We start from the raw sequence: 40941 nt of genomic DNA, 5'->3' as shown, positions 1-40941 counted from the left end.
ATTGGAAATGGAGGAAATCCATCACAAAGTGGTACTTCCGGAGGTGGAAGTGGCGGTGCCATTTATAATGATGGAAATACAATGACTCTTGATATACAAGGAACTCTCATAGAACAAAATGAAGTAAATACACATGGTTCAGCAATTTTCTTTGTCACCAATGACCATTCCGGGAATATTCGAATTGACGATTCAGTAATTAAAGACAATATTGGAGACTCCTGGTATCCGGTTTACCCAAGCATCTCTATGCACAGTGACACAAAAATTAATGTATCTAATTCTCTTATCGAGTAAGGATTTCTTTACACAATTCTCACTCAATTGTAGTAACTTAGACTATGGACAATTTGTGAAATTTGGTATCTACCTTAAAAGATATGCCATGAGAAAGGAAGAAAAATTATACGAAGTATTTGGAGAATTGCTGTATGCCCTGGCAAAAGCAGATGGAGTGATTAAGAAAGAAGAAAAAGAAACTCTTACACAACTATTTAAAAATCATGCTCTTGGCTCTGAAATATTATGGTCGTTTGAGTTTGAGGAATCGCACAACTCTTCAGTTGAAGAAATCTATAATAAGGTGATTAATTTTTGTCATGTATATGGCCCGGCTCCACAATACGATGAATTCATTACCGCCATGAAGATTGTTGCTGATGCCTCTGATGGAATGACAGCAAAGGAACACAAATTGATTAATTCTTTTTCGGAAGATTTAATGGAAAGATTTCAACGTGACATTGATAAACTAAAACAATTCGAAAAAAAGGAATACAGGTAATTCCTTATTTCAAACAATTACAAAAGCCACCTACAGGTGGCTTTCTTGTCTTTTTATAAAAATCCTGCTAAAACAGCGGCTCCGTATGCACCTACAAACTGAGGAGATGTTGGAATAATCAGATCATCTCCCAAAGTCTGTTTCAAGAGATGTATCATACATACATTATTCGCAACACCACCGGCAAATAAAATTGGAGTTTTTAAATCCTGACGTTTAATCATTCCAACAGCACGGCGACACACCGATTGATGAACAGCCAATGCAATATCAGCCCGCAGACAACCTTTCGCCAAAAGAGAAGTAACCTCCGACTCTGCAAATACGGCACACATGCTGTTAATTTCTATTCCCTCCTGTCCTTTTAATGCTTCCAAACCAAGGGTATTTTGCTGATAACCTAGACTTGCTTCCATCAATTCAAGAAATTTACCCGTGCCCGCAGCACATTTATCATTCATCTCAAACTTAAACACTTTTCCATTTTCATTCAAAGAAATAACCTTGGTATCCTGCCCTCCAATATCAAGAATTCCCCGAACTCCTGGATGTAATGCTGCTGCTCCTGTTCCATATGCTTTAATCTCCGTTATGGTCGGATAATCGAAGGCAATCTCAAGACTTGCCCGGCCATAACCCGTTGCCATCACCTTATCGAACGAAATATCAGCAATTAATTCATGAACACGCTCAACCGGATTGTAACCAGATTCAGACTGCCTACTCACAACAACCTTACCATCTTCAATTACAACCAGCTCAATACTTCTGGAGCCAATATCTATTCCGGCATGTCTCATTCCAATAATTTTGTATCTTATTTTTGATGCAAATAAAAAAACTGAGAACGCAGCAACCTCTCAGTTTTTTTTATTTCAATTCTATTCATTTTATTATTTCAACAAATGCTTCTACACGAGTTGACAATTGTCCCATATCTTCCTGACTGTAATCAGTCTCAAGTCTCAACACAGAAACACCATCTTTTTCTAAAGATTTTTCTACGGAGAAAGATTCCATGATATAAGGCTGACAGAATTGAAGTCCATAATGAATCACACCGTCGGCATTCGTATTTTTAGCCATTTCTTTGATGTGCTCTACGCGCTCCTGATTTGGTGTAAATACTGCACAATCAATTTTAAAATAACGATCAACAACCGCATCAATAAGACCATCAACTGTATCTGCAGAATCGTCGGTTGTATTTCGCTGACCGCGCTCACCAATACATGATTCTTCGCCAACAATTACAGCCCCTGTAGCTTCGATTACAGCAGGAACTTTCCAATTTGGAATTGCCATAGGACAACCGGAAATTACAACACGAGGAGCGTTTTCAACTTTTACGCCTTTATTTTCTTTTACAAGCAATTCCAATTCATCACATAAAACATTAACCTTCTCGGTAAAACGAACAGGATTATCCAGAAAGGCAATTTGGTTAATTAATAACGCATCTAAACCTGAAATCGGACTTGGATTGGCCATACGAAGTTTAGACAGACGAGCTAATGCATTTCGCTTTGCATTTACGGTAGCAATTCCTTGTTTCAAATCTTCCACGCCGATTCTTTTGCCTGTCATTTCCTCTAACTTAGCAACAAAAGCCTCATATTCATGCTTTAATAATTTCCTTGCCATCGGAGCCTTGTTCTGAGGAAGATCCATTTGAAAGAAATTTGGCACCATCTGACTAAATATCTCGAATGATTTTTTCTTTCCATCGCAGGTATTCTCACCTACAATAAGGTCTGAAACTTCCATATAAGGACAAACCTTACCTAATTTGAAACCAAAGAATGATTTGATTAACGAACAAGTATTACGAGGCAGTACCTTCTCAACTTCTTCCTGAGCAAAATCAGCTCCGGCACACAATCCAACAGATGTACAACCTGCTGCAAGTACAAGCTCTTCAGGTACGAAAACACAAAAAGAACCAATTATCTTTCGTCCTGCCTCCTGCTCATCACGCAACTCCTGAATTCTTAACCCGTGAGCTTCGCTCATCACAAAATCGAAATATCCCATTCCTTCCGGACGATGTTCCTGCAACATGAAAATGGATTGGTACGCGCCACCTAAATTCTCCAGTAAAGCATCATGATTATCAAGGTTTAAGCCAAGATCAGTCCACATTTTTGTATAATCTGCCATTGTTATTCTATTTTTATTGATTTTCGGTTGCAAAAGTAGAAATCATAAAAACCCATTCCTAACTACCCGGTAAGTTTTTCAACATAAAATTAATTTGTTTTAAAATCAACTACTGATACAAACCGAATTATTCAGTAAGCTCCAATTTGTTTAATTTAAATCCAAACAAAAAGAGGTGCCAATACTGACACCTCATTCTATATTTTCATTCGAGAATTTATCTTCCCCAATCAGACTCTTTCACCTTTTTCACAAGATACTCCACATTCTCAACCGGTATTGAAGGCAATAGCCCATGTCCCAAATTGAAGATCCATTTGTGATCTTTTCTACCATAATTCAGGAAGTATTCAAATTCATGATCGATAGCTTGTGGTGTAGCCTCCAATATACGAGGATCGAAGTTCCCTTGCAGAATCATCTCTTCGCCAACAATTCCTCTCACCTCATGCAATGGCATTTGCCAATCAACACTTACACAATCGCACAAATCGTAGTTCACTATATTGATACCAGTTCCCAATCCTTTTGGCAGGTAGATGGTCTTCACTCCTGTTTCACGAACTGCACCTAAAATCGCTTTAACTGATGGTAAGAAAACCTCTTTATACAATTCAACAGGAATCAATCCAGCGTGAGTCTCAAATAATTGAAATGCCTTAACTCCATGTTCAACTTGCTTTAACGCATAGTGAATACTCATCTCTGTAATTTTAGCAACCACCTTCTTCATTAGTGCTTTATCACGATAGATCGCAGGAACAAAATCAGGGAAATTCTGATTTCGACTGAAACCTTGATACATGTAACACAAAGTAGTTAAAGGACCTCCACAAAATCCAATTAATGGAATCTCGTTTGGTTTGGTCTCTAAAATGCGGTCAATAGCTTTATAAATATGCTCAAGTTTTTCAGGCTTGTCGGATAAAAATGACAGAGGATCCGCAACATCTTTTAATGCTGTTGCAAAACTTGGTCCTTTCCCCTCAAAGCTCAATTCCATTCCTAAAGCTTCAGGAATCACCAAAATATCAGAAAACAAAATAGCAGCATCAACCCCCAAATCATGAATTGGTAACAAAGTAACCTGAGCCGCCAATTCCGGATTCTCCATCATTTCTTTAAAACCATATTTCTCACGCAATTTCATGTAGGAAGGAAGTACCCTGCCCGCCTGACGCATGAACCACACGGGTGGTCTCTCTCTCTTAATTCCGTTAATTGTATCTAAAAAAATTGATTGACTCATATGCTGATAATCGGTAAATTGTTAATAGTAATTAGAATAGTAAACGTAAAAAATTTGCCATCGATTAAAAATGAATACCCGTTGGCAATTTACATCCTGCCATTTAAAATATCAGCAACTTCTTTGGCATGATAAGTAATAATGATATCTGCTCCAGCTCTTCTGATTGAAGTCATAATTTCCATCATTACGCGTTTACCATCAATCCAATCGTTAGCTTCTGCAGCTTTCACCATAGAGAACTCACCACTTACATTATAGGCCGCCACAGGAATATTAAATTCATTTTTCACTCTGTAAATCACATCAAGATAACTCATCGCAGGCTTTACCATTACAATATCAGCTCCTTCAGCAATATCCATTTCCACTTCACGAATGGCTTCATCGCTATTTCTAGGATCCATTTGGTAGGTAGATCTATCTCCAAATTTAGGTGCGCTATCAGCCGCATCTCTAAACGGACCATAAAATCCAGATGCATATTTCGCAGAATAAGCCATAATCGGCACTTTCTCGAAACAATTCCCATCCAAAGCTTTTCTCATGTATCCAATTCTACCATCCATCATATCGCTTGGCGCCACCATATCAACTCCTGCTTCAGCCAAAGAAACAGCCTGTGCAGCCAATGTCACCAATGTCTGGTCGTTGTCAACATCACCATCGACAATAGTTCCGCAATGACCGTGAGTTGTGTATTCACAGTTACAGATATCAGCGATAATATACATTTCAGGGTAAGTTTCCTTAATGGCACGAGTAGCTTTTTGCACGATACCATGTTCGTGAGTTGCAACAGTTCCATCTTCATCTTTCGACTCAGGAATACCAAAAAGCAATACTGATTTTACGCCTGACTCTAATAATTCGCCACACTTTTTTACTAACATGTCTACCGATAACTGATTGTTTCCCGGCATGCTTTTAATCGGATTTTGAACATTTTCTCCCGGACAAACAAAAAGGGGCATGATTAAATTATCAACAGAAAGAGATGTTTCTGCAACCATGTTACGAACTACTTTGCTATAACGCAATCTTCTTAATCGTGTCTCTGGGAAAAGAGGTCTTAAACTCATAATATTGTATTTTTTGTATTTGTGTATAAATTAGTTGTCAAATTAAGTATATCAATCTTTTTGATAAATTATCACCAAAAATTAAAGATAGAAATTTATTCCTTTTTCTTTACAAATTGATTTCATCTTAATGGCTAATTCTTTCGCATTCTCAATCGATTTTTCTACTGAAACTTCAATTCCTTCTGCAATGAACTGGTTCGTTTTTAAATCACCTACAATGGCAACCATGTTCAAAATATTGTCTGAAACAACAGCATGGGCAGCCAAAGGAAATTTACATCCCCCTTCTATTTCAGCCATAAATGCCCGTTCGGCTTTAACTGCAATTTCGGTATCGCGATGATTCACTTTTTGAAGTATTGCAATTGTTTCAGGATCGTTACTTCGACACTCAATTGCAATTGCACCTTGTCCTATGGCAGGAATGCATAAATCAATATCCAGAAGCAAATTCTCATCATATTCTTTACCCATACGGTTTAAACCTGCAGCAGCCAAAATAATTGCATCGTATTCACCATCCATAAGTTTTTGAAAACGACTATCAATGTTTCCTCTGATTTCTTTAAATTCGATATCCTTACGGAGATTAGCAAATTGAACCCTTCTTCTTGGACTTCCGGTTCCTAATACAAATCCTTCCGGCATATCTTCGATGGAACTTCCGTTACGGGTTAAAAAAACATCACGTGCATCTTCACGTTCGGGAAAAGCAGCCAATTGCAAACCCGTCGGATGTGCACTCGGAACATCTTTTAAACTATGAATTGCAATATCTGCTTCATTTTCCAACAAAGCATGTTCCAACTCCTTTACAAACACACCAGTACCACCAAACTCTGTTAGAGAACGATTTAACACCCGATCACCTTGAGTGCTGAATTTTTTCACTTCGAATTCAATTTCAGGATTGGCATTTCTCAGTAATTCCACAGTTTGCATGGTTTGCGTGTAAGCAAGTAAGCTGGGACGAGTGGCAACAACTATTTTCTTTTTAGAAATCATAGTTTACTATTTTCAGGAAGTTTATTATTAGAATAATAATTTATCAGGAAATAAAAAAGCCATATAAAACAAGGTTTATATAGCTTTTTATCGAAAGCTTACAAGGCTTTACGAATCCAAATCTTTAAAAATCATGTCTATTGTTTCCATTGGACTTGATTGCTTTTTGTGATGATCTTTTAAGTGATTGATACATGCTCTGGCAATTTTATTCACAATGTTACTAGTGATGTGCTCCACTTTTTTCAGTTCATCATCAGTCAATTTATTTTTGTGATAATCCAACTCTTTCCGTTGAACTTTCTGTAAATTCTCTTTTAAAGCAATAATTACAGGAGACAAGTATTTCACCTCAAGCCAGCTGTAAAATTCACTTATCGATCCGTAAATTATACCTTCTGCCTGCGGAATGCAATCTTTTCTTTGTTGAATGGCATCTGAGATATGTTTTGATAGTTCATCAACAGTAATCACCAAAACGTGATCTAACTTATCTATTTCAGGATGAACATTTCTAGGAACAGAAAGATCCAAAATTAATTTACATTGATCACTCCCATTAAAATGTTCCGGTAACAAAGTAGGTTGCGGAGCTCCGGTGGCAACAATAATAACCTCGGCCTTTTCCACCTCTTCAACTAATTTACTAACAGGTTGATACTTTACATTAAACTTGCCGGCAAGTGCCTCTGCCTTGGCCTCAGTTCTGTTTATCAAAGTCAACGAACGGTTATTCATGTGCTTCAATAAGTTACCACAAGTATCTTTCCCTATATCTCCGGTTCCATACAATAAAAAATTGCATGATTCCAAAGTTGAAACCTTATCCTTAATATATTGAACCGCTGCATGAGAAACAGAAGCAGCTCCTTTACTTATTTCAGTATTTGTCTTAATTTTTTTACTTGCCTGAAAGGCAAATGAAAACAGACGATTTAAAAATGGGTTCACCATACCCATTTCTTCTGCTAACTGAACGGCATTTTTTACTTGCCCAACAATTTGAAAATCCCCAATAATCTGAGAATCTAATCCTGAAGTAACTCTATATAAGTGGTGAATACAATCATTACCAAATAAAGTATAACCATGGGAATCAAAATCCTCCCGGTTACCTTCGCTGTATTTTAGGAATAAATCAGTAATAAACTCCGATTGGCTTGTGTGAGCATAGATTTCAGTACGATTACATGTAGAAAGAACTACGAATCCATCGATTTGATTTTCTTTTGCCTCTTTCAGTAAATTTTCCTGCTGTTCTTCAGTAAATGAAAATTTCCCCCTAACATCAAGAGCTGTTTTCTTATAACTAATTCCTAAAACAAATAATTTCTGTAAATTTTCTCGTATTTGTGACGACATAAAACGAAATTTATTTTGAAACCTACCAAAAATTCATAAATGAAAGTCTGTGTATGCTGTGTCAAATATAAAAGTAATTATTTAAAAATCCTTGTGTTTTCAAATCCTTTACCCTTATTCTACTTAGCACTTTGTCCATTATGGAAAGCTCATAGGCGCTAAAAGGATTTTAATATCTTAAATACCAAAATAATTAACTTCATATTCATAATTATATATCTCAAAAATATTTAAATGTTTAAATTAAATTTAAATTTGATCGCCGATATATTTAGATACAATCACATGAATAAAACGCTTTATAAACAAGAAAAGAACATAAGCATTCTAGGATGTGGCTGGTTAGGACTTCCTCTGGCTAAATTTTTGATAAAGAATAATTACTCGGTAAAAGGCTCTACCCCAACTCCTGAGAAAATATCCCGCTTAGCGCAAGATGGAATAACTCCTTACCGAATATTCCTTGATCCTGAAATAAATGTTGATTTTGATGCTGATTTTTTTAATTCTCAAATACTGATTGTTAATTTTCCACCCAAACGCAGAGAAGATATTGAAGAATATCACCCAAAACAATTTAAGGCATTAATTGAGCAGTTGCATCTTTCCTCTGTAAAAAAGGTGATTTTCATTAGTTCAACCTCGGTATATGCAAATTTAAACAGGCTTGTTACTGAAGAGGATGACCAAATTCCAGAAAAAAATAGTGGCAAAGCCTTACGACGTGTTGAAAAAATGCTTCTTTCACAACAGAATTTTCAAACCAGTATCATTCGATTTGGTGGTTTAATTGGCTATGATCGTAAACCTGGACGGTTTTTCTCGAAAATGAAAAATGAAGTTGAAGGTGACATTCCTGTTAATTTAATCCATCAGGATGATTGCATCAATATCATATCACATTTGATCGAAAATAATTTATGGGGAGAAATTTACAATGCATGTTGCCCCGAGCATCCTAGCCGTAAGGAATTTTATAAGGAGGCTGCAAAAATTGGAGGTTTTGAAACACCGCAATTTGTCTCGAACCAAAGCCCGTACAAAATTATCAGCTCTGCTAAATTGGAAAATACTAATTATAAATTTAAATTCTCAAATCCAATTGATGCATTAATCTAAGTTGTATAACTGTAAATATTTCATCGGATTTTTAGACCATTCGTCAATTAATTTAGCTGATAAGTGGAATGAATTTTCTTAAAAAAAACAATTTGTTTAATTTTAATTAAATAATTAGGGGTGCGTTCCCTATTTATATTAAAAAAAGATATGATCACCCTGTATTTTTAGCCTGTAATCAATTAATTGTAAGCTTGTTTATTCTTTTTATTTAAATTAGAATTAACAACACATTCGCACACAATGATATATTTATTAATAAAGCAGTCTATAAAAAATTACGCTAACTGGAAAAATTCATTTGATCAATTTCAGGAATACCGCAAAATTGGAGGTGAGCTTTCGTGCGAAATATACCAAGCTAATGGAAAACGAAACGAGCATATTATTCTTTCTCAATGGAAAAATGAAGAAAGTGCTCTTGAATTTCTTCAATCACAATCATTTCAAATGATTAAAGAGTTAGAAGACGAAGAGCCGGTGGCAATTCAGTTTCTCCCGCCGAAAGCTGTCGGATAAACAACTTCATAATAAATCATCAACTCTGACAATAAGGTCTGAATTAATTTTGGACAGTATATTTTTTGTCAGTATGGCTAACTTTTCGGCAAAATTTTCTTCGTAAATATTGTTTCCCAAACAATCGAGTTCCTCTTTTATTCGATACAAATTACTTTCACCACCGTTAAAATTCCGGTACAATTCCAATGCCTGAATCTCAATTATTTTAGCATTGGAATGTATATTAATAGGAGAAAACGCATTCATATCCTCAGGGAAAATCTTATCTAGTTCTTCTCCCACCTTATTAATGTAAGAATTTAAAACATCAACTATATCTTCTAAACAAACAGGTTCACTTACGCCGATACAATCATCAATATCTCTTATTGACTCTTGATAATGAGCGTTCATAAGAATCAAATACTCTTCTATTTTTTCAATTTGAAGGTCTTGAATTCTTGGTTGAATTCTATAAAACTCAATAATATTCAAAATGGATTCGTATGAACTGGATGTGCTGTTATTCAACTTCGATCAATTAAAATTTTCTATTCAACCCCGTTTAAAGATAAAAGTGTTGTTTCAAAAAACTGAGGACCCAGTTTACTCAAAATATTTCCGGCCAATTGGGCATTTCCCTCAATACTTAATATCGCATACCCTTTTTGTCCTCTTTGTCCCAATTTTAAATCAATTACATTGATATTTTGGGAAGCCAATGCCGAAAGCAAAATTAGCAAGATTCCTGCAGTATTGTTATGAATAGAAAGAATCATTTGTTTACTGATTGCAATGGGTAGATTAACTCCATCAACTTCCAGCAAATAATTCTTGTTTTTATCCAATTGCTGCATTTCCAAGATATCTCCTACCCTAATTTCAATAAAACTATCTCCCCCTGTTCCTTTCACAAACTCAACAGCCTCATGAACAGAACCATCATCTCCCGAAAGGGTTAAAAAAGCCGTTGCAGTGCCATCATTATTGGAATTTAAATATGCCGTTTCAACATTGATCTCCTCCGATGCTAAAGCATTAAATATCATAGATAACACACCCGGTTTATCTTTATGATGTGAGAACAATCCTTTTACCTTCTCCTTTCGATTTTGAGGAATAGTATTGCTTATAGTGATGGATTTATTTCCCTTTCGTATTCGTATCGCTTCAAATTCACCCAAAGAAGTCGAATTTTTATGATGTTCCAAGAATGTTCTAAAAGTTCCTCCGAAAGAAAATTTTGGAATTCGTCGTTGCTTGCTATCCTCAAAACGAAGGTTTAGCATCTCAATTCCCAAGTTCATCACCTTATATTCTTCCTCCTTAAAAGCCTGATTTCGTAGAGGTCTTTTCTCAGGAATGCACTTCGAAAAACTCAAATAATGCTTGTATCCGGCATCATGAGCATAATGGATCCCGGTTTCGTGATGATTACCTAAATTTTGCAATGTATGAGTATCAGTACCTAATGCAATAGGGATATCAAGTTGCTTTGCTCTCTTCAAAATTGAGATATCAGGATAAATTCCACAACCTTTATTGATTCCAGCCAGATTTACATCCAATGCAAGATTATATTCGCTGATCATTTCCAGTAAAAACCGCATTCTACGAGCCAGAAAATGATCTGAGGTATCTAACTCCAACAGAGGTTGAGGAATTGGAGCAAACAATTTTGGTAAGTCTATATGACCAACAACCTGAATCATTTCCCAGGTAGAATCAACCATTTCAATCAATTCTTCGATGTATCCACCCCAATAATTTTCCAATCCACCTCTCAGTTTAATCAGTTCTTCGGTTTCCTCTATCGAACCATCATATGGAATTCCTTCCCGGGAAAAATGCAATGAACCTATCACAAAATCAGAATCTTGTGCCTGAAAAATTTTCGAGCGATTCCATTGCATCCCTAAATCAGGTCCCAACCATTCCAGTTCAATACCAAAACGGATATTAATCTGATTCCCATATTTCAATTTTAGCTGTTCAATCTGATTTGGATAGTTAAAATAGGCATTATCTCCCCTTATAAATTTAACTCCCAACCGTTTTTCTGCAGCATACCTATATCTGGTTAAACGTGGTGTGTGAATTATAAATGCAATATTGGGATGTCCTTTAGATATTGCTAATTCTGTAATTTTCTCCAACTCATCAACTCCATGTTTTACATGATCGTTTCCTGTACCGGTGTGTATTCCGTGAGTCTCCCAAATAAAATACTCAGGTGAGGCAATAATATTTTGTGGCATTTTTCTCAATCTTTGGTTAATAGTTGAGTAAAAATAGTCATTTGCAAAGAAAGTAAATGCAAATTTGAAAAGAGTTATAAATAAAAAAACCGTCTTCCATTTAAGGAAGACGGGGTAATCAGAGTCACCACTACAAAACTCTGATCAATTAAACAGGATCTTTTCAACTAAATACCAATAGAGATTCCAGCTTATATATGTTATTACCTAAGTCAAATTCTTTTACAGTATCACTTCCATTCAAAAATTCAAACTAACGATAAAATGTATAACCATAACTCAGCTTAAGTTTTAAAAATTTCGATAACTTTTGAGTTACCTCTACTCCTCCACCTAAATTCATTATCTGTATGTTATCAATTTTTTGTTCCCCTTTATAAAGATCATCACCCAATGTGAGATTATCCCCGACTATGAAAAAATCAGTTGCTAATGTTGTGCTTTTTGTTAATTGATATTGAACCGCCATTCGAGGAAAGCCTAAATTAAAGGTCCACTTTTGATTGGGGGGTCCACATCACTCTAAATATTGGCAAAGGTGAAGGTTTTCCTAATGTTGCCGAATAACCTATCCCAAAATCAAACTTCATATTGGGGTTTATTTTTTTTAAAAACATAACCACGCCAAACAAACGAATATCATCCCAATTAATTGAGGAACTAAAATTTGAAGACACACTAGGACTAAGCATTGAAATTAAGGCCAATCATTTTTAAGTTTATGAATTCTATTGCAGCAACGTACCACTAATTTTCTTGATATTTATTTCCGATTTTTTTGCATCATACCTTGCAGATGATTTATTATTTTGAGCTTCTACTAAATTAAGTTGCGCTTCGCGAAAAGTTGTAGAACTCACCTGACCCAACTGATAGTATTCTTTGGTTTGTTCAAAATTAAGTGTTGCTGCTTCTAAAGCATCTTCCTCCAATTCCAAGACCCTTAAATTGTAATTGAAATCGGCATAAGCATTTACCAAATCCTTTTCTAATTTTAACATCTTATTTTGGAATTCTAATTCGGTATTTTGCTTTTGAATTTTGGCATTTGCAATTTCTATTTTTTTCCTTTTTCCATCGAAAACATTGAAACTCAAATTTAAACCTCCGGCTAATTGCGTGTTTGAGTTTGTCCCAACAATTTCATTCTCGTAATATGAATAAGAGGAATTAATGCTCAAAGATGGCAACTGTCCTGATTTTGCCTTTTTTACGGCTAATTCATCCTCTCTTAATTGATTTGCCTGAATCAAATAATCAGCATTTTCTTCCAATGCCTTTTTTTTCAAATCACTCAAATTAAAAGATTGAAATTCTGATGCATCAGGAATCAATTGAAATTTAGTTTCAGCACTTCGACCCAGTAAAACATTCATTTCACGAACTAATTCCTCATAAAACTGTTGGGATTTTAGATAAGTGCTGCTATCCCGGTTAAAATCAACCTTTGCATTCAGAACTTCCAATTTATTGATATTCCCGAACTCATATTTGGATTGATTTCTTTGCAAACGCTCCTTTGAAATTACCATATTTTTCGATGCCACATCTAAATCATCAAAAGCCTTACTTAATTGATAAAAACCTGAAATTACATTCGCAATGGTATTTTCAATATTGTATCGAGCCGTTAACGCTCCCTGTTCTTTTTGCAGGTTCAATATTTTATAATTGTATCGTGCGCCAAATCCATCGAACAAAATATAAGAGAAATTCAAAGATGTGGATGAAGATACTTTATCGGTACTGTGCTCATTATAATTTGTATTTGCCCCTGCATTAAAACTAGGCAACAAACCTGCATTCCCTTTTGTTGCATTGTTAACAGATATTTCAGACTGATTTTCAGCCACTTTAATACTTAAATTATTATTTAATGCAATAGCAATAGATGCTTCAAGTGTTAAGGCCTCTTGTGCTTTACAATTACTGCCTGGTAAAAGCAAAAATGTTACAAATATGATTGTTTTATTCATGTCTTTTTTTTCAGAATTACAATTTAGTTAAGTTCTCTAACAGCTGGCTCAACACTCTCTCTGCTTGGCATTATCCCGCTCACTAAGCATTTAAACTTTCTTTTCGCAGAATTCACAACAACCAATAGAACTGGTAGAAGTAACAAATTTAAAAAAGTGGCAACAGCCAATCCATAAGCCAATGAAATTGCCATCGGCACTACCATTTTAGCTTCAGATTGATTTGAAGCTATGATAGGTGCAATACCAACTATTGTTGTTAAAGAAGTTAACACAATTGGTCTGAATCGAGAGATACAGGAATCGTATATTGCTGTCATCACATCTTTCCCTGATTGCAATTGACTATTATAGGTGCTAATCAATACAATGGAGTCATTAACCATTACGCCCATTAAAGCTACCATTCCCAAATAAGATGGCATATCCAATGCAATTCCATGTATCCAATGTCCCCAACCGACACCTATAAATCCGAATGGAACCAATGTAAAAATCAATAAACTTTGTGTATAAGAACGGAATGTAAAAATTACAACTGAAAACAAAAGAATTAAAATTACAGGCGCAATTACAATCCCTGACGTTTTTGCTTTTCCCAATTCTTCTACATGTCCTCCATATCGAATTCTTAAGCCTGAATATTTGTTCATTAAATCCGGTAATATCACGTCATCAATTTCATTATTTATTTCTGTCATATTCACAAATTCACTTTCTGAATCTGCTTCAACAGTAATCTCTCTTTGACCGGACAAATGATTTATTTGAACCAAATTACGTTCAAAACTGATGTAGGCAACATCTTTTAGATAATACTCTCCTCCATCATCGGTTCTGATTCTCATGTTCTCCAGATTTCCTATCGAAGAACGTTCTTTTTTGTCGTAGCGTACCCAAACCCTAACTTCATCAATTCCCCGTTGCAAGCGTTGAACTTCTTTCCCATAAAATCCAGAACGAACCTGTGCTGTTATTTTATTTAGGTTTAAACCCAATTTATAGGCACTTTCCTTTAAGCGAAGTCTCACTTCTCTCATTCCTAACTTATCATTATCCTCTACATTGGTTAGCCCTTCCAATTTGGATAACTTCTGTTTAAATTCATTTTTTGCGGCATAAAGATCTTCCAGATTACTACTTTGCAATGACACCGAAACAGCTTTTCCAAATCGATTACTTTGCACATAATTCAATCGTTCTGCTTGCGGTATACTTCCAACTCTTTCTTTTAAAAGTTTACTGAATTCAATGGATAAGAAATCACGATCTTTACTGCTGATAAAATAGACCGTCAATTTTCCCACATTCGAGGCTGTAATTTTCATTACTGTATTTGTAATCACAGGTTCTCCATTCAAGCTTTTACTTTTTAAATCTTCGCCAATCTCAACGGCTGCCGATTCAATTCGGTTCATGAAAAACATAGTTTGATTCTCAGGTGTGCCTGCAGGCATCTCCAACTCCACATCAACGTAATCTTTGTTATCAACAGAACTATCGCCAGTTCTAATGATACCTCCCACTAATCCTCCTATGGTAATAAAAAATAAACCAATGGTTAAACCCACCGTAACCAGTTTGTTATTCAAACAAAATTTAATCAATGGTTCATAAGTCCACTTTCTTACTATAAAGATTGTGGAGCTGGTTATTTTTTCAATTTTAGATATTTTTTTATCCGTCATTAGCGCCTTAGAATGAACGACATGAGCAGGAAGAATAAGAAATGCTTCAATTAAAGAAAAAACCAATGCAAATATGACAACGAAAGCCAGTTCTCTAAAAAACTCACCAATAACACTATCGATAAAAAAGAAGGAAATAAAAGCCACAATGGTTGTTAATACGGCAGAAAAAACTGCCGGCATTACCTCAAGAGTTCCATCAATACCTGCTTGTATTGCTGATTTGCCTTTTTCGTAATGCTGATAAATATTTTCGCAGATTACGATGCCATCATCAACCAAAATGCCAATTACAAGGATCATTCCGAACAAGGAAAGCTTGTTTAAGGTAAGGCCATACATACCGGCAACCATAAACATTCCCATAAATGAAATTGGAATTCCAAGTGCCACCCAAAAGGATAATCGATGATTTAAGAATAAGGATAGAAATAACAATACTAATAAGAAGCCAATGATTCCGTTATTGGCTAAAATATCCTGCATCACTTTAATTTGTACTGAATTATCGAGCAAAAGATTCAGTTTTACAGTTTGATGTCGCTTATTAAAATTGCTGATATATTCCTTAATCGTTTCGGAAATGTATAGAATATCCTCTCTTGAAGTCTGTGTTATGGAAATACTAATTCCCGGATTGCCGTCAATAAAAGTTCGGTTAGGATCTTCAGACCACTTATCATTGATACTGGCCACATCACTTAAGAGAACTGTACCTCCATTCTCTTCTGAGCGAACAATAATGTCCTTAAATCCTTCGGCATAATATTCTTTTTCTCGCACCCTGATGCGGAGCTCTTCATCATCGCCTTTAATTGTTCCACCAGTAATTTCAATATTAGCATTACCCACTGCAGAAGAAATCTCATCCAAAGTAATTTGATAAGCCTTTAAAGCATCTTCGCTTACGCTGATTTCGATTTCTTCTTTGGGAAAACCAGCCAATTCAACTTTTGAAATTCCCTCAATACCACGTAAATCATTCTCAATTTCTCTGGAATATTGCTTCAGGTCTTTTAGATCAACATCACCACTTAGAGACATTGATGCTGCCAAAACGGTAAATTCCATTTTTTCAACACTCATATTCTCAACACCAACGGGAAAGGAGCTAATTCCATCAACCGCATTTTTAATATCCTGCAGAGCAATATTGGCATCATAACCTGTCTCCAGATCAATCATCACTGTACAAGTATTCTCCATAGACGATGAAGTGATCTTTTCAACACCACTAATTCCCTTGATGTTGTCTTCAATTTTTAAGACAAGACCTTTTTCCACCTCTTCAGGAGAAGCTCCGGGGTAGGTCGCTGAAATTGAAATTATACCAGGATCTATTTGTGGCATTACCGCTGAATTCAAGGATATCAAACCGAAAAAACCCAGTAGAACAAACACCCCGGCCAGCAGGTTCCCGGCGAAAGGATATTTTATAAAGTATTCTATTAATGATTTCATTTTATGTCGTTTCAGATTTTGAAAGCTGGTTTTAGCTTACTTATTAATCACAGGAGTAACTGTGATCCCTTCATGAATACTTGATGTTTTCAAAACAAGCATCACCCCGTCTTGTAAGTCTTCAATGATTATTGAATTTTCTTTTTTCTGAATTACAGACACTTTATCCAACTTAACGCTTCCGTTATCAACCGTATATACAAATTCAGAATTCACAAGCAGCTTTCTTGGAATTTCAAGGCCGTAAGCTTCCGTGGCCAAATCAATATCTGCATTCAAAAACATTCCTTCCTTAAGTTGATTGCCTGAAACGGAGATATACACATTCACCATCTGTGTTTTAGGGTCTATTTTGTTGCTGATTCTACGAACTGTTCCTTGCCAATTCCCCTGAATATTATTCGAATAAATCATTACATGATTTCCCTCTTTAACACCGGATAAATTATTGAGATCAATACCTACAACCAAATCATAAGCAGAAGTATTCACAAATTCGCCCAATTTTTGACCAGACATTATTAAGGTTCCCGGCTTAATATCCGATTCGATCACCTCTCCCGTGAATGGTGCTGTAATGGTATATTTAGCAAGTTGCAGTTCCATACTTTTAATGTTGTAATAACTGGTATAGATATTTTTTCCTGCTAAAAAATATTTTTCTTTTTCATTTTTTGGCTCTGGAATAACAGCCAATTCCTGTTCAACCTTAAATTGATTCAAGTACTGTTTCCAGGCAATAAAACTTTCCGGATAATCAAATTTTAAATCCGGGAGAATTCCGGCAATTTCAGTCATAAAACCACTTCGCTTCGAAAGAACCTCAGACCTATACTTGTCATCATTTATGGTGAGAAGACTCTCTCCTTTAAAAAACTTCACTCCTTCTAAAAATGATTTTCCAGAAGCTTTTAAAATGCCTGTAACTTCAGCATAAACATCAACTTTCGATTGAGCTTCCAGACTACCTACAACTGATAAGTGAAGATCAATTTTCTTATTCTCCACCTTCTGAACCGGAACAATTATTTCTTTTGAAATCACCTCTCTTTCCTTTGGTGCCTTCTTCATATCTGCAAAAACGAATGTTATGCCAAAACAAACAACAATTACGATTACTCCTAAAAGGATACTTTTTCTTTTTAACATGTCAGTTCTTTTTTTAGAATCCAAGACAATAATAACCGCTTCCTTTTTAAGAAATAAATTTTATCGGCCAACGAGCCATATCTACCTGTATCAAAAGAAAAATTGTCGGTATCTTTGTTTGCAGTCAAAATCCTATGTATTTACAGATCATTTCACACTGTTCATCGATAAAAGGTGCTTTTAAAAAACTAAATTTTGTTCTTTAGCTGGACTAAATTGTATTTCATGAATTTAAAAGACAGATTATATCATATATTTTCGATAAGATGGGTACAGCACCTTTCCTTTTGGTCGGTTTTCCTACTAATGGAATTAGGCCGTTTTACCGATATGGATCCAGAGCGAATACCCAGGGAAATTCTGTTCGAAGGAATCCAAAATTCATTCATCGCAATTCTGGTTTATTTTAATTTAAGGTTTTTAATTCCCCGCTATTGGAATACCGGCAGATATGGCAAATATGTATTAATCTTCATTATCTGTGAGGCTTTTACCATCTCATCCTTAAGTCTATTGTTCTATCACTTTCCCGATTTAGAATTTAAAAATTTCATCAGATTTAATATCACAAAAATCATCATGATGAATACCTTTAAAACAAACATATTTGTCTTATCAAGCACATTATTCCATTTCGTTAAAGAATGGATTAAACTGAAAGATGAGAATCTAAAATTCACTGAAAAAGCTCAGGAGCAACTGGAAGCAGAATTAAACGTACTAAAAGGTCAAGTCAATCCTCATTTTCTGTTCAATACACTTAATAATATTTATTCGATGAGTTTATACGATTCGGTAAAAACTCCGGATATGATTCTAAGATTGAGTCAGCTTATTAGTTATATGATTTATGAATGCAAAGATGAAGAAGTTCAATTAGAGAAAGAGATTCAATTTATAAGAAACTACATTGAATTAGAATCAATAAGAGTTGAGGATGTTGCTACCATTCAATTAAATATTGAAGGTGAGGATCCTGGACACAGAATACCACCACTTTTGTTTATTCCCCTAATCGAGAATGCATTTAAGCACGGAATATCATCAGAATTGGAAACTTCTGAAATTAAAATTAACATGAAAATATCACAACACAATATCGATATTGAAATAAGCAATCCTTTAGAATCAAAAAGTGCTGTAGTTAATACGAAAGAACACAATGGTTTAGGAATTGAGAACGTTAGAAAGAGGCTAAATTTGTTGTTTCCGAACAAACACATTTTCGAAATCTTTGAAACCAAAAACCAATACACTACACATTTAAGCTTATCGATATGAATATAAACTGTATTATAGTAGATGATGAAATTCATGCAAGAAAAGTATTGGAGAAATACATTCAGGACATTCCTCACATTACTTTGGTGAAATCGTGCAAAAACGCCTTGGAAGCTATGGAAGTGCTCCGAAACAGCAGTGTCGATGCCATGTTTTTAGATATCAACATGCCCAAACTTAGCGGATTGAGCTTTTTAGAGAGTCTAATGAATCCACCATTGGTTGTTATTACCACAGCTTACCGAGAATATGCCGTAGATGCTTATGAATTAAATGTTATAGACTATTTACACAAGCCAATACCATTTCCACGCTTTATTAAAGCCATTTCTAAAATTGAAGAAAAACTCCAATTAAAAGGCAATTTACAAACTGCAGCGCAAGATAATACTACAGACACAAGCCAGAATTTCATTTTTATTAAGGCAGATAAAAAAACCATAAAACTTAATTTTGAAGACATTAAATACATTGAAGGTTTAGGGGATTACATTAAAATACATACCAAATCAAAAACCATTGTAAGCAAGCTCACCATAAAAAAAATGGAAGAATTGCTACCCGAAAATCTATTTCCCCGCGTTCATAAATCGTTCATCATCTCTTTGCAATTAATCGATTCAATTGAAGGTAATCAGATAGAAATTGGTGATCGGAAAATTCCTATCGGACAAATGTACCGACAAGCATTCATGGATTTAATCAATAAATTTCTTAAAAAATAAATCATTTCACACTTCCCAACTAAGTTGCAATCCCTTATTGAATCGATTGCATAAAATTCTTTTTATTTTTTTAACATTTTTTAGTTCGGTTGGAACCGAACTAAATGTATATTTGTCCCAGAAAATAATGGAAAAATGAAAAATCTCTTGGAATTAGAAAAACAAAAAAAGCTTTTAGTTGAAAGCTTTGGACTGTTTATGGAGAAACAGGAAAAGCTTACTCCCATTGCCGCTCGAATATTTGCGACCTTATTAATTGATAAGGAAAACGGATTAACTTTCGAAGAATTGGTTCTTTTTTTAGAAGCGAGCAAAAGTACTATTTCAACTAATTTGAAAACCCTTAGAAATGCAGAAATGATTTCTTATCATACTAAACCGGGAGATAGAAAAAAGTATTTCACCCTCTCTCCTGTCGGATTTCTAGCGAGAATCAGAGAAAATCTAAAAATGTACAAAACAGAACAAGAACTTCTTAAAGAAGTGAGAGATTACAAAGTGTTGGTCAATAAGAATTTTAAAGAGGATAAATATACAATCGATCACGATACTCCTTATCTGGATTTCTTAACAAACACTATTTCACAGCTTGAGCAACTTCATAGCAACATAGAGTCAAAATGCTCCTTATTATCAGTAAAAAACACTTAAATATAATGTGCACATTAAAAACAATATTATTTCAGACCACATCTGTTTATAATAGCCAAAAAAATAACTTAACCAAATAATTGCAACACTCACTTTAAGCATAAACGAACTGTAATTTTATTACGCTCAGAAAATTTTATCAAGCAATTAAAAACTAAATTATCAACACATGAAAAGAAATTACATCTTAGCAAGTATGGCGATCATGCTACTGGGTTTATCATCTTGTAAAGATTCATCACAACCACAAATGGCTCGTGGACCGATGCCATTCCCTGTACAATCAGTGAAAAAGGAAAACATTACTATTTACACAGAATATGCTGCAAATATAGAAGGAGAACAAAACATAGAAATTCGTCCTAAAGTGGATGGTTTTGTTGAAAAAATTTATATTGATGAAGGTAGCCAGGTTAAAGAAGGACAGATTCTGTTTAAATTAACTGCCAAAACTTTAAATCAGCAAGTTAAAGCTGCCGAAGCAAATGTTGAAGTAGCAAAAGCTCAGGTTGTATCAGCACAAGTTGATGTGAGTAAAATAAAACCTTTGGTAGAGAAAAATATTGTTAGTGCCGTACAATTAGAAACATCCGAAAGCAATTTGAATGCTGCAAAAGCTCAGTTGACAGCTGCAAGAGCAGATTATATGAATGCCAAAGAAAATTTAGACTATACTATTATCAAGAGTCCGGTTGACGGAATTGTTGGAAGTATACCTTACAGAATTGGTAGCTTAGTTGGTCGTACAGAATCTCAACCACTTACTACAGTATCCAATATTAGTAATGTATATGCTTACTTCTCTTTAAACGAGAAACAATTATTACAATTCAATCGACAATTGAATGGCAATAGTGTTAAAGATATGATTAAGGCATTACCTGAAGTTGAGTTAATCCTTGCAGATGGATCAACTTACAATCAAAAAGGGAAAATTGAGACCATTAACGGAATGGTAAACCCAAGAACAGGAAGTGTTAGCTATCGCGCAATTTTCTCAAATCCAGACAATTTATTACGAAGTGGTATTAGTGGTAAAATAAAACTACCATCTAATATAAATCAGGCAATTATTTTACCACAAAAATCGACCTTCGAATTGCAGGGAAAACATTTTGTTTATCTTCTTGGTAATGAAAACAAAATAGAGTCTAAAGAAGTTTTTGTTTCAGAAACTCTTGGTAATGATTTTATTATTGAAGAAGGACTTACTGAAGGACAAGTATTTGTTGCCGGGGGATTAATCAAACTTAGAGAAGGAATGCAAATTCTTCCACAAACTGGCTCTTCGACTCAACCAGACAACAGAGCATTTTCCAAAAAATAATATCAGGTTTTTAAACTGTAAATAAAAATCATATTTCATGTTAAGAAAATTTATTGAACGGCCGGTATTATCGACTGTAATATCCATACTTATTGTAATTTTGGGAGTTTTAGGACTCTCTTCTTTACCAAGAGAGCAATTTCCTGATATTGCACCTCCAACCGTGCAGATCTCTGCTACTTACCCTGGTGCCAATGCAGAAACTCTGCTGAAAAGTGTTGTCGTTCCCATAGAAGAAGCCGTTAATGGTGTAGAAAATATGACCTACATGTCCTCTACTGCCAGTAACGATGGAAGTGCAACCATAAGTGTTTACTTTGAATTGGGAACCAATGCTGATATTGCAGCAGTTAATGTTCAAAATAAAGTAGCAACAGTAAACAGCAAATTGCCACAACAGGTAATTCAAACTGGAGTAACCACAAAAAAAGTTCAGAATAGTGTTTTGATGTTCTTTTCTGTATTTACCGAAAACGAGGATTTAGATGCAACATTTATTGAAAATTATGCTCGTATCAACCTAATCCCAATGATCAAGAGGGTTAATGGTGTAGGTGATGCCAGCGTTTTTGGTTCACGTGATTATTCGATGAGAATTTGGTTGAAACCTGAAAAAATGGCCGCTTATGGTCTTACTCCTCAGGATGTAGTTAGCGCCTTGAATGAGCAGAATTTGGAAGCTTCTCCAGGTAAATTTGGAGAGAATTCATCTCAGTCATTCGAATATGTTATTCGCTACAAAGGAAAACTTTCCACAAAAGAAGAATACGATAATATTATTCTTCGATCGGAAGGAAATAGTAATTTCCTCCGTTTGAAAGATGTTGCAAAAGTGGAGTTAGGTGCCTTTAGTTATGCTACCAATAATATTACCAACGGTCACCCATCAGTTGCGGTTGCTGTATACCAAACATCCGGTTCAAATGCTCAGGAAATTATCAAAGAAGTGGAACGTACATTGCAATCTGCTAAAAAGAATTTTCCTAAAGGTATTGACTATGTGATTCCTTTCAATACCAATGAATTCTTAGATGCATCTATCAGTAAAGTAATCACTACCTTAATTGAAGCATTCCTTTTGGTATTTTTTGTGGTTTTTCTTTTCCTTCAGGATTTTAGATCGACTTTGATTCCTGCAATAGCAGTACCAGTGGCAATTGTTGGAACATTCTTCTTTCTGAACCTCTTTGGCTTCTCTATTAATATGTTGACACTGTTTGCCTTAGTGCTCGCAATTGGTATTGTAGTAGATGATGCCATTGTTGTGGTTGAGGCGGTTCACGCCAAACTTGACCACGGTGCGAAGAGTGCTAAGAAAGCTACTATATCGGCCATGAGCGAAATTACCGGCGCAATTATATCCATTACTTTGGTTATGTCGGCAGTGTTTATTCCGGTATCCTTTTTAAAAGGTTCAACAGGAGCTTTCTACCAACAGTTTGCAATCACGCTTGCAGTTGCTATCGTTATATCAGCAATCAATGCATTAACCTTAAGTCCTGCATTGTGTGCTCTTTTACTTAAGCCACATAAACCAAATGAAGAGCATAACCAAAATTTGCTAAAAAGATTTTACACTTCATTCAATACGGGATTCGAAGTAATGACTAATCGATACGCTAACTCGGTTCGCTATTTAATTAAGAGAAAGTGGTTGACTGGTGTAATATTAGTTGTTTTCATCTCCTTAGCTGGATGGTTTTTCAAAACTACTGCAACAGGATTTATACCAAACGAAGACCAAGGAGTTATTTTCTGCGACATCTCATTACCTGCCGGAAGTACTTTGGATAGAACAAGTGAAGTTGTTTCCAAGGTAGAAGCAATTATCAATCGTATTGATGTTGTACAGGAAAAAATGTTTGTAGTTGGCTTTAGTATGTTAAGTGGTTCCAGAGGTGGCTCAAAAGCTTTCGCTGTAATTAAATTAAAAAACTGGAAAGAACGAAAACAGGACAATCAAAAAGTAGATGCAATAGTTGGGCAATTATTTGGAATGACAGCAGGAATAAATGAAGCAACAATATTATTTTTTGCTCCTCCAACAGTCAGAGGTTTTGGTAATTCTGATGGTTTTGAAATGCGTTTGCAGGATAAGTCGAATGGAGAATTTGACGACTTGATGGCCAAAAGTGGTCTATTTCTGGGTGCATTAAACCAACGACCGGAAATTAAATATGCGAGGACTTCTTTTAATACAGGATTCCCTCAATATGAGATGGAAATAAATGTAGAGAAAGTAAAAGAAGCTGGCATTTCAGTAAATTCATTGTTTTCAACCCTTCAGGGATATTATGGAAGTTGGTATGCTGCCGACTTTAACCGGTTCGGAAAACAGTACCGTGTGATGATTCAGGCTGCTCCCGAAGATCGTGAAACAATTGAGTCCATGAATAATGTGTTTGTTAAAAATGCTCAAGGCGAATTGGTTTCGGTAAGTCAGTTTGTAAACATGAAAAAAGTAAATGGTCCTGATGTTGTTAACCGCTTCAACCTTTTCAATTCTGCAACCATTAACGGCAATGTGAATCCTGGTTACAGTACCGGAGATGCCATTAAAGCCATTCAGGAAGTTGCGGCAGAAACATTGCCATCGACCTACGGGTATGAATTCTCTGGAATGACACGTGAGGAACAAAAAGCAGGAAATCAAGCCATTTTAGTTTTTGCACTGAGTTTAATATTCGTGTATTTCTTACTTGCAGCGCAATATGAAAGTTACATACTACCCTTCTCCATTATTCTATCACTTCCTATCGGGATATTTGGAGCCATCTTTTTTGTGAAGATGATTGGATTAGAAAACAACATTTATTTCCAGGTGGCTTTAATCATGTTGATTGGTTTGCTGGCAAAAAATGCAATTCTGATTGTAGAATTTGCCTTGCAACGCCGCCGTCAGGGAATGGAATTAATGCAGGCAGCAGTTGAGGGAGCAAAAGCACGTTTACGTCCTATTTTAATGACTTCGTTCGCATTTATCCTGGGAATAGTACCATTGATGCTGGCAAATGGTGCCGGTGCAGTTGGTAACCGCTCAATAGGTACAGGTGCAGTTGGCGGCATGTTAATTGGAACTCTTTTTGGTGTGTTTGTAATTCCTGCATTCTTCGTGATTTTCCAGACAATTCAGGAAAAAATTACAGGAGCTCCAAAACCGGAAGATAACGAATTGGAAACTGCAGAATAAATAGAAAGAAATGATGAAGAAAAGATATATAATACTTAGTCTGGTTGTAACGGCATTCAGTCTTCAATCCTGTTTTGTTGCAAAAAAATATCAGCAACCGGAGCTAGAGACTTCAGATCAGTATCGCGATGTTTCAACTACCGATTCATCAACACTTGCCAGCATGCCTTGGGAAGAATTGTTTACCGATGCGAACCTGCAAAGCTTAATTAATAAAGCTTTGGATAACAATTTGGATTACTTGATGGCAATTGAGCGTGTAAATGCTGCTGAAGCCTATTACAAACAAGGAAAAATGGGTTATCTGCCTAGTCTTAATATGAGTGCTAATGGTGGTCATTATGAAGCATCAGACAACAGTATGACAGGAATTTCAGCAGGAGGTAATGGTCCCAACTATGAAAACTACCAATTAACAGGTACCGTTTCATGGGAAGCTGATATTTGGGGTAAAATCCGAAGTAACAAAAGAGCAAGTCAAGCAGGTTATTTGCAAAGTGAAGCTTCACGAAGAGCGGTAGAAAGTTCTTTAGTTGGCAATTTGGCTTCCGCTTATTTTCAATTAATTGCTTTGGATGCTCAGGTTGATGTTACAAAACAAACAGTAACCAACCGAACCGAGAGTTTGGAAACAATGAAAAGCTTAAAAGATGCCGGACAAGTAACCGAAGCTGCTGTGAAGCAAACCGAAGCACAGTTGTACAGCACTCAAATTCTTCTTTTAAATTTAGAAGAAAATGTAAATCTTTTAGAGAACACTATTTCTCTTTTGTTGGGACAAAATGCCGGAACTATTGTTCGTGGCAAATTAGATGATCAAAAGGTTACGGCTGAATTACAAACTGGTTTTCCTGCTCAATTGCTTAGAAACCGACCAGATGTAATGGTTGCTGAATATGGCTTAATGAATGCTTTTGAGCTGACCAATGTTGCCCGCAGCAACTTCTACCCTAGTTTGAGTATTAGTGCAAGCGCAGGTTTGGAAAGCATCAATTTCGACGATTGGTTCAGTACGTCCTCTTTGTTTAGCAATGTGATTGGAAATTTGACCCAACCACTTTTTAACAAACGAAACATCAGAACCCGATATGAAGTTGCCAAAGCACAGCAAGCCGAAGCACGTTACAATTTTCAAAAGTCGATACTAAATGCCGGAAAAGAAGTATCGGATGCATTGTACAGCTATCAGTCTGAACAAAAAAAATACGAAATCCAGAAAATGGAATTGGAAGCTTTAAGAAAGGCTGTTGAGTATTCTGAAGAATTACTGAACAATGGCTACCAAAACACAACTTACATTGAAGTGTTGACTGCTCGAAGTAACGCTCTTAACTCAGAGATCAATACTATTGATACAAAATTCCAACAATTAAATACCGTCGTGAAATTATACCTTTCATTAGGTGGTGGATGGAATCGTAAGTAAGATTTTAATAGTGGGTAGATTTTGACCGGATTGCGTCGGTAGGATGATTTTGAAGTTAGTTCTTCAATTTAGTAATCCGGTCAAATCTTATTTTATATTTGATTTAGCATATCAATTAAGCAGCAGTATATTAGCTCAAAGCTAGCATGCTGCTTTTTTTAGTAGTGGTTCATTCACTTTTGAAGTCAGCCTGTCATCATCCTTTAACCGCTGCTTATTCAATACTGCCAAACTTTATAATTTCATAGTAGAATCCGGTAGATTGCAAACCTGAAATTTTCATTAACAGATTCCAGTCATCCGGAAAAGAAGCGACACTATCTGTCAGTTCAGTTAGAAATGATGTTTCGCTCAACTTGTACAAAGCTTCCGATTTGCCAAATGGTAGAAAGGATACAAAAAACATGATCTTTTTTCCATCGTAGGCCGAAATGTTGGAAACGATGGCATAATCATTCTGGAATACCGATCGATCTGGATTGTTGAGAGAAATATACTCAGAAGTATCTTGCTGCGAATTTAAAATAAAAATAGCCGGGGGTATGTTGGAATAATGAAAACCTGTTTTTGCGAAAAAAGGATTAAGTATTCCCAAAGTGCCAAAATCGCCTACAAAAATCAGGTCATTCATCCGAACATCACTCAATGATAATTCCGAAGCATATTTCATACTGAATGGTTTGTGCGCTTTTTGAAAAATTTGTATCAACTGAAAAAAACAGTTGGGGATTTCTTCGCCAAAATAACTTTGCCCCAGTTTTTTCATACTGGCTTTTTGCTCCGGATTTTTATCCAGATAAGCCATAAAGTCGTTTTGGCTGTTTATTTCCGGATTACGAACATAATTGAAGCTGCTATCTGGGAATTGCGTTTTTTGCATCATAAAATAATCCCCCAAAACAATTATCAACGGGTTTTCCGATTGCAAATAGTAATCCCAAACCGGATTTTTATTTTCTATTTTTTGAGTGTTAAAGTTTCTATTGCCTGAGAAATAAAGGAATGCAAAAACCAACATCAGAACAAATGAAACCGGAAATAAAAATTTGAAGCTAATCGAATTTGAAGTTGCCACTCTCAATTCTGGTGTTTGTTCAAGCTCCTCTGTTTCAGCCAGCTTAAATACAACACGATAACTACCCTTAGGTATTACAAACCGCACAGCGTCATGATTGCCTTCATCCAGATAGTAAGAGTTGAGCTTTTTACGCAGATTGTAAATATTGGAACGTACAATAGAATCCGATCCGGGATCGAATGAAGCATCACGTCCGAAAACGTCAATGGCAATAACCGTTTCTTTCAGAATTTTATCTTCGCGTGTGGCGCTTACCAAATAACGAAGCAATCGAACATCGTTCGCAGATGTAAAATACTTGCTGCCGGCAATTTTACTCAGCCAGAAATTGTCATCGAAATTGTTACTCATGTTAGATATTACGGTTGTCCTGCGAAAGTTACTAAATCATTTTAAATAATACATAAAAACAAAAAATGAATAGGTCAATAACAGTTAATGACAGGAAATAACAGCCTGTTTATAAGACTTTCGCTTATTTTAGCAAAAAAAAGTTATGCGACTTCCTATTTCATGTATTGCTCTTATTATAGCATTGCTGGCCTGTAACAGGCAAAAAGAAAATGCACCCAATGAATCGGTTCCTGAAAGTTCCAATGGCTGGAAATATGCCGATTCAATCAGAAGTGAAATACAGTCTGCAAAAATCCCAACTGATACTTTACGTCTGATTGATTTTGGATCTGAGGATGATTCTCAAAGAATCCAGAAAGCAATTGACCATGTTTATGAAATTGGTGGTGGTACAATTCTAATTCCTCCTGGAATTTATTATACCGGACCTATTGTTCTGAAGAGCAAAATAAATCTGTATTTGGAAGAAGGTGCTAAACTCAAATTTATAGCGAAACCTGAAATATATCCCTTAGCTTACAACTGGTTTAACGGCATTCCATGCATGAACTATTCATCCATGATTTATGCTAAAGATGCAAGCGACATACAGATAAGCGGCAAAGGTATTATTGACGGTCAGGGAAACGATCCTGTTTGGAAAAACATGAAATTTCAGGAAAGAATGGATTGGGAATTGTTGAAAGACCTTGAAAATACTAATGTGAAACCCATCAATCGTAAATTTGGGAATGGCCATTCTTTCCGCCCGGATTTGATTACTTTTTTGGAGTGTTCCCGAATAAATATTTCAGGAGTAAGCATTAAAAATGCTCCTTTTTGGGTTATTCACCCAATTTTATGCGATAATGTAACAATTAAAAATTGTTTAATCAGCAGTCATGGATATGACCAGATTGGAATTGGATTGGAAAGCAGTGAAAATATTCTTGTTGACAGTACAAAATTCCAATTTGTTGACGATGGAGTAAAGATTCTTTCGGGACGGGTTAAAATCCCAAACAATCGTGCGTCAAAGAATATCATAATCCAAAATTCAGTTTTCGAAAATGTTCTTTATTCGGCAGTAATTATCAGCTCCCAAACACAAGCCGGAGCCAATCATATTTTCCTGTCTGATTTAAAAATTGATACAAGCGAAACGGCTTTGCGTATTTTCGCCAATGCCAGGCTAAAGGGAAAGCTCCACGAGATATTTTTAAAGAATATTCAGGCAAATCATATTACAGGTTCATTTTTACTTGGCAATATTAACAACAGTTCAAACCTATCCGATTCCAGTCCATTGTTGTACAATATTCATCTCGATAAAATTTATGCCGAAAATTGTGGTCGTGCCTTTCTTCTTAACGGTCATAGTAAAAATTTAATTTATAATGTAAATGTCCGCAATTCTAAATTTTCAACCTTTAAAGGTTCATTTGTAAAGAACCTGCAAAACATGAACTTTTCAAATGTTCAAGAAAATGAGGAAAATTACTCAGGAACAAACACAGTCGGGAACATTCAAATTCCAAAAATCAACCTGGAACGCAACGAAGATGACATTTTGGATTCCAATAATATAAAATTCAATGATCTTCCAAAATCTGTAAAAAATACACTGGTGGCTAATTATCCTCAGATTCCTGTCAGCAATATTAACCGAATGATTACCCAGTCAAATGTTATCTACAACATTAATTTAAAACTCGAATCGTCGAAAGAACTGCGTCTCTTAATTCTGGCCGACGGGAAGATCATGCGATCCGAATCGGATATTGCATTTGGTGAATTACCAAAAGCAGTTATAGCAGCTTTGGAAACTTATTTAAAGATCACTCCTGCCCCCCTCATGATCAATGAAATAAAGAGAATTTCTTTTCAGGATTTCGCGTATTTCGAAATTAAAGGAGAGTATGACCGAAAATTATTCGCTGTTGGAATCAATAATAACGGAGATATAATTGAAGAAAAACAAAAAATAATTACCACTTATTTTTCACCAGTCAAATAAAGTAAAAATAAGAATTTATGAAACAACCCTATAAAAAGTGTTACACACAGGAGAATGAGTGTAATTTGGGAGTTTCATATGGCAATTAAAAAACAAATTATAATCATATGAAAAATATCTATTTGATCTCAATGATCATGGTTCTGACAATAACTTCTGCTTTAGCACAAAACAAGCAAAAAACAACCGCTAAAGATTATTTGAGTCTGAAATGGAAACAGGTATCAACCAAAATGCCCGCAGAATGGTATGGAACTGAGGATGCAAAATTGGTGGCCGAAAACGTACTGCTTAGTCAAAAAGAAATTGGAGGATGGGAAAAAAACAAGCCCTATCATCAAGCATTCTCTGAATCAGAGAAGACCCATTATATTCAGGACAAGTCTGAAATTGGCGCCACATTCGATAACGGTGCAACAATATCAGAATTACGGTTTCTGGCTAAAGTATATTCCCATTTTAATGACAAGCGGTATAAGCAGGCATTTGAAAAAGGACTTGAATATATTTTTATTTCGCAATACGAAAATGGCGGATGGCCGCAGTTTTATCCTTGCAAAGGAGATTACGCAGACCATATTACCTTTAATGATGATGCGATGGTAAATACCTTGAATTTTTTATTTGAAATACTTGCAGACAGTAAAGAATTTGATTCATTACAAATAAATAAAGACCGAAAAGATAAAGCCCAAACGGCATTTAACAAGGGAATTCAATGTATTCTTAAAACCCAGATTGTTGTAAATGGTCAACCAACAGTATGGTGTGCTCAGCATGATGAAAAAACATTCGCTCCGGCTAATGCACGTGCATACGAATTGGCTTCGTTTAGTGGTGGCGAATCGGTCAACATAGCACTTTTATTAATGAAGATAGATAAGCCTTCCGAACAAATTGTTGCTGCTGTAAATGGAGCTGTAAAATGGTTTGAGGCCAACAAAATAGAGGGAATAAAATTAACTCAGGAAATAGATAAAAACGGAAAGAAAAATCGAGTTATCGTTAAAGATGAAAAGGCTTCCCCATTGTGGGCCCGTTTTTACGATTTAGAAACCTGCAAACCATATTTCTGCAGCCGCGATGGAATTAAAAGAAACTCTCTGGCTGAGATTAGTTACGAACGCCGAAATGGTTACGGCTGGTATACCGATGCTCCTGCAAGACTCCTGAAAAAATATCCTGGATGGAGAAAAAAAGTAAATGCAAAATAACAACCAAACCGGTATCGCATTTTGCAGGTAATAACTTTATAGAGAATTATGATTTCACTTAAAAATATCATTCAACTTTTACCTCAATTTTTTCTGGTACTGTCCTTGCATGCTCAGGAATGTGATGTTCCTTTTAAGGTTCATCCTCTCTTTAACTTTGATCAGCCCGAAACTCTGGGACTCCCTTTCGCCAAGGGACTTGAAACAGTAACAATATTTGCACCGCAAAACGGCGATAATAAATACAATCACGGAGTTGTACTGTTTCCATATAAAGGAATGCTTTATTCACAATGGCAAAGTTCATCGGTTGATGAAGATGGTGAAGATACTCAGGTTTTTTACAGCAGGAGCAAAAATGGAAAAGATTGGAGTAAACCATCTGCATTAACCAAAAAATGGAAGCACGGAATAAAAACAAGCGGCGGATGGTGGAGTGACGGAAATACCCTTGTGGCTTATATTTGTAATTGGCCCGATAAAAACGAAGGAGCTAAAGAAGGCTATACCGAATACATTACATCAACCGATGGAATACATTGGAAATCGCCAAAAGCTCTTACAAATAGTAATGGCCAACCTGTTTTAGGAATTATTGAACAGGATGTTCATGCATTAAAAAACGGCCGGATCATTACAGCTTTTCATATGCAGCCCGGATTAATAGTTACACCCTTTTATACTAACGATCCGCTTGGCATATCGGGTTGGACAGCTGGAAAAATGATTAACATGCCTACAGACAATAAAAATATAAGCCGGGAAATAGAACCTAGTTGGTTTTACAGAAAAGACAGCACTATTGTCATGATTTTTCGGGATCAAAACAATAGTTTTAAAAAACTTGCTTCGCTTAGTAAGGACAATGGGGCAAACTGGACTACTCCTGTAATTGTCGATACACCAGACTCAAGGGCGAAGCAGAGTGCCGGAAATTTATCGGACGGCACAGCCTTTATGGTTAATAATCCTTCGGGAAATAAAAGTCGGTTTCCTCTTGCAATTACTTTAAGCAAAGACGGTTTTACATTTGATCATGCTTACTTATTGCGCAGCGGTAACGAAGATCTTCAGCCCATGAGGTTTAAAGGAAAATACAAACGAATTGGATATAGTTATCCCAAAAGTGTGATTTGGGGTGATTACCTCTACGTATCCTATGCAACCAATAAAGAAGATGTAGAATTAACCAAAATTCCGATTGACAGTTTGCTCTGGCAACAGAATCAACGGCCTAAAAAGTAACTGCATGGCGGGCATTTACTTTTATCGATATAAACGCATATTAAATTACACCAACCATTGTTACATAAAACAAAAATTAAGATGAAACAGTTTGCAATACAAATAGCATTGATATTTTTGCTGGTAAATACATCAATAACCTTTGCTCAAAACCCACTCAATTTTGGCAGTGATATTAAAACAGCAGATCCATCTGGCCATGTATGGAAAGATGGAAAAATGTACCTTTATACCTCCCATGACGAAGAATGCCAGCCTGATTTTTTCATGAAAGACTGGCACGTGTTCTCCTCCTCCGATTTGGTAAATTGGACCGATCATGGCGCCTGTTTATCAGTTGATGATCTTTCGTGGGCCGACAATTTCGCATGGGCGCCAGATTGTGCCTATAAAAATGGCAAATATTATTTCTGTTTTCCTGCCGGCACCGGTTTTAAAGATCGTGTAAATTCTAAAAACAGCACAAAGTGGATGGGCTTAGGAATTGCCGTAAGTGATTCTCCTACCGGCCCTTTTGTTGATGCAATTGGAGCTCCTTTATGGAAAGAGCCTTATGCCAACGATCCTTGTCTTTTTGTTGATGATGATGGTAAAGCTTACATCTATTTTAATGGAGGCGGCGACTATTGGGTTGCAGAAATGGCTGACGATATGCTTAGCGTTAAAGGTGATCTGATTAATATGGATATGGGCGGATACAATCCAAAAAGAGAAGGCCCGTGGGTATTCAAAAGAAACGGAAATTACTATTATACCATGCCTGAAAACAACAGAATCCTTACCTATTATATGTCCAAATCTCCTATCGGCCCTTGGAAATACCAGGGCGTTATTATGCAGCAGGAAGGGGAAAGTAATAATCACCATTCGATTGTTGAATTTAAAGGACAATGGATTTTATTCTATCATCGTTGGCTTAAAACAAAATCAACCTGCGATAAAACACAACGTCAATGCTGTGCTGAATACCTTTATTTTAACGAAGACGGAACCATTCAGGAAGTAAAAAGAACAGATGCCGGTGTTGGGGAAACCTCGGCTGACTAATAATATTAGATTATTAAAAAATCGAATCTAAACCAATACAACAATGTCAAGAGCTTTTATTCTATTTATTTTTGTTTGTTTAGTCAATGTTTCCATGGCGCAGCATGTCGATATTACGGTTGCGCAAGATGGAAGCGGAGACTACAAAACAATTACTGAGGCAATTGAGCAACTGCCCGACACAACATGCGGACGTGTTGTAATTTTTATTAAAAATGGCATTTACCATGAAAAATTTAGGATTGAGTATGATAATTTAAGCCTGATTGGCGAAAACAGAGATTCTACCATTATTAAATACAGCCTGTTACGAACAGATTGGATGAAAAACAAAGATGCAATTGGTGAAGCGGTTGTTAATATCCATGCCAACGATGTGATCCTAAAGAATCTGACCATTACGAACAGTCAACCCGAAATTGGACCTCATGCATTTGCCGTTTACGGCAGAGGCACAAGAACAATTATTGACAACTGCACAATTACAAGCAAAGGAGCAGATACGGTTTCTCTTTGGGATTCGGAAAACGGAATGTACTATCATACCAATTGCCATTTTGAAGGTGCCGTGGATTTTGTGTGTCCCCGAGGCTGGTGTTTTATATCCAACTCATCTTTTTACGAGGTAAAACAAACAGCCGCAATCTGGCATGCCGGATCGATCAATAAAAATCAAAAGTTTGTAATCAAAAATTCTTTTTTCGATGGTATAGAAGGATTCCATCTGGGACGGCATCATTATGAGGCCAGATTCTATTTGATTAACTGCAGCTATTCCAAACATATGGCTGACAAACCAATCTATCGGGTAACATATCCCGATAAGCCTGAAAAGAATCAACCCTACGTTTGGGGAGAGCGAAAATATTTTTCGAACTCTAAAAAAGAAGGCAAAGTTTTCGACTGGTTAACTGACAACATCCAAAATGCGGATACAATTTCTGCAAAATGGACTTTTGATGGTCGGTGGGATCCTGAGAATGCAATTCCTCCTAAATGTCTGAAAATTGACGAAAGTAAGGACGAATTCGTATTGACCTTTTCCGAAGCAATGACCATACGCGGCGATCTGCAAATAAAAGCAGCCGACGGAACTGTCTATTCTCTTAAAAACAAAAAAGATGCGAAAACCATCATTTTCAGCAAAAACGGACAAGCATTAAAATCCAAATCGTTTGCAGTTACAAGCGGAGAACTACTGGCAAGCCAGGCAAGCCTTACCGAACGAAAAATGAATCAAATACAAATTGACAAATAGATAATTTATTTTCAAACATCATATAAAAATTAAAAACATTCAAAATGAAGTACCCATCCAAAACAATCATTTTATTGCTGGTTCTGTTTGCATTTTCTTGTACACAAAAAAAAGAAACTACCATTTTTCTTGTTGGTGACTCTACAATGGCCAATAAACCCTTCGCAAATGGAAATCCGGAAAGAGGCTGGGGTCAAACCTTCCCTCTGTATTTAAATGAAGGCATACATGTGGAAAATCATGCTGTAAACGGACGCAGCACAAAAAGCTTTCGGGATGAAGGAAAATGGGCCAAGGTTTTGGAAAATATGCAAACCGGAGATTATGTGATTATTCAGTTTGGGCATAACGATGAAAAAATAAAAGACAGCACCAGATATGCCGATGCAGATACCGATTACCGACAAAATTTGACTCGTTTTGTAAGCGAAGCCCGACAAAAAGGCGGTATTCCTGTTTTAGCCACCTCTATCGTACGTCGAAAATTTGATGAGAACGGAGTATTTCAAGAGAGCCATGGCATGTATCCTCAGGTAGTTCGGGAAGTTGCAAAATCGGAACAGGTTCCGTTGCTTGATTTACAACAATTAACCAAAAAACTTCTTATCAATTATGGAGAAGATGCTTCAAAAAAATTATACCTGCACATCAATGCCGGTGAATATGAGTCTTTGCCTGATGGTAGAAATGACGACACACATCTATCGGCAAGCGGAGCTTTTCGGGTTTGTGATCTTGCCAAAAGTGAAATCATACAAAAAGTGCCTGAACTTAGCGTGTATTTTAAAAAGTAGGTAACAGGAAGAATATATCCTTCGAAATTATTTGCAAACCTTTTTTTCACATCCAGATTGTAAACACTCTATTTATGCAAAAAACCGCACAGCTTATTCTATTTTCATTTTTACTATTGTGTTTGTCCTGCAATTCAAAACCAGACTCACTTTCCAATCTTAAAATATCCGAAAACAAAAGATTTCTGACTACTGAAAATGGGGAACCATTTTTTTGGTTGGGTGATACCGGATGGTTGCTTTTCACAAAACTTACGCGTGAAGAAGCAGAAAAATATTTTGAAGACAGACGTCAAAAAGGATTTAATGTAATACAGGCAATGGTTTTGCATGATGTTACAAAAGCAGTGAATGTTTATGGAGATTCTGCCCTGATAAACTGTCGTGTTAATCAACCGGATACGACACTGGGAAATTCAGCTGAAAATTCGGAGCAGTACGACTATTGGGATCACATCGATTACCTGATAAATCTAGCGAATCAAAAAGGATTGTACATGGCGCTGGTGCCGGTTTGGGGATCGAATGTAAAAAGCGGTAACGTGTCTGAGCAAGAAGCGCAAAAATACGCGGCATGGTTAGCCCTAAGGTATAAAGACTGTTCAAATGTAATTTGGATGAATGGCGGAGACACAAAGGGCTGTGACTCCACATCAACCTGGCAGGCAATTGGTTCGGCCATTCGGCAAAACAGTCCGAAACAGCTTATTACCTTCCACCCTTTTGGCCGGATGCAGTCTTCAGAATGGTTTCATAACGAAGACTGGCTTGATTTTAACATGTTTCAATCGGGACACCGAAGATACGATCAGGACACGGACGTTCCCTATCATGGGGAAGACAACTGGAAATATGCTGCTGCTGATTATGCGAAAATTCCGGTAAAACCAACTCTTGACGGTGAACCTTCTTACGAAGGCATTCCTCAGGGGCTTCACGATACCACTCAACCCTTGTGGACCGACTCTGATTGCAGAAGATATGCTTATTGGTCGGTATTTGCAGGTGGTTGCGGTTTTACCTACGGAAACAATGCCATTATGCAATTTCATAAGGAAGGAGATGAAAATCCGGCTTACGGTTCTAAAGAGTACTGGGAACCGGCACTGAATGCTCCGGGAGCCATCCAGATGAACTACCTGAAGCAATTGATTTTATCAAAATCTTATTTCGACCGAATTCCGGCACAAGATCTTATTGCAAATGAGCAAGGTGAAAAATACGATTATCTATCTGCCGCAAAAGGCAAGGATTATGCATTTGTTTACACCTATAATGGGCGGATAATGAATATTAATCTGGAAAAAATGGATGTAAGCGAAGTGAAAGCCTCATGGTACAATCCCCGAAACGGTTCCTATACTGAAATAGGAACATTCGAAGCCAAAGGCATAAAATCCTTCGATCCTCCCGGAGATAAAACCGATGGAAATGATTGGGTACTGGTATTGGAAAAAGATTGATCAGAATTAATTCGTTTACCGGAACAAGAGAATATAATTTAAAAAAACGCAAAGAGAAATGAAAAAGAATTTGATTTTTCATCAACGAAATCTTTTATTACTGATTTTGTTTTTGTTCGGTTGCTCTTCATTACAAGAGAAGCCTGTAGTTATCTATCTAATCGGAGATTCCACGGCGGCTGATTATGCTGATAATTACGAAGAAGGTAAAGATTATTACAAAACCAGATATCCAGTGACAGGCTGGGGTCAGGTATTTCAGGAACAATTTACAGGAACTGATTTAACTGATTTTAAAAACATTTTCGATTCAGACAGTGTTATTATTGATGATCGTGCACGGGGAGGTAGAAGTACGCGAACCTTTTTTCAGGAAGGAAGATGGAGATCGGTATGCAAAAACCTGAAAAAGGGCGATGTTGTAATCATGCAGTTTGGTCATAATGATGGAGCACAGAACAAACCGGAGCGTTATACTGATGTTGAAAGTTACAAGGAGTTCTTAAGATTATTTGTATCTCAAACAAGAGAAAAGAACGCAATTCCAATTATTCTTACCCCTGTATGCAGAAATTACCCATGGAAAGACAGTCATTTAGAAAATGTTCATGGTGAATACCCAAAAGCAGCCTTGGATGTTGCTGTCGAAATGCAGGTCTGTTTTATTGATTTAAATCAATTATCTATGGATGCTTTTAGCGGGAAAGGTCAGGAATATGTAACTAATAATTATTTTATGAATTTGCCCTCCGGCATATATGAAGCATACCCCGAAGGACAATCAGACAATACACATTTTCAACCTGAAGGTGCAAAAGTTGTTGCTGAATTGGTTTTTGATGCAATGAAAACTCTAAAAAAATGAAACCATTTCATATGTTTATGATTTGTTTTGTCAATCAAAGTTGAAAAAAAATGATTTTTTTTGAGATGTATCTATCAGATACAATCAATACCAACCGTTTTAAGAATTTAAAAGCCACGTCAGTGGCTTTTTTTATGCCCCCCAGCCCCTTATTTTTTTGTTCTGACCTTACTCCTGTCTTTACACCCTATCACTCTCCTTAAAGGAGAGGTGAATACAACTCCTGATATCTGCACATTTTTGAAAGAAGGCTCCCTTCTCCTCGAGGAGAAGGGCCGGGGTTGAGGTGTCTGTTCTCTCCCACTTCACCAGTTACCAATTCTATTCACCTTAAGGAATCTGCGACTTTTTAAAACCTCACCCTATCCCTCTCCTTAAAGGAGAAGAGAATACAGCTCCTATATCAAAACATTTTTTTTTAAAGAAGGCTCCCTTCTCCTCGAGGAGAAGGGCCGGGGTTGAGGTGTCTGTTCCCTCCCATCTCACCAACGCCTAAAATAGTTACCAATCCCATTTTATCCTTTATTTAGAACTATTATCACATTTAAACTCAGTGTTCCTAAATAATCTTTTGTTATTTTTAGAAAATAAAAGTGTAAAATACGTTTACTAAAATCAATTATGGTAAACATAAAATAATTTATCGTCCAAATAATCATACTATGGATACTCCAGAAAAATCAAAAAGCGATTTCATAAAAGAGTTGCATAAATTGCAGCAAGAGTTTAATTCCTTAACAATATTATACGATAAAAATATCGCTGAGCAAAAACTCGCGAAACACGAATTACTACTTGCAAATGAAGAGCTTGTTCATCAAAATGAATTGAAGGAGAAACGGGCTGCTGAGTTAGTTCTTGCAAATGAAGAGCTTGCTCATCAAAATGAATTGAAAGAGAAACGGGCTGCTGAGTTAGTTCTTGCGAATGAAGAACTTGCTCATCAAAATGAATTGAAAGAGAAACGGGCTGCCGAGCTAATCGTTGCCAACGAAGAACTTGCTCGTCAAAATGAATTGAAAGAAAAACGGGCTATAGAATTAGAAAATGCCAAAAACAAAGCCGAAGCAAGCGATCATCTAAAAACGGCCTTTATGAACAATATTTCGCATGAAATAAGAACTCCCCTCAATGGTATTCTAGGGTTTGCCCCCCTTATTATACAATCAAATATTACAATGGAAGAAAAAGAGGAGTTTTTGGAAATTCTAAATTCCAGCAGCGACCGCCTGCTAAATACTATTAACGCCTTTATGGATATCTCACTGATAGTTTCCGGAAATATGGAAGTACACCCTCAACCAATTAATATTTCCTCATTGCTGACAGATACCTATCAGAATTTTCAGGATTCCTGTATAAAAAAGAATGTGGCTGTTAAAATGCAATTTCCCGATAATGTTGATAATTTCATCCTAAATACGGATGGAGAATTACTGCAAAAAGCTGTATCTAAACTAGTATCTAATTCGGTAAAATTTACAACAAAAGGAAGTATTACTCTGGGCTTTGAACTAATAAACAATGAAATTGAAATCTTTGTAAAAGATACAGGTGAAGGGATTGGAAAGGATTCACAAAAGATTATATACAAGAGTTTTATGCAGGAAAATATTTCTGATACCCGTGGTCATGAAGGCAGTGGATTGGGCTTATCTATTTCCAAAGGCATAATACAATTGCTTGGTGGAAAAATACGTCTTGAATCGACAAAAGATATTGGAACAACAGTTTTTTTATCTATTCCAAACATTGCACCAGCAGTTTCTTCAAAACCAAAGAAGATAACAAAACCAACCAAAGAAAAGAAAACACCATTCATACTAATCGCTGAAGACGACGATTCCTGTTATTATTATGAAGAGATTTTATTGAAAAACGGCAACAAAATTTTAAGAGCCTGCAATGGACAAAAGGCTGTTGATTTATGCAAGATACATCCGGATATCACTCTTGTTTTAATGGATATTAAAATGCCGGTTATGAATGGTCTTGACGCAGCTCATATGATTAAATCATTCCGAAAGGATTTACCAATTATAGCGGTTACTGCTCATGCACAAAATGGAGATGCATTTAAAATAAAAGAAGCAGGATGTGATGAATATATTTCAAAACCAATTAAAAAAGCGAAATTACTTTCTTTAATTCAAAAATACTCGAATAATAATTCTGAGTTAGTTGATAACGTAAAAGTGTTTTATCCTTTCGTTTTTTAAAATTAACAAAACATTATTTAGGACACTGATTTTTACTTCTCAGAATAGTTCCAAATAAAGGATAAAACATAGTTGGACAATGCCGCCGGAACTATGGGTATTTAATTGCGTTGTTTTTATCTATCAGCAGTTTCTGACTTTCTATTTGCTGTTTACGATAGGAAACCAGAGTGATTATTGAAGATTTTTGTTCCGAATAAAGCATACTTTACCCCTTTAGCTAGTGCTATTAAATTTACTTTTTAATATTCAAAGAACTTTTCGATCAGCCTACCGGTCAAGTTTCAGGTTTTGGTAAAGCTCTGCATAAGATTCTGCCTTTTTTACATTTTGGGCAATGGCTTACGTCTTTACCTGTGAGTAAAGAGTAAACTTCAATGGCTGATAATCCTTCGTATTCTGGAATGGGCATACAAGTTTCCATAAGAGCAACAATCTGCTCTTTTTTGGTTTTGGAATTTGCTGATGAAAGGATTCCGTAGTACCTGATTTTATAAAAGTTATGAGGCAAAATATGAAGCATAAATCTTCGGATAAATTCCATGGTGTTGAGCTGCATTGTTTTTAAAACAAGTCTTTTTCGGTCTTTATACCTGAAGGAAACTTTTCCATTTTCAACACTTGTAATTCGGGAATTGCTGATTGCTACCCTATTGGTATATCCACCCAGATATTTTACAACTGCCTGAACTCCTGCCATTGGTTTTTCAATATTTACATTCCAGCTTGTTTTATAGAGATCATTCTTAATTCTGTTCCATTGAAAATACTCAGGAATATTGAGCTGTTTTTGTTCTATCGCCTGATTTATACTCTGGCACAGTATGCCCCGAAACAAACAACTGATCACTTTTTTAGGAGCAAGAAAGTTGTTCCGGCAGGGAATCCATTCTATTTGATCATCAGATAATCCGCCTGAAGGGATAATCATGTGGATGTGCGGATGCTGATTCATCGTTTGTGTCCAGGTATGTAGCACCGCAACCGCACCAGTTTGTGCTCCTAAAAATT

At 36.1% G+C, this 40941-nt stretch carries 34 protein-coding genes; 19 read left to right on the top strand and 15 right to left on the bottom strand.

Going from position 1 to position 40941, the window contains the following annotated elements:
- Together QUH73_RS17520 and QUH73_RS17515 are read left to right on the top strand one after the other, a co-directional pair.
- On the top strand, nucleotides 1-297 hold a 297-nt coding region (locus tag QUH73_RS17520; protein ID WP_289531733.1), incomplete at its 5' end, for a hypothetical protein.
- Between the two features lie 88 nt (nucleotides 298-385).
- Nucleotides 386-784: a hypothetical protein gene (locus QUH73_RS17515; RefSeq protein ID WP_289531732.1), complete on the top strand. Its 399-nt coding sequence runs from the start codon at nucleotides 386-388 to the stop codon at nucleotides 782-784.
- 53 nt (nucleotides 785-837) lie between these two features.
- On the opposite strand, the gene QUH73_RS17510 is transcribed toward QUH73_RS17515, so the two are convergent.
- The 6 genes from QUH73_RS17510 to hemA all read right to left on the bottom strand — a co-directional run bounded on the left by QUH73_RS17510 (nucleotide 838) and on the right by hemA (nucleotide 7645).
- A complete protein-coding gene (locus QUH73_RS17510; RefSeq protein WP_289531731.1) occupies nucleotides 838-1584 on the bottom strand; it encodes an acyl-CoA dehydratase activase in 747 nt (248 codons plus the stop codon).
- Between the two features lie 85 nt (nucleotides 1585-1669).
- Nucleotides 1670-2944 (bottom strand): double-cubane-cluster-containing anaerobic reductase, encoded by a 1275-nt coding sequence (locus QUH73_RS17505; RefSeq protein WP_289531730.1) that lies wholly within the window; start codon nucleotides 2942-2944, stop codon nucleotides 1670-1672.
- Between the two features lie 217 nt (nucleotides 2945-3161).
- A complete protein-coding gene (gene hemE / locus QUH73_RS17500; protein ID WP_289531729.1) occupies nucleotides 3162-4193 on the bottom strand; it encodes a uroporphyrinogen decarboxylase in 1032 nt (343 codons plus the stop codon).
- A gap of 89 nt (nucleotides 4194-4282) precedes the next feature.
- Entirely contained in the window at nucleotides 4283-5275 is a 993-nt protein-coding gene (gene hemB, locus QUH73_RS17495; protein ID WP_289531728.1) for a porphobilinogen synthase, read from the bottom strand.
- Nucleotides 5276-5356: 81 nt separating this feature from the next.
- Nucleotides 5357-6283 carry a hydroxymethylbilane synthase gene (gene hemC / locus QUH73_RS17490; RefSeq protein ID WP_289531727.1) on the bottom strand — a complete coding sequence of 309 codons (927 nt, stop codon included), beginning with the start codon at nucleotides 6281-6283 and terminating at the stop codon, nucleotides 5357-5359.
- Nucleotides 6284-6391: 108 nt separating this feature from the next.
- Complete coding sequence (gene hemA / locus QUH73_RS17485) at nucleotides 6392-7645, bottom strand: glutamyl-tRNA reductase (RefSeq protein ID WP_289531726.1); 1254 nt, start codon at nucleotides 7643-7645, stop codon at nucleotides 6392-6394.
- 285 nt (nucleotides 7646-7930) lie between these two features.
- Here hemA and QUH73_RS17480 point away from each other — a divergent pair, with 285 nt between their 5' ends.
- The gene (locus tag QUH73_RS17480) at nucleotides 7931-8764 is read left to right on the top strand and encodes an SDR family oxidoreductase (protein WP_289531725.1); all 834 of its coding nucleotides are present in this window, start codon (nucleotides 7931-7933) and stop codon (nucleotides 8762-8764) included.
- A 243-nt stretch (nucleotides 8765-9007) separates the two neighbouring features.
- Entirely contained in the window at nucleotides 9008-9283 is a 276-nt protein-coding gene (locus tag QUH73_RS17475) for an antibiotic biosynthesis monooxygenase (RefSeq protein WP_289531724.1), read from the top strand.
- A gap of 6 nt (nucleotides 9284-9289) precedes the next feature.
- On the opposite strand, the gene QUH73_RS17470 is transcribed toward QUH73_RS17475, so the two are convergent.
- The 7 genes from QUH73_RS17470 to QUH73_RS17445 all read right to left on the bottom strand — a co-directional run bounded on the left by QUH73_RS17470 (nucleotide 9290) and on the right by QUH73_RS17445 (nucleotide 17797).
- On the bottom strand, nucleotides 9290-9796 hold the full coding sequence (locus tag QUH73_RS17470) for a hypothetical protein (RefSeq protein ID WP_289531723.1): 507 nt from the start codon (nucleotides 9794-9796) through the stop codon (nucleotides 9290-9292).
- Between the two features lie 20 nt (nucleotides 9797-9816).
- Entirely contained in the window at nucleotides 9817-11523 is a 1707-nt protein-coding gene (locus tag QUH73_RS17465; RefSeq protein WP_289531722.1) for a histidinol-phosphatase HisJ family protein, read from the bottom strand.
- A gap of 253 nt (nucleotides 11524-11776) precedes the next feature.
- Nucleotides 11777-11992, bottom strand: a complete 216-nt coding sequence (locus QUH73_RS17460) for a hypothetical protein (RefSeq protein ID WP_289531721.1) — start codon at nucleotides 11990-11992, stop codon at nucleotides 11777-11779.
- A 16-nt stretch (nucleotides 11993-12008) separates the two neighbouring features.
- Nucleotides 12009-12215 (bottom strand): DUF6268 family outer membrane beta-barrel protein, encoded by a 207-nt coding sequence (locus tag QUH73_RS20955; RefSeq protein ID WP_442913426.1) that lies wholly within the window; start codon nucleotides 12213-12215, stop codon nucleotides 12009-12011.
- Between the two features lie 36 nt (nucleotides 12216-12251).
- Complete coding sequence (locus tag QUH73_RS17455; protein WP_289531720.1) at nucleotides 12252-13499, bottom strand: TolC family protein; 1248 nt, start codon at nucleotides 13497-13499, stop codon at nucleotides 12252-12254.
- Nucleotides 13500-13522: 23 nt separating this feature from the next.
- Nucleotides 13523-16648, bottom strand: coding sequence for an efflux RND transporter permease subunit (locus QUH73_RS17450; protein ID WP_289531719.1), 3126 nt, complete (start codon nucleotides 16646-16648; stop codon nucleotides 13523-13525).
- A 36-nt stretch (nucleotides 16649-16684) separates the two neighbouring features.
- On the bottom strand, nucleotides 16685-17797 hold the full coding sequence (locus QUH73_RS17445) for an efflux RND transporter periplasmic adaptor subunit (protein ID WP_289531718.1): 1113 nt from the start codon (nucleotides 17795-17797) through the stop codon (nucleotides 16685-16687).
- Nucleotides 17798-18022: 225 nt separating this feature from the next.
- Between QUH73_RS17445 and QUH73_RS17440 the strand changes: the two genes are divergently transcribed.
- The 6 genes from QUH73_RS17440 (at nucleotide 18023) to QUH73_RS17415 (ending at nucleotide 26397) form a co-directional block, all read left to right on the top strand.
- Entirely contained in the window at nucleotides 18023-19078 is a 1056-nt protein-coding gene (locus tag QUH73_RS17440) for a sensor histidine kinase (RefSeq protein ID WP_289531717.1), read from the top strand.
- The gene (locus QUH73_RS17435) at nucleotides 19075-19803 is read left to right on the top strand and encodes a LytR/AlgR family response regulator transcription factor (RefSeq protein ID WP_289531716.1); all 729 of its coding nucleotides are present in this window, start codon (nucleotides 19075-19077) and stop codon (nucleotides 19801-19803) included. The genes QUH73_RS17440 and QUH73_RS17435 overlap by 4 nt, the downstream gene beginning before the upstream one ends.
- A 147-nt stretch (nucleotides 19804-19950) precedes the next feature.
- Nucleotides 19951-20454 carry a GbsR/MarR family transcriptional regulator gene (locus QUH73_RS17430; RefSeq protein ID WP_289531715.1) on the top strand — a complete coding sequence of 168 codons (504 nt, stop codon included), beginning with the start codon at nucleotides 19951-19953 and terminating at the stop codon, nucleotides 20452-20454.
- A 169-nt stretch (nucleotides 20455-20623) separates the two neighbouring features.
- Nucleotides 20624-21781 carry an efflux RND transporter periplasmic adaptor subunit gene (locus tag QUH73_RS17425; RefSeq protein ID WP_289531714.1) on the top strand — a complete coding sequence of 386 codons (1158 nt, stop codon included), beginning with the start codon at nucleotides 20624-20626 and terminating at the stop codon, nucleotides 21779-21781.
- Between the two features lie 37 nt (nucleotides 21782-21818).
- Nucleotides 21819-24971, top strand: a complete 3153-nt coding sequence (locus QUH73_RS17420) for an efflux RND transporter permease subunit (RefSeq protein ID WP_289531713.1) — start codon at nucleotides 21819-21821, stop codon at nucleotides 24969-24971.
- A gap of 13 nt (nucleotides 24972-24984) precedes the next feature.
- Nucleotides 24985-26397, top strand: a complete 1413-nt coding sequence (locus tag QUH73_RS17415; protein ID WP_289531712.1) for an efflux transporter outer membrane subunit — start codon at nucleotides 24985-24987, stop codon at nucleotides 26395-26397.
- 214 nt (nucleotides 26398-26611) lie between these two features.
- Here the strand turns inward: QUH73_RS17415 and QUH73_RS17410 are convergent, their stop codons facing one another.
- Nucleotides 26612-27826, bottom strand: coding sequence for a helix-turn-helix domain-containing protein (locus tag QUH73_RS17410; RefSeq protein ID WP_289531711.1), 1215 nt, complete (start codon nucleotides 27824-27826; stop codon nucleotides 26612-26614).
- Nucleotides 27827-27971: 145 nt separating this feature from the next.
- Between QUH73_RS17410 and QUH73_RS17405 the strand changes: the two genes are divergently transcribed.
- The 9 genes from QUH73_RS17405 to QUH73_RS17365 all read left to right on the top strand — a co-directional run bounded on the left by QUH73_RS17405 (nucleotide 27972) and on the right by QUH73_RS17365 (nucleotide 39930).
- Nucleotides 27972-29825 (top strand): glycoside hydrolase family 28 protein, encoded by a 1854-nt coding sequence (locus tag QUH73_RS17405; protein ID WP_289531710.1) that lies wholly within the window; start codon nucleotides 27972-27974, stop codon nucleotides 29823-29825.
- Between the two features lie 107 nt (nucleotides 29826-29932).
- Entirely contained in the window at nucleotides 29933-31039 is a 1107-nt protein-coding gene (gene pelA / locus QUH73_RS17400) for a pectate lyase (RefSeq protein WP_289531709.1), read from the top strand.
- Nucleotides 31040-31087: 48 nt separating this feature from the next.
- Nucleotides 31088-32284, top strand: a complete 1197-nt coding sequence (locus QUH73_RS17395) for a sialidase family protein (RefSeq protein ID WP_289531708.1) — start codon at nucleotides 31088-31090, stop codon at nucleotides 32282-32284.
- A gap of 81 nt (nucleotides 32285-32365) precedes the next feature.
- Entirely contained in the window at nucleotides 32366-33331 is a 966-nt protein-coding gene (locus QUH73_RS17390) for a family 43 glycosylhydrolase (RefSeq protein ID WP_289531707.1), read from the top strand.
- 43 nt (nucleotides 33332-33374) lie between these two features.
- The gene (locus QUH73_RS17385; protein WP_289531706.1) at nucleotides 33375-34589 is read left to right on the top strand and encodes a pectinesterase family protein; all 1215 of its coding nucleotides are present in this window, start codon (nucleotides 33375-33377) and stop codon (nucleotides 34587-34589) included.
- 44 nt (nucleotides 34590-34633) lie between these two features.
- A complete protein-coding gene (locus QUH73_RS17380; RefSeq protein ID WP_289531705.1) occupies nucleotides 34634-35383 on the top strand; it encodes a rhamnogalacturonan acetylesterase in 750 nt (249 codons plus the stop codon).
- A gap of 74 nt (nucleotides 35384-35457) precedes the next feature.
- On the top strand, nucleotides 35458-36846 hold the full coding sequence (locus tag QUH73_RS17375) for a glycoside hydrolase family 140 protein (protein ID WP_289531704.1): 1389 nt from the start codon (nucleotides 35458-35460) through the stop codon (nucleotides 36844-36846).
- Nucleotides 36847-36904: 58 nt separating this feature from the next.
- Nucleotides 36905-37711: a rhamnogalacturonan acetylesterase gene (locus QUH73_RS17370; protein WP_289531703.1), complete on the top strand. Its 807-nt coding sequence runs from the start codon at nucleotides 36905-36907 to the stop codon at nucleotides 37709-37711.
- Nucleotides 37712-38373: 662 nt separating this feature from the next.
- Nucleotides 38374-39930, top strand: coding sequence for a response regulator (locus tag QUH73_RS17365; protein WP_289531702.1), 1557 nt, complete (start codon nucleotides 38374-38376; stop codon nucleotides 39928-39930).
- 277 nt (nucleotides 39931-40207) lie between these two features.
- Here the strand turns inward: QUH73_RS17365 and QUH73_RS17360 are convergent.
- Nucleotides 40208-40941: IS91 family transposase (locus QUH73_RS17360; protein WP_289531701.1), on the bottom strand; the 734-nt coding region annotated here is incomplete at its 5' end.

This window comes from Labilibaculum sp. K2S (assembly GCF_030372765.1).
In the GTDB taxonomy this organism is placed as follows: domain Bacteria; phylum Bacteroidota; class Bacteroidia; order Bacteroidales; family Marinifilaceae; genus Labilibaculum.
Note: the sequence above shows the minus strand (reverse complement) of the source record. Positions and strands in the feature narration are given on the sequence as shown.

What these genes read in the sequence shown, in the direction of transcription:
- QUH73_RS17515 (WP_289531732.1), top strand. Translation starts at nt 386, where the DNA reads ATGAGAAAGGAAGAAAAATTATACGAAGTATTTGGAGAATTGCTGTAT.
- QUH73_RS17510 (WP_289531731.1), bottom strand. Translation starts at nt 1,584, where the DNA reads ATGAGACATGCCGGAATAGATATTGGCTCCAGAAGTATTGAGCTGGTT.
- QUH73_RS17505 (WP_289531730.1), bottom strand. Translation starts at nt 2,944, where the DNA reads ATGGCAGATTATACAAAAATGTGGACTGATCTTGGCTTAAACCTTGAT.
- hemE (WP_289531729.1), bottom strand. Translation starts at nt 4,193, where the DNA reads ATGAGTCAATCAATTTTTTTAGATACAATTAACGGAATTAAGAGAGAG.
- hemB (WP_289531728.1), bottom strand. Translation starts at nt 5,275, where the DNA reads ATGAGTTTAAGACCTCTTTTCCCAGAGACACGATTAAGAAGATTGCGT.
- hemC (WP_289531727.1), bottom strand. Translation starts at nt 6,283, where the DNA reads ATGATTTCTAAAAAGAAAATAGTTGTTGCCACTCGTCCCAGCTTACTT.
- hemA (WP_289531726.1), bottom strand. Translation starts at nt 7,645, where the DNA reads ATGTCGTCACAAATACGAGAAAATTTACAGAAATTATTTGTTTTAGGA.
- QUH73_RS17480 (WP_289531725.1), top strand. Translation starts at nt 7,931, where the DNA reads ATGAATAAAACGCTTTATAAACAAGAAAAGAACATAAGCATTCTAGGA.
- QUH73_RS17475 (WP_289531724.1), top strand. Translation starts at nt 9,008, where the DNA reads ATGATATATTTATTAATAAAGCAGTCTATAAAAAATTACGCTAACTGG.
- QUH73_RS17465 (WP_289531722.1), bottom strand. Translation starts at nt 11,523, where the DNA reads ATGCCACAAAATATTATTGCCTCACCTGAGTATTTTATTTGGGAGACT.
- QUH73_RS17460 (WP_289531721.1), bottom strand. Translation starts at nt 11,992, where the DNA reads ATGGCGGTTCAATATCAATTAACAAAAAGCACAACATTAGCAACTGAT.
- QUH73_RS20955 (WP_442913426.1), bottom strand. Translation starts at nt 12,215, where the DNA reads ATGCTTAGTCCTAGTGTGTCTTCAAATTTTAGTTCCTCAATTAATTGG.
- QUH73_RS17455 (WP_289531720.1), bottom strand. Translation starts at nt 13,499, where the DNA reads ATGAATAAAACAATCATATTTGTAACATTTTTGCTTTTACCAGGCAGT.
- QUH73_RS17450 (WP_289531719.1), bottom strand. Translation starts at nt 16,648, where the DNA reads ATGAAATCATTAATAGAATACTTTATAAAATATCCTTTCGCCGGGAAC.
- QUH73_RS17445 (WP_289531718.1), bottom strand. Translation starts at nt 17,797, where the DNA reads ATGTTAAAAAGAAAAAGTATCCTTTTAGGAGTAATCGTAATTGTTGTT.
- QUH73_RS17440 (WP_289531717.1), top strand. Translation starts at nt 18,023, where the DNA reads ATGAATTTAAAAGACAGATTATATCATATATTTTCGATAAGATGGGTA.
- QUH73_RS17435 (WP_289531716.1), top strand. Translation starts at nt 19,075, where the DNA reads ATGAATATAAACTGTATTATAGTAGATGATGAAATTCATGCAAGAAAA.
- QUH73_RS17425 (WP_289531714.1), top strand. Translation starts at nt 20,624, where the DNA reads ATGAAAAGAAATTACATCTTAGCAAGTATGGCGATCATGCTACTGGGT.
- QUH73_RS17420 (WP_289531713.1), top strand. Translation starts at nt 21,819, where the DNA reads ATGTTAAGAAAATTTATTGAACGGCCGGTATTATCGACTGTAATATCC.
- QUH73_RS17415 (WP_289531712.1), top strand. Translation starts at nt 24,985, where the DNA reads ATGAAGAAAAGATATATAATACTTAGTCTGGTTGTAACGGCATTCAGT.
- QUH73_RS17410 (WP_289531711.1), bottom strand. Translation starts at nt 27,826, where the DNA reads ATGAGTAACAATTTCGATGACAATTTCTGGCTGAGTAAAATTGCCGGC.
- QUH73_RS17405 (WP_289531710.1), top strand. Translation starts at nt 27,972, where the DNA reads ATGCGACTTCCTATTTCATGTATTGCTCTTATTATAGCATTGCTGGCC.
- pelA (WP_289531709.1), top strand. Translation starts at nt 29,933, where the DNA reads ATGAAAAATATCTATTTGATCTCAATGATCATGGTTCTGACAATAACT.
- QUH73_RS17395 (WP_289531708.1), top strand. Translation starts at nt 31,088, where the DNA reads ATGATTTCACTTAAAAATATCATTCAACTTTTACCTCAATTTTTTCTG.
- QUH73_RS17390 (WP_289531707.1), top strand. Translation starts at nt 32,366, where the DNA reads ATGAAACAGTTTGCAATACAAATAGCATTGATATTTTTGCTGGTAAAT.
- QUH73_RS17385 (WP_289531706.1), top strand. Translation starts at nt 33,375, where the DNA reads ATGTCAAGAGCTTTTATTCTATTTATTTTTGTTTGTTTAGTCAATGTT.
- QUH73_RS17380 (WP_289531705.1), top strand. Translation starts at nt 34,634, where the DNA reads ATGAAGTACCCATCCAAAACAATCATTTTATTGCTGGTTCTGTTTGCA.
- QUH73_RS17375 (WP_289531704.1), top strand. Translation starts at nt 35,458, where the DNA reads ATGCAAAAAACCGCACAGCTTATTCTATTTTCATTTTTACTATTGTGT.
- QUH73_RS17370 (WP_289531703.1), top strand. Translation starts at nt 36,905, where the DNA reads ATGAAAAAGAATTTGATTTTTCATCAACGAAATCTTTTATTACTGATT.
- QUH73_RS17365 (WP_289531702.1), top strand. Translation starts at nt 38,374, where the DNA reads ATGGATACTCCAGAAAAATCAAAAAGCGATTTCATAAAAGAGTTGCAT.